The organism is Stenotrophomonas sp. GW821-FHT09E08 (assembly GCF_059416125.1).
Genome location: NZ_JBWKOO010000008.1, coordinates 161527 through 213573, shown reverse-complemented (window position 1 = coordinate 213573; position 52047 = coordinate 161527). Strand labels below are relative to the sequence as shown.

43 protein-coding genes are annotated in these 52047 nt (G+C 66.8%); 25 read left to right on the top strand and 18 right to left on the bottom strand.

Annotation, left to right across the window (positions count from 1 at the left end; translation table 11 throughout):
- Positions 1-152: 152 nt before the first annotated feature.
- Entirely contained in the window at positions 153-1394 is a 1242-nt protein-coding gene (serA, locus tag AC07M7_RS12695) for a phosphoglycerate dehydrogenase (RefSeq protein WP_046983718.1), read from the bottom strand.
- Between the two features lie 170 nt (positions 1395-1564).
- On the opposite strand from serA, the gene AC07M7_RS12690 reads away from it, so the two are divergent.
- The 3 genes from AC07M7_RS12690 to AC07M7_RS12680 all read left to right on the top strand — a co-directional run bounded on the left by AC07M7_RS12690 (position 1565) and on the right by AC07M7_RS12680 (position 5152).
- Complete coding sequence (locus tag AC07M7_RS12690; protein WP_197619379.1) at positions 1565-2953, top strand: FAD-binding oxidoreductase; 1389 nt, start codon at positions 1565-1567, stop codon at positions 2951-2953.
- Between the two features lie 62 nt (positions 2954-3015).
- Entirely contained in the window at positions 3016-3315 is a 300-nt protein-coding gene (locus AC07M7_RS12685) for a DUF2388 domain-containing protein (protein ID WP_046983720.1), read from the top strand.
- A gap of 10 nt (positions 3316-3325) precedes the next feature.
- Complete coding sequence (locus tag AC07M7_RS12680; RefSeq protein WP_495207518.1) at positions 3326-5152, top strand: DUF7844 domain-containing protein; 1827 nt, start codon at positions 3326-3328, stop codon at positions 5150-5152.
- Here AC07M7_RS12680 and AC07M7_RS12675 read toward each other — a convergent pair.
- Positions 5130-6206, bottom strand: coding sequence for an ATP-binding protein (locus AC07M7_RS12675; RefSeq protein ID WP_046983722.1), 1077 nt, complete (start codon positions 6204-6206; stop codon positions 5130-5132). The two genes, AC07M7_RS12680 and AC07M7_RS12675, sit on opposite strands and share 23 nt — an antisense overlap.
- Positions 6206-6922, bottom strand: a complete 717-nt coding sequence (locus AC07M7_RS12670) for a response regulator (protein WP_136639671.1) — start codon at positions 6920-6922, stop codon at positions 6206-6208. The genes AC07M7_RS12675 and AC07M7_RS12670 overlap by 1 nt, the downstream gene beginning before the upstream one ends.
- A gap of 130 nt (positions 6923-7052) precedes the next feature.
- Between AC07M7_RS12670 and AC07M7_RS12665 the strand changes: the two genes are divergently transcribed.
- The 4 genes from AC07M7_RS12665 to AC07M7_RS12650 all read left to right on the top strand — a co-directional run bounded on the left by AC07M7_RS12665 (position 7053) and on the right by AC07M7_RS12650 (position 12537).
- Entirely contained in the window at positions 7053-8201 is a 1149-nt protein-coding gene (locus tag AC07M7_RS12665) for an efflux RND transporter periplasmic adaptor subunit (RefSeq protein ID WP_480982663.1), read from the top strand.
- A 37-nt stretch (positions 8202-8238) separates the two neighbouring features.
- Positions 8239-11388, top strand: coding sequence for a multidrug efflux RND transporter permease subunit (locus tag AC07M7_RS12660; RefSeq protein WP_495207517.1), 3150 nt, complete (start codon positions 8239-8241; stop codon positions 11386-11388).
- On the top strand, positions 11369-11761 hold the full coding sequence (locus tag AC07M7_RS12655) for a nuclear transport factor 2 family protein (RefSeq protein WP_046985646.1): 393 nt from the start codon (positions 11369-11371) through the stop codon (positions 11759-11761). Before AC07M7_RS12660 ends, AC07M7_RS12655 begins: the two co-directional genes overlap by 20 nt.
- 83 nt (positions 11762-11844) lie before the next feature.
- Positions 11845-12537 carry a COG3650 family protein gene (locus AC07M7_RS12650; protein WP_495207516.1) on the top strand — a complete coding sequence of 231 codons (693 nt, stop codon included), beginning with the start codon at positions 11845-11847 and terminating at the stop codon, positions 12535-12537.
- A 50-nt stretch (positions 12538-12587) separates the two neighbouring features.
- Here AC07M7_RS12650 and AC07M7_RS12645 read toward each other — a convergent pair whose 3' ends face one another.
- The 6 genes from AC07M7_RS12645 to AC07M7_RS12620 form a co-directional block, all read right to left on the bottom strand.
- Positions 12588-13133 (bottom strand): hypothetical protein, encoded by a 546-nt coding sequence (locus AC07M7_RS12645; protein ID WP_495207515.1) that lies wholly within the window; start codon positions 13131-13133, stop codon positions 12588-12590.
- A complete protein-coding gene (gene yeiP, locus AC07M7_RS12640) occupies positions 13123-13689 on the bottom strand; it encodes an elongation factor P-like protein YeiP (RefSeq protein ID WP_006363947.1) in 567 nt (188 codons plus the stop codon). The genes AC07M7_RS12645 and yeiP overlap by 11 nt, the downstream gene beginning before the upstream one ends.
- Positions 13690-13738: 49 nt before the next feature.
- Entirely contained in the window at positions 13739-14509 is a 771-nt protein-coding gene (locus AC07M7_RS12635) for an SDR family oxidoreductase (protein WP_136639666.1), read from the bottom strand.
- Positions 14510-14609: 100 nt separating this feature from the next.
- The gene (locus AC07M7_RS12630) at positions 14610-15506 is read right to left on the bottom strand and encodes a hydroxymethylglutaryl-CoA lyase (protein ID WP_136639665.1); all 897 of its coding nucleotides are present in this window, start codon (positions 15504-15506) and stop codon (positions 14610-14612) included.
- Positions 15503-15904 (bottom strand): VOC family protein, encoded by a 402-nt coding sequence (locus tag AC07M7_RS12625; protein WP_046985651.1) that lies wholly within the window; start codon positions 15902-15904, stop codon positions 15503-15505. Before AC07M7_RS12625 ends, AC07M7_RS12630 begins: the two co-directional genes overlap by 4 nt.
- 2 nt (positions 15905-15906) lie before the next feature.
- Complete coding sequence (locus AC07M7_RS12620) at positions 15907-16695, bottom strand: enoyl-CoA hydratase/isomerase family protein (protein ID WP_046985652.1); 789 nt, start codon at positions 16693-16695, stop codon at positions 15907-15909.
- 119 nt (positions 16696-16814) lie between these two features.
- Here AC07M7_RS12620 and AC07M7_RS12615 point away from each other — a divergent pair, with 119 nt between their 5' ends.
- Genes AC07M7_RS12615 through AC07M7_RS12605 form a run of 3 tightly spaced genes read left to right on the top strand, consistent with a single transcriptional unit; the run spans position 16815 to position 19185 of the window.
- Positions 16815-17069 carry a FeoA family protein gene (locus AC07M7_RS12615; RefSeq protein ID WP_046985653.1) on the top strand — a complete coding sequence of 85 codons (255 nt, stop codon included), beginning with the start codon at positions 16815-16817 and terminating at the stop codon, positions 17067-17069.
- Entirely contained in the window at positions 17066-18931 is a 1866-nt protein-coding gene (gene feoB, locus AC07M7_RS12610) for a ferrous iron transporter B (protein WP_046985654.1), read from the top strand. Before AC07M7_RS12615 ends, feoB begins: the two co-directional genes overlap by 4 nt.
- The gene (locus tag AC07M7_RS12605; RefSeq protein WP_495207514.1) at positions 18931-19185 is read left to right on the top strand and encodes a DUF6587 family protein; all 255 of its coding nucleotides are present in this window, start codon (positions 18931-18933) and stop codon (positions 19183-19185) included. Before feoB ends, AC07M7_RS12605 begins: the two co-directional genes overlap by 1 nt.
- Positions 19186-19313: 128 nt before the next feature.
- Here the strand turns inward: AC07M7_RS12605 and AC07M7_RS12600 are convergent, their stop codons facing one another.
- From AC07M7_RS12600 to AC07M7_RS12585, 4 genes are all read right to left on the bottom strand, one after another.
- Positions 19314-19775 carry a DUF4304 domain-containing protein gene (locus AC07M7_RS12600; RefSeq protein WP_495207513.1) on the bottom strand — a complete coding sequence of 154 codons (462 nt, stop codon included), beginning with the start codon at positions 19773-19775 and terminating at the stop codon, positions 19314-19316.
- A 180-nt stretch (positions 19776-19955) separates the two neighbouring features.
- Entirely contained in the window at positions 19956-20537 is a 582-nt protein-coding gene (locus AC07M7_RS12595) for an NAD(P)H-dependent oxidoreductase (protein ID WP_136639662.1), read from the bottom strand.
- A gap of 55 nt (positions 20538-20592) precedes the next feature.
- Positions 20593-20988: a MerR family transcriptional regulator gene (locus tag AC07M7_RS12590; protein ID WP_046985657.1), complete on the bottom strand. Its 396-nt coding sequence runs from the start codon at positions 20986-20988 to the stop codon at positions 20593-20595.
- Between the two features lie 4 nt (positions 20989-20992).
- Positions 20993-21754: a 3-oxoacyl-ACP reductase gene (locus AC07M7_RS12585; protein WP_426353574.1), complete on the bottom strand. Its 762-nt coding sequence runs from the start codon at positions 21752-21754 to the stop codon at positions 20993-20995.
- 90 nt (positions 21755-21844) lie between these two features.
- Between AC07M7_RS12585 and dapB the strand changes: the two genes are divergently transcribed.
- The 5 genes from dapB to AC07M7_RS12560 all read left to right on the top strand — a co-directional run bounded on the left by dapB (position 21845) and on the right by AC07M7_RS12560 (position 28764).
- Positions 21845-22564 (top strand): 4-hydroxy-tetrahydrodipicolinate reductase, encoded by a 720-nt coding sequence (dapB, locus tag AC07M7_RS12580; RefSeq protein ID WP_495207512.1) that lies wholly within the window; start codon positions 21845-21847, stop codon positions 22562-22564.
- Positions 22565-22847: 283 nt separating this feature from the next.
- Positions 22848-23975: a glutamine-hydrolyzing carbamoyl-phosphate synthase small subunit gene (carA, locus tag AC07M7_RS12575; RefSeq protein WP_046985659.1), complete on the top strand. Its 1128-nt coding sequence runs from the start codon at positions 22848-22850 to the stop codon at positions 23973-23975.
- A gap of 148 nt (positions 23976-24123) precedes the next feature.
- Entirely contained in the window at positions 24124-27366 is a 3243-nt protein-coding gene (gene carB, locus AC07M7_RS12570; protein ID WP_495207511.1) for a carbamoyl-phosphate synthase large subunit, read from the top strand.
- An 8-nt stretch (positions 27367-27374) separates the two neighbouring features.
- Positions 27375-27839: a transcription elongation factor GreA gene (gene greA / locus AC07M7_RS12565; protein ID WP_174238326.1), complete on the top strand. Its 465-nt coding sequence runs from the start codon at positions 27375-27377 to the stop codon at positions 27837-27839.
- Positions 27840-27843: 4 nt separating this feature from the next.
- Positions 27844-28764, top strand: coding sequence for a phosphoglycerate mutase (locus AC07M7_RS12560; protein ID WP_495207510.1), 921 nt, complete (start codon positions 27844-27846; stop codon positions 28762-28764).
- 76 nt (positions 28765-28840) lie between these two features.
- Here the strand turns inward: AC07M7_RS12560 and AC07M7_RS12555 are convergent, their stop codons facing one another.
- Entirely contained in the window at positions 28841-29881 is a 1041-nt protein-coding gene (locus AC07M7_RS12555; RefSeq protein WP_495207509.1) for a DUF1176 domain-containing protein, read from the bottom strand.
- 30 nt (positions 29882-29911) lie between these two features.
- On the bottom strand, positions 29912-30955 hold the full coding sequence (locus AC07M7_RS12550; RefSeq protein ID WP_495207508.1) for a DUF1176 domain-containing protein: 1044 nt from the start codon (positions 30953-30955) through the stop codon (positions 29912-29914).
- A 122-nt stretch (positions 30956-31077) separates the two neighbouring features.
- Here AC07M7_RS12550 and recJ point away from each other — a divergent pair, with 122 nt between their 5' ends.
- Complete coding sequence (gene recJ, locus AC07M7_RS12545) at positions 31078-32835, top strand: single-stranded-DNA-specific exonuclease RecJ (protein ID WP_136639657.1); 1758 nt, start codon at positions 31078-31080, stop codon at positions 32833-32835.
- 84 nt (positions 32836-32919) lie between these two features.
- Here recJ and AC07M7_RS12540 read toward each other — a convergent pair whose 3' ends face one another.
- The gene (locus AC07M7_RS12540; RefSeq protein WP_495207507.1) at positions 32920-33969 is read right to left on the bottom strand and encodes a DUF1176 domain-containing protein; all 1050 of its coding nucleotides are present in this window, start codon (positions 33967-33969) and stop codon (positions 32920-32922) included.
- A 131-nt stretch (positions 33970-34100) separates the two neighbouring features.
- On the opposite strand from AC07M7_RS12540, the gene AC07M7_RS12535 reads away from it, so the two are divergent.
- On the top strand, positions 34101-37010 hold the full coding sequence (locus AC07M7_RS12535; RefSeq protein WP_495207506.1) for a DUF2135 domain-containing protein: 2910 nt from the start codon (positions 34101-34103) through the stop codon (positions 37008-37010).
- Between the two features lie 108 nt (positions 37011-37118).
- Here AC07M7_RS12535 and AC07M7_RS12530 read toward each other — a convergent pair whose 3' ends face one another.
- Positions 37119-38318, bottom strand: coding sequence for an acyltransferase family protein (locus tag AC07M7_RS12530; protein ID WP_253079136.1), 1200 nt, complete (start codon positions 38316-38318; stop codon positions 37119-37121).
- Between the two features lie 175 nt (positions 38319-38493).
- Here AC07M7_RS12530 and AC07M7_RS12525 point away from each other — a divergent pair, with 175 nt between their 5' ends.
- The 8 genes from AC07M7_RS12525 (at position 38494) to AC07M7_RS12490 (ending at position 50984) form a co-directional block, all read left to right on the top strand.
- Positions 38494-39360, top strand: coding sequence for a LytTR family DNA-binding domain-containing protein (locus AC07M7_RS12525; RefSeq protein ID WP_253079135.1), 867 nt, complete (start codon positions 38494-38496; stop codon positions 39358-39360).
- 188 nt (positions 39361-39548) lie between these two features.
- Positions 39549-40674, top strand: a protein-coding gene (gene prfB, locus AC07M7_RS12520; RefSeq protein WP_012510936.1) for a peptide chain release factor 2 whose coding sequence is annotated in 2 segments (ribosomal slippage) — positions 39549-39623 and positions 39625-40674 — 1125 coding nt in all. Because the reading frame shifts where the segments join, the coding sequence is not laid out codon by codon here.
- 45 nt (positions 40675-40719) lie between these two features.
- Positions 40720-41502, top strand: a complete 783-nt coding sequence (locus tag AC07M7_RS12515; RefSeq protein WP_495207505.1) for a helix-turn-helix transcriptional regulator — start codon at positions 40720-40722, stop codon at positions 41500-41502.
- 635 nt (positions 41503-42137) lie between these two features.
- Positions 42138-43523, top strand: coding sequence for an NAD-dependent succinate-semialdehyde dehydrogenase (locus AC07M7_RS12510; protein ID WP_295381890.1), 1386 nt, complete (start codon positions 42138-42140; stop codon positions 43521-43523).
- 63 nt (positions 43524-43586) lie between these two features.
- Positions 43587-45227 carry an acetolactate synthase large subunit gene (locus AC07M7_RS12505; RefSeq protein ID WP_428709107.1) on the top strand — a complete coding sequence of 547 codons (1641 nt, stop codon included), beginning with the start codon at positions 43587-43589 and terminating at the stop codon, positions 45225-45227.
- 175 nt (positions 45228-45402) lie between these two features.
- On the top strand, positions 45403-46914 hold the full coding sequence (lysS, locus tag AC07M7_RS12500) for a lysine--tRNA ligase (RefSeq protein ID WP_043398964.1): 1512 nt from the start codon (positions 45403-45405) through the stop codon (positions 46912-46914).
- Between the two features lie 205 nt (positions 46915-47119).
- Positions 47120-48259, top strand: coding sequence for a cyclic di-GMP phosphodiesterase response regulator RpfG (gene rpfG / locus AC07M7_RS12495; protein WP_006364528.1), 1140 nt, complete (start codon positions 47120-47122; stop codon positions 48257-48259).
- A gap of 1 nt (position 48260) precedes the next feature.
- Positions 48261-50984 (top strand): response regulator, encoded by a 2724-nt coding sequence (locus AC07M7_RS12490; RefSeq protein WP_136639728.1) that lies wholly within the window; start codon positions 48261-48263, stop codon positions 50982-50984.
- A gap of 12 nt (positions 50985-50996) precedes the next feature.
- Here the strand turns inward: AC07M7_RS12490 and rpfF are convergent, their stop codons facing one another.
- Positions 50997-51866, bottom strand: coding sequence for a diffusible signal factor synthase RpfF (rpfF, locus tag AC07M7_RS12485; protein WP_106467930.1), 870 nt, complete (start codon positions 51864-51866; stop codon positions 50997-50999).
- Positions 51867-52047: the final 181 nt, after the last annotated feature.

The following is a 52047-nucleotide window of genomic DNA, read 5'->3' as shown; positions in this document are numbered from 1 at the left end:
ACCTAGAGCCGAACGGTCGCCCGCGCCGGGCTCTCGGCACCTAAGGTGCCAGAGTCGCAAGAGATAAGAGCCGAGCCGATGCTCGGCTCAATGCGGGCCGGAACCGCAGCCGAGCATGGGCTCGGCTCTACAAGTGCACGGCGGGATCCGCGTCAATACAGGATGCGCGTGCGCAGCGTACCCGGAATCGCGGCCAGCTCGTCGCGCACCGCAGCAGCCTGTTCCTCGCTGGCGGTGATATCGATCACCACGTAGCCCACCTTCGGGTCGGTGCGCAGGAACTGGCCGTCGATGTTGACGTTGTGGCGCGAGAAGATCTCGTTGACCTTGGACAGCACGCCCGGCACGTTCTGGTGGATGTGCAGCAGGCGCAGGCTATCGGCGTGCTCGGGCAGGGTCACTTCCGGGAAGTTGACCGCCGACAGCGTGCTGCCGTTGTCGCTGTAGCGCACCAGCTTGGCCGCTACTTCAATGCCGATGTTGTCCTGTGCTTCCAGCGTACTGCCCCCCACGTGCGGGGTCAGGATCACATTGTCGTGGCGGGTCAGCGGCGATTCGAAGATATCACCGTTGCCCTTCGGTTCGACCGGGAACACGTCCAGCGCTGCGCCGCCGAGGTGGCCGCTGGCCAGGGCTGCATCCAGCGCATCGATGTCGACCACGGTGCCGCGCGCGGCGTTGATCAGGTGCGCGCCCTTGCGCATCTTCGCCAGCTCGGTGCTGCCGATCATCCACTGTGTGGACGGGGTTTCCGGCACATGCAGGGTGACGATGTCGGCGCGTGCCAGCAGGTCGTCCAGGCTGGCGGCCGCACGGGCATTGCCCAGTGACAGCTTGGTTTCCACGTCGTGGAAGATCACCTGCATGCCCAGCGATTCGGCCAGCACACCCACCTGGGTGCCGATGTGGCCATAGCCGATGATGCCCAGTGTCTTGCCGCGCACCTCATGGCTGCCGCTGGCCGACTTCGACCAGCCGCCGCGATGGCATTCGGCGTTCTTCTGCGGAATGCCGCGGGTCAGCATGATCGCCTCGGCGATCACCAGTTCAGCCACGCTGCGGGTATTGGAGTAGGGCGCGTTGAACACCGGGATGCCGGCCAGCTCGGCTGCGTCCAGGTCGACCTGGTTGGTGCCGATGCAGAAGCAGCCCACTGCGATCAGGCGCTTGGCCTCGGCCAGCACTTCGGCACTGAGCTGGGTGCGCGAACGGATGCCGACGATGTGTGCCTCGGCGATGCGTGCCTTCAGTTCGTCCTCGGGCAGCGCCTTGGTGTGCGCTTCGATCTGGCTGTAGCCGGCGGCGCTGAACACCTCCACGGCGGTCTGGCTGACCCCCTCCAGCAACAGCACACGGATATCCTGCTTCGGGAACGAGGTCTTCTTCGGCGACATGGGGCAACACGGCCAGTGGGACAGGGGCTGACCACTATGCCAGATCGTGTCGCCCATGGTGCAGTGCGCAATTGGTTGCATCCGTAGCTATCTGCACGGCTGCGGGGGCTGGACGCTGGCGCGTGCCACTGGCACGCTTACCCGTTCTTCACGCACCGCGCTGGACCGTCATGACTGATTCCCGCATTGCCTCGCTGCAGCAGGCCTGTCCCGGCCTGAAGCTGAAGACCGACCCGGCCGACCTGGAACATTACGGGCGCGACTGGACCCGGCGCTGGACGCCGGCGCCGCTGGCTATCGCGCTGCCGGCCACGGTCGAGGAAGTGCAGGTGGTGATGCGCTGGAGCGCAGGCGAGGGCGTGGCCGTGGTGCCGTCCGGTGGCCGCACCGGCCTTTCCGGTGGCGCGGTGGCTGCCAACGGCGAGCTGGTGCTCAGCCTGGAGCGGATGAACAAGGCGCTGGCCTACGACGCGGTCGATCGCACCCTGGTGGTGCAGGCCGGCATGCCGCTGGAAGCCGTGCACAACGCCGCGCTGGACCACGGCCTGATCTACCCGGTGGATTTTGCCGCGCGCGGGTCCTGCACGATCGGCGGCAACATCGCCACCAATGCCGGCGGCATCCGCGTGATCCGCTACGGCAACACCCGCGAGTGGATCGCCGGGCTGAAGGTGGTCACGGCTGATGGCGAGTTGCTGGAGCTCAACAAGGGCCTGATCAAGAACTCCAGCGGATATGACTTCCGCCAGCTGCTGATCGGCTCGGAAGGCACGCTGGGCGTGATCGTCGAGGCGACGGTGAAACTGACCGACCCTCCGCCGGCCAGCAACGTGATGCTGTTGGCACTGCCCAGCTTCGACGTGCTGATGCAGGTATTCGCCGCGTTCCGCGCACGCCTGCAGCTGCAGGCCTTCGAGTTCTTCACCGACCGGGCACTGGAGCACGTGCTGGCACATGGCGCACAGGCGCCGTTCGACGAAGTGCACCCGTATTACGTGGTGACCGAGTTCGCGGCCGGCGACGAGGCTCAGGAAGCGGCGGCGATGGCGGCCTTCGAGGACTGCATGGGTAATGGCTGGGTCAGCGACGGCGTGATCAGTGCCAGCGACGCCCAGGCCGCGCAGCTGTGGCGCCTGCGCGAGGGCATCACCGAATCGCTGGCGCGCTACAAACCCTACAAGAACGACGTTTCAGTGCGGATCTCGGCGATGCCGGCGTTCCTGGCCGAGACCCAGGCGCTGATCGGGCAGGCCTATCCGCATTTCGACGTGGTCTGGTTCGGCCATATCGGTGACGGCAATCTGCACATCAATGTGCTCAAACCCGACGACACCAGTGACGCTGATTTCGTGGCGCAATGCGAGCACGTAACCAAGCTGCTGGCACAGGTGCTGGCCCGCTTCGATGGCAGCATCTCGGCCGAGCACGGTATCGGTCTGGTCAAGAAGGGCTACCTAGACAGCACCCGCGGCCCGGCCGAGATCGCGCTGATGAAGGCGGTCAAACGCGCGTTCGATCCCCAAGCGCGGCTGAATCCCGGCAAGCTGTTCGACCTCTGAGTCGGGCAATTCCTTCACGTACCCGCTACGCTCCACGCACCTTCACAACCGGCTTCGAACCGATGACCCGTCCGCTCCTGCTGCTCGCCCTGCTGTCCCTGCCGCTGGCCGGCTTCGCTTCCAGCTTCGCTGGCACTTCGGCCGGCTCGGCCACCGGTGCGTCCTCCGGTTCGTCGGGCAGCAGCTCGGGCGATGACAAGGTGGTACTGGCTGCGCGCGACGATGCGGCTGCGTTCGTCGCCAGCGACGGCCAGATCCGTGGCGCCCGCCTGCAGGCGGCGCTGGTCCACCTGCGCGAGCAGAGCACCGCCGCACAGCAGCAGAGCGACCTGGAACTGGCCCGCACCCTGCTGGCGCGTTGATCCGGGCCGCATGACACCCGTGTTGAATGCCGCCGGGCATCGCCCGGCGCCACCGAAACGCGGGTGGCTTGTCGCATTGGCGTGGCTGGGCATTCCCGCGGCATATGCCGCTGACCGCCTGCAGCTGGACCCTGCCGGTCTCGACCCGGCGCAGCAGCAGCTCGCCCTCCAGACCCTGGCCGACGTGCAGTCGCTATTGCCGCAAGGCCTGCTGCACGCCTTGCCTGCGCAGGTACGGGTGGCCTGGCGCGATGACCTGCCGGATGACGTGCACGGCCGAACCTTCGCCGGTCACATCGCGCTGCGCCGCGAGTTGCTGGATGACGGCATGCCCGGCGCCCGCCGTGCGCGCCGCAGTGCGTTGGTACACGAGCTGACCCATGTTGCCGACCGCAGTGGCGCGAACTGGTCGCGCAGTGCGCGTTGGCGGGACCTGGCGGGGTGGCAGCGCAAGCCGTGGCACCTCGGCCGTGGTGACAACGACTTCCGTGACCGTAGTCCGGATGCCTATGAACTGAAAAGTCCGGCCGAGTATCTGGCGGTGAACGCCGAGCATTTCGTGCTCGACAGTGAGTTCGCCTGCCGGCGACCGGCGCTGGCGCAGTGGTACCAGGCGCATTTTGGAGCGCCGCCTTCGCTGCCTCAGCCGCACTGCTCTACGACAATGCCGTTGCTGCAGGCCGAACCGGAAGAGGGCGCTGCATCGCTGCTGCAACTTGACCCGGCACGCGTCTACGCGGTGGATTACCTGTTTGCCGAAGGCAGTGCCCAGCCGATGAGCCGCTGGGGCCACAGCATGCTGAGGTTGGTGATCTGCCGGCCTGGCCGTGCGCCGGGGCCGGACTGTCGCCTGGACCTGGAGTACCACCGGGTACTGTCGTTCCGTGCGTTCGTCGGTGACGTGCAGATTTCCAACTGGCGTGGGCTGACCGGCGGTTATCCCTCGCGGCTGTTCGTGCTTCCGCTGCAGCAGGTTGTGGACGAGTACACCAAGGTCGAGCTGCGCGGGTTGCAATCGCTGCCGTTGCAGTTGGAGCGCAGCGAGATCGCCAGCCTGCTTGAGCGCACAGCACAGGTGCACTGGAGCTACGACGGGCGCTACTACTTCGTCAGCAACAACTGCGCGGTGGAAACCGCAAAGCTGTTGCAGGCCGGCGTGCCGAGGTTGGGCGAGGCAGGCCTGGCCCAGCTCAGCCCGCGTGGGTTGAAGCGGCGGCTGTCGCGGCTGCAGGTACTGGATGAGCAGGTGCTGGCTGATCGCGATTCAGCACAGGCGCAGGGTTACTACTTCGCCTCGGCACGCGACCACTACCAGCAGTTGTTCGGCGTGGCGGCAGCCCGGCTGGCATTGCCCGCACGTGATGTACGCGGCTGGTTGAAGCTGCCTGCACAGCAACGGGCACCGTGGTTGCTGAAGGGCGACCTGCGCGCCAGCGCCGGCCTGCTGCTGCTGGAACAGGCCGCACAGCGGCGTGCCGAGCTGCGCGCACGTGACGTGCTCAAGCGCCGGTTGCTGGCCGCGCCCGACAGCGCAGAAACCCGCAGCCTGCGTGGGCTGCTGGAGCAGAGCGGGCAATGGCTGCGGCCGGGCACCCTGCTGCGGGACGCTGGCTACGGGCTGCCGTTGGCTGACGAACAGGCGGTGCTGACCGAGGCCGTGTCCGCCGCCAGCGCACAGGCAGTACCGGCGTGGCAGGCGCTGCGCGTGCAGCTGCGTCAGCAGCTGCCGGTGAAGCAACGCGATGAGATGGATGCGATCGATGCCAACCTGGCCAGGCTCGGCGCGCATCTGCGCGAACAGGCCGCTGCACCGGCTACTGGCGCGGCAGTTCGATGACGAAACGGCTGCCGCCGGCACTGCCCGGCGAGCAGTAGACGCGGCCGCCGTGCGCGTCTGCGATGGCCTTGACCACCGCCAGACCCAGCCCGCTGCCGCCGCCCTGGCGTGAGCGCGAGCCATCGGCGCGCATGAACGGGGTGAAGATATCGGCGTGCAAGGCCGGGTCGATGCCCGGGCCCTCGTCCTCGATCGCCACCTGCACATGGCCGGGCGTGTCGTGCACAGCAATCCGCACCTTGCCCGGGCTGGCGTAGCGGCGCGCGTTCTCCAGCAGTGCCAGCAATGCCTGGCGCAGCCGGGTCGGATCGCAATGGGCTGTGTGCTCCTCGCGGCTGGTTTCCAGTTCCAGCACGAAGCCGGCGGCGCGGAACTGGGGGTCGACCAGGGTCATCACCGAATGCACCTCGGCCACTACGTCGGTGCGCGCGCGGCGTACATCCAGCCGTGCATTGTCGGACAGGCTCAGCACGCGCAGATCTTCGATCAGGCGCGACAGGCCTTCGACCTGGGCAAGCAGGCTGCGGAACTGGGATTCGTCTGGCTGGAAGACTCCTTCGGCCAACCCTTGCAGGCGGCCGCGCAGGATCGTCACCGGTGTCCGCAGCTCATGGGCGATGGCCGCATGCCACATCGAACGTTCGCTCTCCATGTGCTGCAGGCGGCGCGCCATCGCATTGAAATCCTCGACCAGGGTGGCCACTTCGCCCGGCGAGTTTTCCTCGACGCTGGCGCGCGCGCCGAGGTCGCCGCCCGCGAGCGCGCGCACGCTGTCGACCAGTGAATTCAACGGTGACAGGATGCGGTGGGCAAGACGGAACGAGGCGGCGATGGCCAGTGCCAGGCCAGTCAGGATCACGCCGACCATCCATGCCAGTTCGGGGCCGGTCGGCAGCCAGCTTTCCGGCTCATCGGTAGTGCCGGGGAAGAATTCGACCAGCACTGCATACAGCAGCCAAGACGACAGGATCATCATCACGATGACGCCGATCACCATCAGCGACATCGAAACGATGATGTGGCGGCTGAGCCCGGAGCGGCGCAGTCGGGCCATCAGCGGTCGGCCATCAACCGGTAGCCGACACCGCGCACGCTGGCAGGAACGTTGACCATGCCAACTTCATCCAGCTTGCGGCGCAGCTTGCTGACATGGCTGTCGACCGTGCGCTCCAGCGCCTCGCTTTCCGGCAGACATTCGTGCATCAGTTCGCTGCGACTGAAGATGCGGGTCGGCGCCAGCGCCATGCAGTGCAGCAGCTTGAACTCGGTGAGCGTGAGCAGCACCTCGTGGCTGTAGCCTTCGCCCTCGACGTGCACGGCATGGGTGGCCGAATCGATCAGCAGCGGGCCCACGCGCAGTGCGGTGGGCGCGTCCACGCGCGAGGTGCGCAGCGTACGCCGCAGCACGGCACGCACGCGCGCCGCCACTTCGGCGGGATTGAACGGCTTGACCACATAGTCGTCGGCGCCCATGCGCAGCGCGGTCAGCTTGTCCAGGTCCTGGTCCAGTGCAGTCAGCATTATCACTGGCGTCTCGCCGCGCTGGCGCAGCTGGGTCAACACGCTCCATCCATCCAGGCGCGGCAGCTGCACATCGAGCAGGACCAGGTCGGGGCGGGCGCTGCGATGCAGGTCCAGCGCACTGTGGCCGTCGGCGGCACGGAGCGTGCGCAGTCCTTCGCGTTCGAGGTAGGCGGTGAGAATGTCGGCGATCTCGCCCTCATCCTCAACGATCAGGACGAGGGCGGCGAGGGCAGGGGAGGCTTGCATGCGGGGGGCGGGGCCTTAAGGTGCTTGCCTCCATCGTATCTCCACAGTTCCTCCATCGAAACCCCATCATCGCCACGCAGACTGCACGCTTCAGAACCTATCAGCCGCCTGCGCGGCATTGTGCACAACAATGAGAACCTTCAGGACTCCGGTCGCGTTGATCGCGGCCCTCGCCCTGGCCATGACGGCCTGTTCCTCCCCCGACGCCACGCCCGAAGCCGCACCGCGCGTCAGCGTGGTCACTGTCGGCCCGCAGGTGGTGCAGCGTGACGACGAGCTGCCCGGCCGCGTGGCCGCGGTACGTACCGCGCAGATCCGCGCCCAGGTGGGCGGCATCGTGCAACGCCGGCTGTTCGACCAGGGCGCGGAAGTCAGCGCCGGCGAGGCGCTGTTCCAGATCGATCCGGCCGCGTTCAAGGCCGACGTCGATTCGGCATTGGCCGCGCTGCAGCGCAGCGAGGCGGCACTGGGCCGCAGCCGCGTGCAGTCGCAGCGCCTGCAGGCACTGGCCGCCGCACAGGCGGTCAGCCAGCAGCACCGCGACGATGCCAGTGCCGAGTACGAACAGGCCCGTGCCGCGGTGAACGAAGCGCGCGCGATCCTCTCCCGCCGGCAGCTGGACCTGCGCTATGCGACGGTCAGTGCGCCGATTGCCGGCCGCATCGACCAGGCGCTGGTGACCGAAGGTGCGCTGGTCGGCGTGGCCGATACCGAGCCGATGGCGGTGGTACAGCAGATCGACCAGGTCTACGTCGACGTGCGCCAGCCCGCCGCGCAGCTGGAGTCGCTGCAGCGCAGCGCCGCCGGTGGCGGCGAGTTGCCGGTAACCATCATCGGCGCCGCCGGCAAGCCGATGCCTGAGCGCGGACAGCTGCTGTTCTCCGGCATAAACGTCGACGCGCGCACCGGTGACGTGATCCTCCGCATCCTGGTCGACAACCCGGGTCGTCAATTGTTGCCGGGGATGTATGTGCGTGCCCGGGTGCCGCGTGGCGCGCCGACCAGTGCATTGACCGTGCCGCAGCAGGCAGTGCTGCGCAGTGCTGGCGGCCAGGCGTACGCCTGGGTGATCGGTGGCGATGGCAAGGCAGTGATCCGCACGCTGGAGGTCGACGGCAGCGTTGATCGCCAGTGGCTGGTGCGCACGGGCCTGAAAGCGGGCGAGAAGGTGGTGGTCGAGGGCCAGGAGCGCCTGCAGGAAGGCGTGGTGGTCGATGCGCGCGACTGGCGGATGCCGGTCGCCGGCGCCGGTGCGGTGCAGGCCGGCAGCAAGGGCTGAGCCTGTCCCGGTCCAGCCCCTCCAGGAAAAATCCAACATGGCACGTTTCTTCATCGATCGCCCGGTGTTCGCCTGGGTGCTGGCGATCTTCATCATCCTGGCCGGCGTGCTGGCGATTCCGCGCCTTGCGGTGGAGCGCTATCCGGCGGTTGCGCCGCCCAGCGTCAGCATCTACGCCAGCTACCCGGGTGCCAGCCCACAGACATTGAACGATGCGGTGGTCGGCCTGATCGAGCGCGAGCTGTCCAGCGTCAAGCACCTGCTGTACTTCGAATCGTCGGTGGATACCTCCGGTGAGGCCTCGATCACCGCCACGTTCAAGCCTGGCACCAATCCGGAGCTGGCGCAGGTGGACGTGCAGAACCGGATCAAGGCGATCGAGCCGCGCCTGCCGCGCAGCGTGCGACAGAACGGCCTGTTCGTGGAGGCTGCCGATTCCGGCTTCCTGATGCTGGTCGGCCTGCGTTCGCCGGATGCCAGCGTGAGTGAGGCAGCGCTGGGTGACTTCATGGCGCGCAACATCATCGAAGAGCTGCGGCGCATCGATGGCGTCGGCCGTGTGCAGCTGTTCGGTGCCGAGCAGGCGATGCGGGTGTGGCTGGACCCGACCCGGTTGACCGGCTACGGGCTGACCATGGGTGATGTGGCCAGCGCCATCGAGCAGCAGAACCTGGAGATCTCGCCAGGGCGCATCGGTGATTCGCCGGGCGTGCCAGGCCAGCGCATCACCGTGCCGCTCAGCGCCGACGGCCAGCTGTCCACGCCGGAACAGTTCGCGGCGATCGTGCTGCGTGCCGGCGCCGATGGTTCGCGCGTGCTGCTGGGTGACGTCGCCCGCATCGAGCTGGGTGCGCAGAGCTACGCCTGGGGCACCCGCGAGGACGGCCATCCGGCGACGGCGGCCGGCGTGCAGCTGCGCCCCGGAGCCAACGCAGTACGGACCGCCTCGGCGGTGCGCGAGCGCATGGCCGAGCTGGCGCCGCTGCTGCCGCGTGGCGTGCAGTCGAGCATTCCGTTCGACACCGCGCCGTTCGTCAAGATCTCGATCCAGAAGGTGGTGCAGACGCTGCTGGAAGCGATGCTGCTGGTGTTCGCGGTGATGTACCTGTTCCTGCAGAACTGGCGCTACACGCTGATCCCGGCGCTGGTCGCGCCGATCGCGCTGCTCGGCACCTTCGCGGTGATGCTGGCGCTGGGCTTCTCGATCAACGTGCTGACCATGTTCGGCATGGTGCTGGCGATCGGCATCATCGTCGACGACGCGATCGTGGTGGTCGAGGGCGTGGAGCGGATCATGGCCGAGGAAGGCCTGCCGCCGCGCGAGGCGACCATCAAGGCGATGCGCGAGCTGACCGGTGCGGTGATCGGCATCACCCTGGTGCTGACCGCCGTGTTCATCCCGATGGCCTTGGCCAGTGGCTCGGTGGGCGCGATCTACCGTCAGTTCACCGTGGCGATGGCGGTGTCGATCCTGTTCTCGGCGCTGCTCGCGTTGAGCCTGACGCCGGCGTTGTGCGCGACGCTGCTGCGCCCGAACACCCATGGCCACCATGGTCGTGGCGGGCTGTTTGGTGCCTTCAATCGTGGCTTCGAGAGAATGACCGGGCGCTACCAGCGTGGCGTGGCTTCGGTGCTGCAGCGCAGTGGGCGGGTGATGGGCGTGTTCGCCGCACTGGTGGTGGCACTGCTGCTGGGCCTGCACTGGTTGCCGGGTGCGTTCCTGCCAGAAGAAGACCAGGGCTATTTCATGACCTCGATCCAGCTGCCGGCCGAAGCCACCGCCGAGCGCACGCTGGCCGTGGTCGAAGCCTACGAACAGCATGTGGCGTCACGCCCGGGCATCGGCTCCAACCAGTCGATCCTCGGCTACAGCTTCTCCGGTTCCGGCCCGAGCGCGGCACTGACCTATACCATGCTGAAGGACTGGGGCGAGCGTGCAGGGGCCACTGCAGCCGGCGAAGTGGAGGCCGCGCAGAAGGCGATGGCGACGATTGCCGAGGGCGAGGTGATGAGCGTGATGCCGCCGGCCATCGACAGCCTGGGGCGTTCGTCCGGCTTCTCGCTGGCGCTGCAGGCGCGCACCGGGCAGGGCCAGGCAGAGCTGCGCGCGGCCCTGCAGCGGCTGCTGAAACTGGCCGAGGCCAGCCCGCTGCTGTCGGAGGTGCATGCCGATGGCCTGCCGGCCGGCACCAGCGTGCGGCTGGACATCGATCGGGCCAAGGCCGAGGCGATGGGCGTGGGTTTCGCCGATATCAGCAGCACGCTGTCGGCAGCGATGGGCTCGCAGTACGTCAACGACTTCCCCAACAAGGGACGGCTGCAGCAGGTGATCCTGCAGGCCGACGCCTCGCACCGGATGGAACTGGAGGACGTGCTGAAGCTCTACGTGCGCAACAGCGAAGGCGGCATGGTGGCGTTGTCCGAGCTGGTGACCCCGCACTGGACCGAGGCACCGCTGCAGCTGCAGCGCTATCTCGGCTTCCCGGCGCTGAACCTGTCCGGCGCACCGGCCTCCGGCGTGTCGACCGGCCAGGCGATGGCGGAAATGGAGCGCCTGGCCACGCAGCTGCCGTCCGGCTTCGCCCTGCAATGGACCAGCCAGTCGCTGCAGGAACGCGAATCCGGCGCACAGGCGCCGTGGCTGTTGCTGCTGTCGATGCTGGTGGTGTTCCTGGTGCTGGCGGCGCTGTACGAGAGCTGGTCGATTCCGCTGGCGGTGATGCTGGTGGTACCGCTGGGCCTGCTCGGTGCGGTCGTGGCGGTGTTGCTGCGCGACATGCCCAACGACGTGTTCTTCAAGGTCGGCATGATCACGGTGATCGGGCTGTCGGCGAAGAACGCGATCCTCATCGTCGAGTTCGCACGCCAGCTGCAGCAGCAGGGCCGGGGCCTGGTGGAAGCGGCGCTGGAGGCGGCACGGCTGCGCCTGCGGCCGATCGTGATGACCTCGCTGGCGTTCGCGCTGGGCGTGGTGCCGCTGATGCTGTCGCAGGGCGCATCGAAGGAAACCCAGCAGGCGATCGGGACCGGCGTGTTCGGCGGCATGGTCAGCGCGACCGTGCTGGCGGTGTTCTTCGTGCCGGTCTTCTATGTAGTGGTGCAGGGCGCGCGGCAGTGGATCGCGCAGCGCCTGCGCAGACGCCGGCCGACGCCGGAAGGATCCGTGGATGGAACGGAACATCGTTGACGATCTGCATGAACTGCAATTGAGGGCGCTGGAGCAGCGCCTGTGCGAAGCGCTGTTGGGCGATGATCACGATGCGCTGACCGCGCTGGTATCGCCGGCCTTGTTCATGATGGACGGGCAGGGTGGGCGCATGCTCGACCTGCCGTGGTTGCGCGAGTGGCTGGGCGGCCGCCTGCAGGTGCATGGCCTGCAGTCCTGCGCGACGGAAACGCTGCTGTGTGGCCGCTTGGCGCTGCTGTCCAGCGACGTGCGCTTGTCGGTGCGTGAGCAGGGCCAGGAGCGCGAGCTGAAACTGCGCCTGCTGCGGGTCTGGACCTGCAGTTCCGGCGGCAGCGGCGCACAGTTGCTGTCGATGGCGGTGCTGGCCGCATGAACGCGGTCAGGCCGCTTTCAGGCCCCGCTCACCGGCAGGTGGTAGGGTCGAACATCTATGTAGTGTCGACAAGGAGTCGAGCCATGCGTGTAGTTCCCAGTCTGTTGGCAGCCTCCCTGGGGTTGGTGCTGGCCGCGTGCCAGCCGGCCCAGCCGCCCGTCGCGGGCAGCAGCAACCCCGAACCGGCTGCTCCTCAGCCAGGCGCCAGTACCGGCGCCAGTGTCGGTAGCGAGACCACCTATCGCTGTGGCGATCTGGACGTGCGCGCGACCTTCAATGGCGAGGATGCGGCCACGGTGGTGATCGGCGACCGTACCTTCGCCATGACCTCCGAGCGTGCGGCTTCCGGCGCCAAGTACGGTGATGGCCAGGACAACACCTTCTGGACCAAGGGCAGCGATGACGGCCTGCTGAGCCTGAAGGGTGAGGCCGACCGCGAGTGCCATGCGGTGGAAGCCACCGAGGGCGATGGCAGCGCCGGCAATGCCGCGTTCCGTGCCACCGGCAACGAGCCGGGCTGGCTGGCCATCGTTGACGGCGACACGCCCGGCCTGCAGGTGGAAGTCGACTACGGCGAGCGTCGCTTCGACGTCGCCAAGCCCACCGAAGGTGCTGACGGCTGGAGCGGCAAGGCGTCCGATGGCACCGACGTCAAGCTCAGCTTCCAGCGTACTACCTGCCAGGACGACATGAGTGGCGAGGCGTTCGATGCCAAGGTGAACCTGACCATCGGCACCCGCCAGTATCACGGCTGCGGCAATTTCGGCGCGAAGTAACGCGTGATTGCGCGGATCGGTGGCGCCGGGCGATGCTCGGCGTTGATCGATCAGCCTTCGCAGGGCTTCAGGTCGAGATCGAAGTCCAGGTCATAGCGGCTGTTGATCCCGATCAGCGCTTCGCGGACAGCGCAGTCGCCGCGATGACGCGCGACCAGATCGGTGAAAATCTTCTTGCGGCCCTCGCAGTACTTGGCGCTGGCCTCTTCCAGTTCGCGGCGACGCTCGTCGTCGTACGGCTCTTCGCCAGCGAAGTGCTGGCAGGTGTTCTCGCGCGCGAGGAAGGCCTGCACGTCGGTCGGCATCGCGCAGTAGATGCGCACGTCGTCGACGTCATACACGTCCTCCGATACCGGGCAGCCTGCGGCTGCGCGTGCCTTGTCCAGTTCCTCATCGCCCGAGGACAGCTCGGCAGTGGGCTCCGCTTCGGCGGTAGCCTCCACGGCGGCCAGTGCCTCCACCGCCGGTGCGGCCGTCACGGCCGGTTCGACCGGTGCGGTCTTCGGCGCAGCATCGGCCGTGCTGTCCGTTGCCTGCGGCGAACACGCCGCAAGCAGGGACAGGCAACCGATCAGCGCAAGGCGCTTAGTCGGCACGGCCAGCGAATTCGCCGGTGGCGGTGTTCACCAGCACGCGCTCGCCGTTGACGATGTACTCCGGCACCATGATTTCGATGCCGGTGTTGAGCTTGGCCGGCTTCGGGCGCTTGGTGGCGGTGCCACCCTTCAATTCCGGTGGCGTCTCGATCACTTCCAGCACCACCGAGGCCGGCAGCTGGATCGCCACCGGCTGCTCATCGATCACCTGCACGTAGATGCCGGTCAGGCCGTCGGTGATGTAGCCGGCGTCGTCGCCGATCACGTCCGCGTCCAGGGTGTAGGGGGTGTAGTCCTCGTCATCGAGGAACACGAACGCATCGCCGTCCTTGTACGAATAGGTGGACTGGCGGCGCAGCAGTTCGACCTCGACCAGGTTGTCGTCGGCATCGAAGCTGGCGTCGAGCTTGTTGCCGCCCGGCACGCTGTACATGATGAAGCGGAAGCGGACGTTGCCGCCGCGACCCTGCGGCGAGCTGCGCTCGATGTCGCGGATCTGGTACACGCCGTTGTTGAACTCGACGACGTTGCCCTTCTTGATGTCGTTGGCTTTCATGGTGATCTAGGTCGTTGGGGGAGGGCGCCGTCCCGGCGCCCGGGGGGAATCACTTCGGAGCGAGCCGGGTAGCGCCGTCCAGGCGGATGGTCTCGCCGTTGAGGTAGGTGTTGCCGAGGATGAAGCCGACCAGGCCGGCGAAGTCTTCCGGCTTGCCCAGGCGCGACGGGAACGGGATCGAGGCGGCCAGCGATTGCTGCACGGCTTCGGGCATGCCGTCGACCATCGGTGTCCAGAACACGCCCGGGGCGATAGTATTGACGCGGATGCCGAAGCGCGACAGTTCGCGCGCCATCGGCAGCGTCATCGACACCACGCCGCCCTTGCTGGCGGCATACGCGGCCTGGCCGATCTGGCCTTCGTAGGCAGCGATGCTGGCGGTGTTGATGATCACGCCGCGCTCGCCGTCCACGCCGGCTTCGTTGTGCTGCATGCGGTTGGCCGCAGCCTTGGCGATGTTGAAGCTGCCGACCAGGTTCACCATCACTGTGCCCTGGAAGCCGGCAAGCGGCATCGGGCCCTCCTTGCCGAGTACGCGGCCGGCACCGAGGATGCCGGCGCAGTTCATCGCGACGTTCAGGCCACCCAGGAAGTCGTGGGCCTGGTCGATGGCCGCAGCCACGGCTGCCTCATCGCTGACGTTGACGTTGAAATAGCGGGCCTTGTCGGCACCCAGCCCGGCAACGGCGGCAGCACCCTTGTCGTCGTTGAGGTCGAACAGGGCCACCTTGCCGCCCTGGGCGACGAGGTGCTGGGCCACGGCCAGGCCGAGGCCGGAGACGCCGCCAGTGATCACGGCACGTACGGAAGACAGCTGCATTGAACGGTCCTGCAGGTTCGAGAACCGCCGATTCTAACGGAAGCCGCGACCGCCGCTGTTGTGCACTGCGCCGCCTTTGCGGGGCGGCGCAGTGCGGTGGTCAACCGGCCGTGGCCAGCGCCTGCCCGGTGCGGCTGGCAGTGGCGCGGCCGAGCAGGCCGGCCAGCCAGCGGCCGGTCTCGGCCAGTGCCGGCAGGTCCACGCCGCTGTCCAGGCCCAGGCCCTGCAGCAGGTAGACCACGTCTTCGCTGGCGACATTGCCGCTGGCGCCCTTCGCATACGGGCAGCCACCGGCGCCGGACACGGCGCTGTCGACCACGCGCACGCCTTCTTCCAGGCAGGTGGCGATGTTGGCGATGGCCTGGCCGTAGGTGTCGTGGAAATGCACGGCCAGCGCCTCCATCGGGATCTCGGCAGCGACCGCCTGCAGCATCGCCCGTGCCTTGCGCGGGGTGCCGACGCCGATGGTGTCGCCCAGCGAGATTTCGTAACAGCCCATCTGGTGCAGGGCGCGTGCCACGCGCACCACGTCGGCCAGCGGTACCTCGCCCTGATAAGGGCAGCCGAGCACGGTGGAGACGTAGCCACGTACGCGCACGCCATCGGCGGCGGCGCGGCGCAGGATCGGCTCGAAGCGGGCCAGCGACTCGTCGATGCCGGCATTGGTGTTGGTGCGGTTGAAGGCTTCGGACGCGGCGGTGAACACCGCCACTTCCTCCACGCCCACCGCACGGGCGCGGTCGTAACCCTGTTCGTTCGGGACTAGCACCGGGTAGTGGATGCCCGGCCGGCGCTGGATGCCGGCATAGACCTCGGCGGCGTCGGCCAGCTGCGGGACCCACTTTGGGCTGACGAAGCTGGTCGCCTCGATGCTGCGCAGGCCAGTGGCCGACAGGCGGTTGATCAGTTCGATCTTGTCGGCGGTGGAGACCGACTGCTTTTCGTTCTGCAGGCCGTCACGCGGGCCGACCTCGACGATGCGGACGTAGTCGCTCATGCGGCCACCTCGCTGACGGGGCGATGGCAGACCGCTTCGATGTTGTTGCCATCAGGGTCGAGCACGAAGGCGCCGTAGTAATCCGGGTGGTACCACGGGCGCAGACCCGGGGCACCGTTATCGCGGCCACCCGCGGCGAGCGCGGCGGCATGGAAGGCGTCCACCTGCGCGCGGCTGGCGCAGGCGAAGGCCACGTGCACGCCGTGGCTGGCGGTGCCGCCATTGCCAAGCCAGAAGAACGGCTTGCCGTCGCTGCCGAAGCCGATGTGGTCGTGGGCGCCGGTCTGTTCGGCGGTGACTTCCATCACCACGCCGATCTGCAGCGGTGCCAGTGCCTGCAGGAAGAAGGTCTTGCTGCGCGCCAGGTCGGCGCTGGTCAAACCAAGATGATCGAGCATGTTCAGGCTTCCGTGACCCAATGGGGGGCGCGCTTGTCGAGGAAGGCGCCCAGGCCCTCCTGGCCCTCGGCGGACACCCGCAGGCGCGCGATCAGGGCGGCATTATCGCGATCCAGGGCATCGCGGTCATGGCTGTCGCGGACCTGCCGCACCAGCTGTTTCGCTGACGACGAGGCGATCGGGCCGGCCTTGTCGAGCAGGGCCAGCTGGCGCTGCACAGCCTCGTCCAGGCGTTCCGGCTCGACCAGCTGGTGGACCAGGCCGATGCGCAGCGCGGTCTCGGCGTCGAAATGCTCGCCGGTGGCGAACCAGCGACGGGCCTGGCGCGGGCCGATGGCCTCGATCACATAGGGCGAGATCACCGCCGGCAGCAGGCCGAGACGGCTTTCAGTCAGGCCGAAGCGGGCCGAGCTGCTGGCGATGGCGATGTCGCAGCAGGCGACCAGGCCGACGCCACCGCCAAAGGCCGCGCCGTGGACCCGGGCCAGGGTCGGCTTGGGCAGTTCGTCCAGGGTACGCATCAGCCGTGCCAGCGCCAGCGAGTCCTCGCGGTTGTCGGCCTCGCTGGCGGCAGCCATACCGCGCATCCACTGCATGTCGGCACCGGCCGAGAATGAAGCACCGTGCCCGGCCACCACCACCGCGCGTACCGTGCTGTCGCGTCCGGCGGCTTCGAGTGCGGCGGTCAGCCGCGCTATCAGGCCGGCGTCAAAGGCGTTGTGCAGCTCCGGCCGGTTCAGCCAGAGGGTGAGGACGGCGCCACTGCGCTCGATCTGCAAAGCATCGTTCATGGGATTCCAGGGTCACTCCATACCTGTATGGATCATAGCGGGCCATTGGTCATGGGCCATGACGCGACGCGGGAATGTTAGAATCGAGAACCATTTACATCCAGCAGAGAATACGCTAGATGACGCTGTCCGAACTGCCGCTGCACACCTCGGCCGTGGTCGAGTCCGTGCAGGACCTCCATGCCAACGATGCCATCGCCCGTCGCCTGCGCGAGCTGGGTTTCGTGAAGGGCGAGGAAGTGCGCCTGGTGGCCAAGGGCCCGGTCGGTGGCGAGCCGCTGCTGGTGCAGGTCGGGTTCACTCGCTTCGCGCTGCGGATCAGTGAAGCCAAGCGCGTCGTGGTCGACGCCAACCGCCAGGAGCGTCGCGCATGACCGCTGCAGCCTCTACCGCACCGCTGCGCATTGCGCTGGTCGGTAACCCCAACAGCGGCAAGACCGCGCTGTTCAACCAGCTGACCGGCAGCCGCCAGAAGGTCGCCAACTACACCGGTGTCACCGTCGAGCGCAAGGAAGGCCGCCTGCGCGCGCCGTCTGGCCGTGAATTCGCAGTACTTGACCTGCCGGGCGCCTACAGCCTGCATCCGGCCAGCCTGGACGAGGCGATCACCCGTGATCTGTGCCGGGGCTTCTACCCGGGCGAAGCCGCACCGGACGTGCTGCTGTGCGTGATCGATGCCACCAACCTTCGCCTGCACCTGCGTTTCGCGCTGGAACTGCGCGAGCTGGGCAAGCCGATGGTGGTGGCGCTGAACATGGTCGATGCGGCCCAGCGCCGCGGCATCCAGGTGGATGTGGCCGCGCTGGAGCGCGAGTTGGGCGTGCCGGTGGTGGAGACCGTGGCGGTACGCAAGCAGGGTGCCAAGGCCCTGGTCGAGCGCCTCGACGCGATGGTGCCGCACCTGGACGCACCGGTGCCCGGCCCGGAGGGCGGCATCGACTACCACGCCAAGGTGCGCGAGATCCTGTCGGTGGCCGTGCGCATGCCGGCGCGCACTGCGAAGATCGACGACGCGCTGGACCGCTGGCTGCTGCACCCGGTGTTCGGCCTGATCAGCCTGGCGGTGGTGATGTTCCTGATCTTCCAGGCGGTGTACGCCTGGGCAACACCGTTGATGGACGGTATCGAGGCCGGTTTCGCTTGGCTTGGTGCCTTCGTCGGCAGCGTGCTGCCCGAAGGTCCGCTGGCCAGCCTGCTGACCGATGGCATCATCGCCGGCGTCGGTGGCGTGGTGGTGTTCCTTCCGCAGATCCTGATCCTGTTCTTCTTCATCCTGGTGCTGGAGGAATCCGGCTACCTGCCGCGTGCGGCGTTCCTGCTCGACCGCATGATGGCGGCCGCAGGCCTGTCCGGTCGCTCGTTCATCCCGCTGCTGTCCAGTTTCGCCTGCGCGGTGCCGGGCATCATGTCCACGCGCAGCATCCAGGACCCGCGTGACCGCCTGGCCACGATCCTGGTCGCGCCGCTGATGACCTGCTCGGCGCGCCTGCCGGTGTATGCGCTGCTGATTGGTGCGTTCATTCCGCAGAAGACGGTGTGGGGCGTGTTCAACCAGCAGGGCCTGGTGCTGTTCGGCCTGTATGCGGCCGGCATCCTCAGTGCGCTGGCGATGTCGTGGATCATGAAGAAGTGGCGCCGCGACAAGAGCGAGCACCCGCTGATGCTGGAGCTGCCGTCGTACCGCCTGCCGCATGTGCGCGACCTGGCGGTGGGCCTGTACGAGCGCGGCATGATCTTCCTCAAGCGCGTCGGCGGCATCATCCTGGCGCTGACCATCCTGCTGTGGGTGCTGCTGTCGTTCCCGGCGGCCCCGGTCGGCGCCACCATGCCGGCCATCGATTACAGCTACGCCGGCCAGATAGGCCATGCGATGGCGGTGTTCTTTGCGCCGCTGGGCTTCAACTGGCAGATCTGCATTGCGCTGATTCCGGGCCTGGCCGCGCGCGAAGTGGCGGTGTCCTCGCTGGCCACCGTGTACGCGCTGTCGGCGGCCGATGACGATGCCGCCAGCCAGGCACTGACCCCGCTGATCAGCGACGGCTGGTCGCTGGCCACCGCGCTGTCGCTGCTGGTCTGGTACATCTACGCCCCGATGTGCATCTCGACGCTGGCCACCATCAAGCGCGAGACCAATTCGTGGAAGACGATGGCCTTCTCGGCGTTCTACCTGTTTGCTGCGGCCTACGTGGCGGCGCTGATCACCTACCAGGTGACCAAGGCGCTGGGGGGCGGCTGATGGACGGCGGACTGCTGCTGCAGTACCTGATCATTGCGGTGGCCGTGCTGGTCAGTGCCTGGGTGGTGTTGAAGAAGCAGTTCCCCGGCACCGTGCGCAAGCTGCGTGGCGCGCTGGCGCTGGCCCTGCTGAAGCCGGACCGCGCCGCCTGGATGCAGGCGCTGGGGCGAAAGATCGCGCCACCAGCGAGCGGAGGCAGTGGCGCCTGTGGCGGTTGCGACAGCTGCGGACCGTCGCCGCCCAAACAGCACTGACTCTGCCTTGGTAGGTGCGAGCCTTCGGCCGGTAGGTGCGGGCCTTCGCCCTGTGGGTGCTGACTTCGCCCGGTGGGTGCGGACTTCGCCCGGTGGGTGCGAACCTTGGTTCGCACGCTTTCCGGGGTTCAGACCTCCCTGCGGATGATTGCCCGGAAGCTTCCATCCTGATTCAATCGCCGCACCGACTCCCGGTCTCCATGGGTTGTCGCGAAGCTCGCCACGTCGGCAAGGGCGCCGAGCAGCAGGCATTTCATCGCATCGCGATTGCCGGCCTCCAGCAGATCATCAAGATCCTGCTGGATGAAGGCCCGGCGCAGGCCTGGCGTCGCTTCGATCCGCCAGTCGACATGGGGCGTAGGAATGCTGGAGCGGTACCTGAAAGCCGTTTCAAGATCGTCAGGTGCAAGGGGATACTCGAGCAGCTCTGGAAAGTAGAGCCCGGCATTCACATAGAAGCCCCGGCTTTCACTGGCGCGTTGGTGATTCACGACAAGCAGGGCGGCATCCAGCAAGCGGTAGCGGGTCGTCGACGTGCCGGCAAAGCCGGTCTTCCTGGCGCACTTGCTAAAGACAGTCGAGGATTTCATGGGCTTTGCCTGGGCCGGAAGAGGGCTCTCAGCCTTTAGGTGCAGCGCCTTGGGGTCAATTGGCAAACGCGACACGCGCAACGAGCGCCGCAGGTAGGTGCAAACCTTCCAGGTGGGTGCAAATCCTCGCCCCAGGTGGGTGCGAACCTTGGTTCGCACGCTTTACCCATGGCTGCGGATCTACCCGGCCCGCGCTCCCAGCTCCGCTGCCAGTGCCAGCCATTTGTTGCGTTGCGCCGGGCTGCTGCTGCGCACCGCCCCCAGCCGGCTGGCCCGCACCGGGCGGATGCCGCAGAACTCCAGGATGGTGGCGCGGATCTGGGTGATGCCCGGGTCGCGGTAGATCCAGCGGTAGTACCAGGGCGGCGTGTCCAGCGTGGTGATCACGCGCGCGCTGCGCCCGGCCAGCAATCGGTCCCACCACACCGAATCGCGCCGGTAGCGGAAGGCGTACCCCGGCAACAGCACACGATCGAAAAAGCCCTTCAGCAGCGCCGGCATCGCACCCCACCAGGTGGGATAGACCAGCACCAGGTGATCGCAGGCCTCGATCGCATCGGCGGCGTCCTGCAGATCGGCTTCCAGTGGCTGGATCTGGCGATAGCCATGGCGCAGCACGGGATCGAACTCAAGGTCACCCAGTGCGATCAGTCGCACCCGATGGCCGGCGTTCTCGGCGGCGGTGGCGTAGCGCTGGGCGAGGGCGCCGCACAGGCTGTCGCGGTCGGGATGGCCCAGCAGGATCAGGATGGAGCGGGACACGGCAACCTCGGGCAATGGAAAGTGCGCGAGGGTGCGGTCTGCCCCAGGGGCAGAGTCAAACGCCGGTGGGGCAGCCGCTGGGTTGCAGGACGCAATCAGTGCCGCCGGAGTGCAGCCATCGCTGCAGTTCATCGCGGACCTGCCGCAGGGCAAGGTCGACCTGTTCCAGCCGCGCCCGCTCACTGGCAATGCGGGTGCGCTGCTGTTCCAGCAAGGCCAGTACCGCAGGCCAGTCGAGCCGTCCATCGCGACCCTGCAGGCCGGATATCGCGGCCAGGGTGATGCCCAGCCCCAACGCCTGGCGGATCAGTTGCACCCAGGCCACGTCCTGTTCGCTGTAGTCGCGATAGCGGTTCAGTCGTGGCACCGGTGGCAGCAGTCCGCGTGCCTCGTACAGGCGGATGGCCTTGGCGCTGGCCCCGGTCAGGCGGCTGACCTCGGAGATGCGCATCGGCTCAGTCCCGCACCAGCCCGCCGTCCACCACCAGGTTCTGGCCGGTCACCGCGCGCGACCAGGGGCTGGCGAAGAACAGCGCCGCATCGGCGAACTCGGCCGGGGTCGTGACGCTGCGCAGTGGTGTATTGGCGGCGATGTAGTCGAATACCGCTTCGGGCGTGGCGGCGCTGGCATCGGTGGTGCGCAGCAGGCCGCCGGACAGCATGTTGACGGTGATGCCGTGCGGGCCGAGGTCGCCTGCCAGAGTGCGGGTCAGCGACAGCAGCGCGGCCTTGGCGGCAGTGTAGTCGTGATAGGGCACCACCGGATTCTGGAACAGGTTGGTGCCGATGTTGATGACGCGACCGAAACGGCGCGCCTGCATCCCGGGCAGGGCGGCCTGCACGGTGTTCAGCGCACCGCGCACACTGCCTTCGAACTGTGCCTGGAAGGCCGGCCAGCCGATGTCGGCAGCGCTGTCGCGGGCGTCGCCATTGAACGAGAAGGCGGCCAGCGCGTTGTTGACCACGGTGGTGACGCCCTGGCCGAAATGTGCCAGCGCGTGCTGCAGCATTGCATCGACCTGGGTGCGGTCGGTGACATCGGCCGGCAGCGCGATCGCCTGGCCACCCAGCTCGCTGGCCAGCGCACGTGCGACGGCCTCGCTGCGGTGATAGTTGATGATGACGCGGGCGCCCTGTGCGGCGAAGGCGCGGGCGATGTGCTGGCCAAGGCCGCGGCCGGCGCCGGTGACCAGCACCAGCTGTTCGCTGATCTGCATGGTGGAACTGCCATCCATTGCATGAAAGGGCATGCAGCGTAGCAGCGATGGCGCTTGCCGGAGCAGGCGTGCTGCCGCTAGCCTGCAGGCATGAACCAGACTCCCCTGCGATTGCTCATTCACGGCGCCTCCGGGCGCATGGGCCAGGCCCTGCTGCGACTGGCCGCCGAACATCCCGAAACCCTGCAGATCGTGGCCGCGGTGACCGGCCGTGCGCCGGCCCAGCGCGTGGTCGACGGCGTGCCGTTCTTCGCTGCCAGCGAGCTGCCCGGTGCGCCGGCGTTCGACGTAGCGATCGACTTCAGCCTGCCGGAGGGCTTCGACCCGCTGCTGGCGCTGTGCGTGGAGCGGGGTGCGGGCCTGGTTTCAGGCACCACCGGCATCTCCAGCAGCCAGCGCCAGGCGCTGGAAGTCGCGGCAACAACCATCCCGCTGGTCTGGGCCTCCAACTTCAGCCTGGGCGTGGCGGTGCTGGATGAACTGGTCGAGCGCGCCGCGCAGGCGCTGGCTGGCTGGGACTGCGATGTGGTCGAATCGCACCACACCCAGAAGAAGGACGCGCCGTCGGGCACCGCGCTGACCCTGGGGGCGGCCGCGCAGCGGGGTGGGGCGGAGCCGCATTACGCCAGCCTGCGTGCCGGCGACATCGTGGGCGAGCATCTGGTGCAGTTCACCGGGCTGGGCGAGCGCATCGAGCTGGTGCACCGGGCCACCAACCGCGACATCTTTGCCCGCGGCGCGCTGTTTGCCGCCCGCCAGCTGCAGGGGCGGGCCCCAGGCAGCTATCGGGTGCGGGACCTGCTGCAGTAAGGCGGGCTGATTCCGGGGGTCGGATCCCTTTCCCATCCGGGAAAGGATCCGACCCCGCCTCCGGCCCGCATACGCCGCCGGATTGAAATGAATACGCAATCGCCTGTTCATGAAGCGCGATAACCGCTGGCGCGCGGGCCCCGGCACCGCTACAATTCGCACTCGCCGAATCACGAAAGCCGGACCGGTCCCAGACCGTACGTCCGCGCTTTTTTGCAACCGGATTTCCGTGAAGCGCAGGCGTGACTTCGGCAGCCCCCTCGGTAGCCAAAGTGAGATTCCCGTGACCCAAGCCGCAATCCTCGTCCTCGAAGACGGCACCGTATTCGAGGGCGAATCCGTAGGCGCGCCCGGCCTGTCCGTCGGTGAGGTGGTGTTCAACACCGCCATGACCGGCTACCAGGAAGTGTTGACCGACCCGTCCTACGCCCGGCAGATGGTCACGCTGACCTATCCGCACATCGGTAACACCGGCATGACCGACCAGGACGATGAAGCGTCCAAGGTGTGGTCGGCCGGCCTGATCGTGCGCGATGTACCGCGCCGCCCCAGCAACTGGCGCAGCCAGGTGTCGCTGCAGGACTGGCTGATCCAGCGTGGCGTGGTCGCCATCGCCGGCATCGACACCCGCAAGCTGACCCGCATCCTGCGCGAGAAGGGCGCGCAGAACGGTGCGCTGATGGCCGGTGACATCGACGTGGAAAAGGCACTGGAAGCCGCCCGCAAGTTCCCGGGGCTGAAGGGTATGGATCTGGCCAAGGTCGTCACTACCGAGAAGACCTACGTCTGGACCGAGGGCCAGCTGGACCTGGATGCCAACGCCTTTGTCAGCGTGCCGGCCAAGCACAAGGTGGTGGCCTACGACTTCGGCGTGAAGACCAATATCCTGCGCATGCTGGCCGAGCGCGGCTGTGAGGTCACCGTGGTGCCGGCGCAGACCCCGGCCGCCGAAGTGCTGGCGCTGAAGCCGGACGGCGTGTTCCTGTCCAACGGCCCGGGTGACCCGGAACCGTGCGACTACGCCATCGAAGCGATCAAGACCTTCATCGAGCAGAAGATCCCGACCTTCGGCATCTGCCTGGGCCATCAGCTGCTGGGCCTGGCCTCGGGCGCGAAGACCATCAAGATGGGCCACGGCCACCATGGCGCCAACCACCCGGTGCAGGACCTGGACAGCGGCCGCGTGATGATCACCTCGCAGAACCACGGCTTTGCGGTCGACGAAGCGACCCTGCCGGCGACCCTGCGCGTGACCCACCGTTCGCTGTTCGATGGCACCAACCAGGGCATCGCCCGCACCGACGTGCCGGCGTTCTCGTTCCAGGGCCACCCGGAAGCGTCGCCGGGCCCGCACGATGTCGGCCCGTTGTTCGACCGTTTCGTGGTGCTGATGGAGCAGGCCAAGGCGTGATCAGTACGCCGCCGGCCCCCGGTGGCGTCGCGATGGACCGTAAGCCCCCGTATCGCTGCTGCCCCTGGCGCGGCGCTGCGGATCAAGATTCCTGATCGACAGCGTGCGATCACCCCCCTTGTCACGCTGTACTGACTTAGAGAAGAAAATGCCCAAGCGCACTGACCTCAAGACCATCCTCATCATCGGTGCTGGCCCGATCGTCATCGGCCAGGCCTGCGAGTTCGACTACTCCGGCGCGCAGGCCTGCAAGGCCCTGCGTGACGAGGGTTATCGCGTGGTGCTGGTCAACAGCAACCCGGCCACGATCATGACCGACCCGGAGATGGCCGACGCCGTCTACATCGAGCCGATCAACTGGCAGACGGTCGAGAAGATCATCGCCAAGGAAAAGCCCGATGCGCTGCTGCCGACCATGGGTGGGCAGACCGCGCTGAACTGCGCGCTGGACCTGGCCGACAACGGCGTACTGGAGAAGTACAACGTTGAACTGATCGGTGCCAAGCGCGAAGCGATTCGCATGGCCGAAGACCGCGAGCTGTTCCGCGTGGCCATGGGTGAGATCGGCCTGGAATGCCCGACCGCCGCTGTCGCCCACACCCTGGACGAAGCGCTGGAGATCCAGACCCGCGTCGGCTACCCGACCATCATCCGCCCCAGCTTCACCCTGGGCGGCAGCGGTGGCGGCATCGCCTACAACCGCGAAGAACTGGTCGACATCGTCAGCCGTGGCCTGGAGCTGTCGCCGACCACCGAAGTGCTGGTGGAAGAGTCGGTGCTGGGCTGGAAGGAATTCGAGATGGAAGTGGTCCGCGATACGGCGGACAACTGCATCATCGTCTGCTCGATCGAGAACCTGGACCCGATGGGCGTGCACACCGGTGACTCGATCACCGTGGCCCCGGCGCAGACCTTGACCGACAAGGAATACCAGCGCCTGCGCGATGCCTCCATCGCCGTGCTGCGCAAGATCGGCGTGGATACCGGTGGCTCGAACGTGCAGTTCGGCATCAACCCGGACACCGGCCGGGTCGTGGTGATCGAGATGAACCCGCGCGTGTCGCGTTCCTCGGCGCTGGCTTCCAAGGCCACCGGCTTCCCGATTGCCAAGGTCGCCGCCAAGCTGGCCGTCGGCTACACCCTGGACGAACTGAAGAACGAGATCACCGGCGGCCTGACCCCGGCCTCCTTCGAACCGTCCATCGACTACGTCGTCACCAAGATCCCGCGCTTCGCCTTCGAGAAGTTCCCCGCCGCCGATGCGCGCCTGACCACCCAGATGAAGTCGGTGGGTGAGGTGATGGCGATGGGCCGCACCTTCCAGGAATCGATGCAGAAGGCACTGCGCGGCCTGGAAACCGGCAAGGTCGGCTTCGACCCGACCGGCCTGGACCTGACCAATGAAGACGATCTGCAGACCCTGCGCCGCGAGCTGAAGGCACCGGGCCCGGAGCGCCTGTTCTTCGTCGCCGACGCATTCCGTGCCGGCATGAGCGTGGAGGACATCTTCAAGCTGTCCTACATCGATCCGTGGTTCCTGGACCAGATCGAAGAAATCATCGCCGCCGAGACCCAGGTCGCAGCCGATGGCATCGACGCACTGGATGCCGCGCGCCTGCGCAAGCTGAAGCGTTCCGGTTTCTCCGATGCGCGCCTGGCGCAGCTGACCGGCACCAACGAAGCGGCCATCCGTGCGCTGCGCCGTGCGCACAAGGTGCGCCCGGTCTACAAGCGCGTTGACTCCTGCGCCGGTGAGTTCTCCACCGGTACCGCCTACCTGTACTCGACCTACGAGGACGAGTGCGAGGCCGCGCCGAGCAACCGCGACAAGATCATGATCCTGGGCGGTGGCCCGAACCGCATCGGCCAGGGCATCGAGTTCGACTACTGCTGCGTGCACGCGGCACTGGCGCTGCGCGAGGATGGTTATGAAACCATCATGGTCAACTGCAACCCGGAAACCGTGTCGACCGACTACGACACCTCCGACCGCCTGTACTTCGAACCGCTGACCCTGGAAGACGTGCTGGAAATCGTCGAACTGGAACAGCCCAAGGGCGTGATCGTGCAGTACGGCGGCCAGACCCCGCTGAAGCTGGCGCGCGCGCTGGAAGCCAATGGCGTGCCGGTGATCGGCACCAGCCCGGACTCCATCGACCTGGCCGAAGACCGCGAGCGCTTCCAGCAGCTGGTCGACACCCTGGGCCTGAAGCAGCCGCCGAACCGCATCGCACGCAACGACCAGGAAGCCCTGCTGCTGGCCCGCGAGATCGGCTACCCGCTGGTGGTGCGTCCGAGCTACGTGCTGGGCGGCCGCGCCATGGAAATCGTCTACGGCGAATCCGACCTGGCCCGCTACGTGCGCGACGCGGTGAAGGTGTCCAACGATTCGCCGGTGCTGCTGGACCGCTTCCTCGACAACGCCGTCGAGTGCGACGTGGACATCATTGCTGACAAGGATGGCAACGTCCTGATCGGTGGCGTGATGGAGCACATCGAAGAGGCTGGCGTGCATTCGGGCGATTCCTCGTGCTCGCTGCCGCCGTACTCGCTGTCGGCTGGTACCCAGGCTGAACTGCGCCGCCAGGTGGTGGAGCTGGCCAAGGCCCTGAACGTGGTCGGCCTGATGAACACCCAGTTTGCGATCCAGACCAGCGATGAGGGTGATGACACCATCTACCTGCTGGAAGTGAATCCGCGTGCCTCGCGCACCGTGCCGTTCGTGTCCAAGGCCACCGGCATGCCGCTGGCCAAGATCGCCGCCCGCTGCATGGCCGGCAAGACCCTGGAAGAGCAGGGCGCAACCAAGGAAATCGTGCCGGACTACTACTCGGTGAAGGAAGCGATCTTCCCGTTCGCCAAGTTCCAGGGCGTCGACCCGATCCTCGGGCCGGAGATGCGTTCCACCGGTGAGGTGATGGGCGTGGGCCGCACCTTCAACGCCGCCTTCGCGCGTGCCCAGGAGGCGGGCGGCATCAAGGCCCCGCCGATCGGCAAGGCCTTCGTTTCGGTCCGCGACCCGGACAAGAAGCGCGTGCTGCCGGTGGCCAAGGCACTGCTGGCGCGTGGCTACAGACTGGTCGCTACACATGGCACCGCCGCGTGGCTGCAGCAGCATGGCATGGACTGCGAGATCATCAACAAGGTGGTCGAAGGCCGTCCGCACATCGTCGACTCGATCAAGAACGGCGAGATCGTCTACATCGTCAACACGACCGAAGGTCGCTCGGCGATCAACGATTCGTTCTCGATCCGTCGCGAGGCGCTGCAGCATCGCGTCACCTACTCGACCACCATTGCCGGCGCCAAGGCGCTGGTGGATTCACTGGAATTCCGCGGCACCGGCCCTGTCTGGTCGCTGCAGGAGCTGCACAAGGAGTTGAATGCATGAGAGCCCCCATCACCATGAAGGGCGCGCAGAAGCTGCGCGACGAACTGGATCACCTGAAGTCGGTCAAGCGCCCGAAGGTGATCGCCGCGATCGCCGAAGCCCGTGAGCATGGCGACCTGAAGGAGAACGCCGAGTACCACGCCGCGCGCGAGGAACAGGGCTTCATCGAAGGCCGCATCAAGCAGCTGGAAGGTGAGCTGTCGCATGCCGAGATCATCGACGTGAGCAAGCTCAATGCCGGCTCCAAGGTGGTGTTCGGCGCCAGCGTGACGCTGGCTGACGTGGAAACCGACGAAGAACGGAAGTACCAGATCGTTGGCGACCTCGAGGCGGACATCAAGCAGGGCCTGATCGCGATTTCCTCGCCGGTGGCGCGCGCGATGATCGGCAAGCTGGAAGGCGATTCGATCGTGATCGACGCCCCGGCAGGCCAGCGCGAGTACGAGATCGTCAGCGTCAGCTACCTGGACTGACCAGGTGGCGACGGCGACCCTGCTGTTGCCCGCGCGCAGCCGCTTTGCGGCGGCTGCGCTGCCCGATGACGTGGCCCGTGCCCTGGGTCGCGCCAACGCCTCGCAGCATGAGGCGGGCGAGCGCGCGCAGCTGACGCGCCATTTCATGGTCGCCGCGTCGCATTGGCCGGTGGCCGCATTGACCCGCCAGCGTGACGTCGGTGATGCCGCTGGCGCCAGCTGGCTGCGTGCCGATCCGGCCTGCATGGTGCCGGACATGCACGGTGCGCGGATGATGGCATATGGCGAAACGCTGCGGCCGACGCTGGCAGACTGCCTGGCACTGCTGCCGGTACTGCAGCCGTTGTTCGCCGACGCCGGGTTCGCGCTGGATGCACCGGACCCTTCGCGCTGGTACCTGCGGCTTCCGATCGACAGCGAGCTGCCGGACTTCGACAGTCCGGACGAGGTGCTCGGCGATGACCTGTTCGCGCACCTGCCCGAAGGCGAGGTCGGCCGCCGCTGGCGTGCATTGATGACCGAGGCGCAGGTGCTGCTGCACAACCATTCCTGGAACCAGCAACGTGCGGCCCAGGGGCAACAGCCGATCAATTCACTGTGGTTCTGGGGCGGCGGCGTGATGCCGGTGTCGGTCAACACACCGCACGCGCAGGTGCGCAGCCGCGATGCATTGCTGCAGGGTCTTTCGCTGGCAGCGGGTGTGGCGGTGGATGGCGATCAGTCCGTGGATGCGCTGGTCGATCTGCGCCAGCTGCGATCACTGCAGCAACTGGGTAACGACGCGATCCGGCCACTGCTGGTCGCGCTGAAGCGTGGCGAGCTGCAGCGGCTGGTGCTGGATTTCGAGGATGGCATGCAGTTCCAGCTGGACCGCGGACAGCGCTGGCAGTTCTGGAAGAAGCCGCGGCAGCTTCACGACGCCTGAGGCAATCTGCGCACGCAGGCCATGCCTGGCGGAATCCGGTGATTGTGGTAGCGCCGGGCCATGCCCGGCGGATGCCCTAACGGAATTCAGTGATATAGGTCGGCAGTCGCCAAGTGGAAGCTCCAGCGCCACTGCAGGTGCCACCAACGTACTCCATGCTCAGCTGCATCCGCTGGCCATCCCATGCCCAGTAGCGCCCCGTTCCGCAGCGATCCCGATCGGTCTCCACAGTCTCTTCAACGAACATCAGCTCCCGTGAGTACGGGAACAGTGCGCCCTGGGTAATGAAAACGGGATTGAACGGTGCCTGGTCGTTGATCGACCACGTCCCACCCGGCACATTGAGCCCCGGGATGTGGCAGACAACGGAGGCCAGTAAGTGATGGTCGTCCAGGCGCTGGATGGCGATGTAGGGTGCGCTGGTCTGTGGTACATCCGCCGCGCACGCCCAGTCCGCCTTGTTGCCGGGCCGAAGCAGCCGGCGCAGGTCCTCGCGTTCGCCCAGGCGCGCATCCTCCTCACGCGGAGGCACCCGCTTGGATGGCATGGCCAGCACCGGCTTCGGCAGAGCGGGCGGCACGCTCGACTCCGGTCGGCTTCCGCGTTGCACCAGTGCACCGGGCGTATCCAGACGCTGCTGGATCTGATCCATCTTCAGCATCAGTGCGGCTGCGCCGGATGCAGACAGCGACCATGTCTGCCCCCTGCCATCGGTGATGCTGATGCGGGATTGCCTGATGAGGGCGGTGTTGAACGCCTGCACTTGAGCCGGGGTGAGCTTTGCATGCTCCGTGGCTGACTCAAGTGCCCCGATGCTGCCCACGCGTTTTCCGTCCAGTAGCAGGTGCAATGTGCCAACAGGTGACTGCGCCTGTGCCTTGGGGTCGTCAGCGTCGTCGCGCCCGAGTACCAGCCGGATCTCCACCGCTTCCCCGGGTCCGCCATTGCGCTCGATCAGCGCGGCCAGTCTCAGTGGTGCGGAGGCGCCGACACCGGCGATACGGCAGGCACGCGTGTTGTCGCACACCATGAACCAGTCGCCCTCGGCGAACGATGCGCCAACCGGAACCGTGGCCCAGGCAGGCGAAGACATCGCCAGCAACCCCAGCAGGAACATCGGCAATTGCGGCAGAGCTGGGCAGCGCATTCAACGAACCTCGCTGACCAGGGTCGGCAGCATCCAGTGTCCGCCCGGCATGCCACGGCACAGCCCGGTGCTGAAAGCACTGCTTGGCTGGAATCGGCGGCCATCCCATGTCCAGTCCGAGCCGGAGACGCAGTCGCCGATGCCTCTGCCTTTGGAGCGTGCGTACAGCGTGCGCTCGAAGTGCGAAAAGCCCTCCGCTTCGAGCGTGACCGTCTGCGGGGCGAACGGAGGGCGATCACGCGCGATCCAGAAACCATTGCTGTAGTTGTATGCACCCATCTGGCACAGCGCCTGCACAAGCACATGGCTGTCGTCCAGCCGCTCGATCACCATTTCCGGGGTGCCCTTGTACTCGATCAGACGCGGACAGTCGTCACCGTCGTCGAGCGTGGCAATCAGCGCGTCGCGCAGCGCTTCGCTGCTACCCAGTTTGCTGTCTCCGGGGCGAGTGGCCACCAGCGCGGCACGCATGATCACGGGCCTGGTCTGCGCAGCCGGCACACTCGCTTCAGCACGCGTGCCACGCCGTACCAGGGCGCCGGGCGTACCAAGGCGCCCTTGTACTTCGTCCATCTTCAACAGCACGGCGGCGGCACCACGATCGGAAATCGGCCAGCGCGTGGCCCTGCTGTCGATCACCTCGATGCGCGCCTTGCCGGGCAGGGCGGCGAGCAGCGCATCAACCTGCGCCGGCCGCAGCGTCACGGATTCGTCGGCACCGGTGTCCTGCACGGGCCCCAGATCGCGGCCGTTCACCTGCAGGCGCATCGCGCCTTCGGGCATTGCACTTTCGCCATCCTCGCCCACGCGCAGCCGCGCCTTCACGGTTGTGCCGGGGCCGCCGGCTCGTTCCAGCATCAGGCCCAGCGAGCTGTCTGCGCTCTCCGGGCCATAACCGGCGGCGCGGCAGGTGCCGGTGTTGTCGCAGGCCAGGAACCAGTCGTGATGCACGAACTCGATGCCGGGTTCCAGTGGCGTATTTCCGGCATGGCCGGCGAGCGGCAGCAACAGGCCGACAATCAGTGCGGACAGCAGGCGGTACATGGCGAATTCCATTTCAGAAGCGGACAAGCATGGGTGATCACCGCGCCTGCTCCAAGCCCGGGAAGAGCCTGGCAAGCCGGGCGGGGTATCATGCGCGGGTCTTCCGTAACCCGGCGATGCCGATGTCCCTTGCCGCCGATGCCGTGCAGCCCTCCTCTGATACGCCGACGATCCGCCGCCGCGATGCGGTCGCGCCCGCCAACTGGCCGGAGGGCACGCTGCCACTGCTGGCGCGGCTCTACGCCAGTCGCGGTGCCGGTACCCCGGAGCTGGCGCTGCCGAAGCTGGGCAGCCTGCATGCGCCCGAGCTGCTGACCGGCATCGAGGCTGCGGTGGGCCTGCTGGTCGAGGCCATCGCCAACGACAAGCGCATCCTGGTGGTCGGCGATTTCGACTGCGATGGCGCCACCGCCTGTGCGGTCGGCGTGCGTGGCCTGCGCATGCTCGGCGCACAGCACGTCTTGCACGCGGTGCCGAACCGCATGGTGCACGGCTACGGCCTGTCGCCGTCGCTGGTGGAGGAGCTGGCCGAGCTGCAGCCGGACCTGCTGGTCACGGTTGACCACGGCATTGCCTGCCACGCGGGTGTGACTGCAGCCAAGGCGCGTGGTTGGCAGGTGCTGGTCACCGACCATCATCTGCCCGGCCCGCAGCTGCCACCGGCCGACGTGATCGTTGATCCGAATCTGGATGGTGATGCGTTCCCCAGCAAATCGCTGGCCGGCGTCGGCGTGATCTTCTACGTGCTGATGGCGCTGCGCCGGCAGATGCGCGAGGCCGGGGTCTTCGCCGATGGCAAGGGCCCGGACCTGACCACACTGCTGGACCTGGTGGCAGTCGGTACCGTCGCCGACCTGGTGGCGCTGGATTCGAACAACCGTGCGCTGGTCAGCGCGGGCCTGCGCCGCCTGCGCGCAGGGCAGGGCTGTGTCGGCCTGCGTGCGCTGATCGAAGCCAGCGGCCGTGACGCCGCGCGACTGACCGCCACCGATATCGGCTTCGCGCTCGGCCCGCGCCTGAACGCCGCGGGCCGGCTGGAAGACATGGCGCTGGGCATCGCGCTGCTGCTGACCGAAGACCCGCGCCAGGCGCGCGAGATCGCGCAGACGCTGGAGCAGATCAATTCGGAACGGCGCGCCGTGCAGCAGTCGATGACTGACGACGCCGAGCAGGCGTTGACCCGCGTGGTGCTGGACATGGCCGGCCAGCGTCCGGTGGCCGCCTGCCTGTTCGATGCCGATTGGCATCCGGGCGTGGTCGGCCTGGTCGCGTCGAAGATGAAGGATCGCCTGCATCGCCCGGTGATCGCCTTCGCGCCTGCAGAACCCGGCGCCGACACCCTGCGTGGCTCCGCCCGCTCAATTCCCGGCCTGCACATCCGTGACGCACTGGCATTGGTCGATGCGCGGCATCCGGGCCTGATCGAACGCTTCGGTGGGCATGCCATGGCGGCTGGCCTGAGCATGCGGCTGGATCACGTCGATGAATTCAAGACCGCCTTTGTTTCGGTGGTGCTGGAAATGCTCGACCCGGCGGCACTGCAGCAGCAGGTCCTCAGCGACGGCGAACTGGCCGCGGACGAACTGGACCATCGCCACGCCGATGCGTTGCGCCTTGCCGGACCGTGGGGCCAGGGCTTCCCCGAGCCGCTGTTCGACGGCCACTTCGAAGTGGCCAACTGGCGCGTACTGAAGGAGCGCCACCTCAAGCTGGAACTCCGCCTGCCGGGCGTACCCGGCACGATCAACGCGATCCACTTCGGTGGCTGGCACGGCAATGCACCCGGCCGTCATGTGCATCTGGCCTATCGACTGGCCTGCGATGACTATCGTGGCGGCAGCGCCATCCAGCTGATCGTGGAGCACTGCCTCCCTGCATGAAAAAAGGGGACGGAGGGGATTAAGTCGCTTGTGCCTTGTTTGCCACTTGCGACTTAACCCCCTCCGTCCCATTTTTCTGTGGCGTCAGCGGACCTCGCTGACCAGCATCGGCAGTTCCCAGGTGCCACCGGGCACGCCCCGGCATAGACCAGGTGCCACCTCGGACGTCGCGATGAAGTTCGTCCCGTCCCACGTCCAGGCTGCGTGCGACATGCAGTCAGCGAGGCCGCGGCCCTTCTGCGCGGCAATGATCTGGCCGTCGGCGTAGTCGATCGCATCGCTGGTCACCCATTGCGCCCGGAACGGCGCCTGCGGGCGCGCGACCCAATAGCCATCGCCGATGTTGTAGGCCCCGCGCCAACACGGGACCGTGACCAGCACATGCTGCGCGTCCAGGCGCCGGACCTGCAGCGGGGAGTTGCTGAGCGGAACGTCGGCATCAGTTTCCTGCAGGCCTTCGCAGCTGTCGTCCTCCAGCGTGGCACGCAGTGCTGCGCGCAGGGCGGGTGAGGCGGCCAGCCGAGCAAACGCGGGATCATCCGGAGTCGAGTCCAGGGTAGCGGCCTTGCGCACAACCGGCACCGGCAGTGCGGCAGGGACGCTGGATTCAGGCGTGCTGCCCTTGCGCATCACGGCGCCGGGCGTGCCGAGGCGGCCCTGGTACTCATCGATCTTCAGCAGTACCGCTGCGGCACCCTTGTCCGACAGCGGCCAGCGATGGCCAGCGCCATCGGTCACGCTGATCCCTCCATCGCGTACAAGTGCGGATAACAACGCGCTGGTCTGCGCGGCATTCAAGCTGTGCGTGCCTTCGCCCTTTGCCGGGGTCAGCACGCTCAGGTCCTGTTGCTGGATGCGCAGATGCAGCGCGCCCTTGGGCTGGGTTTGGCCTTCTTCCGGCTGCAGCGACAGGCGCCCCTGGATGACCTGGCCGGGGCCGCCCTTGCGGGTGAGCAGCACGCTAAGGGTGCTGTCATCGTCGGCGGCGTAGCCGGCGGCGCGGCAGGTCAAGGTGTTATCACAGGCTACGACCCAGTCGTGGTGCTGGAAATACAGGCTCTTGGCCGGAGCTGTCGCAAGGGCGGTCAGGGGGCAGGGAAGGGCCAACAGAGTGGCCAGCAGGGGCAATCGCATCGGCATCCTTGCGCGTGTGGGAGAGTGGGGCATGGTGCCTGTGGGTGGGGCCAAAGAAAAGCCGCGCACGGTCCAACCCCATTCCGGCTGTCCGTGCGTTCAGACGTCCACGATCCCACTGGAGCCCTGTCATGGTCTTCGTCCGTTGCTGCGCTGTGTTGTTGCTGGCCCTCGCGGCCGGGCCTGTCGGCGCTCAGTCGCCACGTATTGCCAGGCCGCAAGCCACCACCCCGCTGTTGATTGCGCCCGCCGCCGAACAGCCGGTGCAACTGCAGCGTGCCCGCATCGAAGGCGAGGTCCAGGCCGGCATCGCCCAGACCCGGATCACCCTGGAGTTCCACAACCCGAACCGGCGCGTGCTGGAGGGCGAGCTGCAGTTCCCGCTGGCCGATGGCCAGCAGATCACGGGCTTCGCACTGGATATCAACGGTGAACTGCGTGACGCGGTGCCGGTGCCCAAGGACCGTGGTCGCCAGGTATTCGAGGAGATCGCCCGCCGTGGTGTGGACCCGGGCCTGCTGGAACAGACCGCCGGCAACCAGTTCCGCCTGCGCGTCTACCCGCTGCCGGCCGGTGGCAGTCGGCGCGTGCAGCTGGTGATTCGTGAGCCGTTGGCCTTCGCCGGACAGGGCCGGCAATGGACGCTACCGCTACAGTTTGCTGCCGGTGCTTCATCGGTTGAACTGAAGCTGGAGGCGCCGGGCGCGGCCACCGCAGGTACGGCTCCGTTCCGCATCAATGCGGGCCAACTGCAGTGGCAGGGCAACGGCGCACAGTTGCCGAAGCAGCTGCAGTGGAGCCTGCCGGCAGCCCGCCAGGCACAGGTGCAGGTGGCGCCCTGGGAGGATGGCCATTACCTGCTGGCGCAGCTGCCGGTGGCGGCCAGCAGCACGCCCCGCACGTTGCCCAGCGAAGTCGGCCTGCTGTGGGACGGCTCCGGTTCGGCGGGCCAGCGCGATCGCACACGTGAGTTCGCGCTGTTGGATCGCTACTTCGCCGCGATGGGTGACGGTACGGTGGCATTGACCGTGCTGCGCGACCGTGCCGAACCGGTGCGTCGCTTCCGTATCCGAGCCGGCAACTGGAACGAGCTGTGCGCAGCGCTGCAGGCCGTACGCCCGGACGGTGCCAGCGCGCTGGCGCAGTGGCAGCCGCAGCCGGGAGTGAAGGAATACCTGCTGGTCAGCGATGGCCTGCTGACCTATGGGCTGGAACAGCTGCCGGCGATGGCGGCGGATCAACGCCTGTTTGCGATCAGCAGCGCCGGTGCGCGTACCGATGCCGTGCGACTGCGTGGTTGGAGCGAAGCGCATTGTGGCCGCTTCGTCTCGCTGGGCAAGGATGTCGAATTGGCCGCCCATGAGCTGCTGTCGTCGCCGTTGGATGTGCAGGTCGATGCAGGGCGCGGCGTGCAGGACGTGGTGATCGATCGACGCAGTGAGGCCCAGGGCTGGTTGTGGCTGCACGCACGACTGGCGGCCGACGGTGTGCCGATGCGGGTGCGCGTGGGCGGCGGTGAATGGCAGGCACTGCCGGCAACGCAGAAGAGTGACGATGGCGAACTACTGGCCGGCTTGTGGGCGCAGGCCCGTCTGCAGCAACTCGGCGCCGACCGTCGAGGCAACCGCGAGGCTATGCAACTGCTGTCGCAGCAGTTCGGCCTGGTCGGTCCGGACACCTCGCTGATCGTGCTGGAAACGCTGGAGGACTACCTGCGCTATGCGATCCGCCCGTCCGGCAAACTGCGCTCCGAGTACGATGCCCGCTTCGCACGGCAGGTGAGCGATCGCGCCGCTGCCGATCGCCAGCGCCTGGACCAGGTTGCCGCACGTTGGAAGGAGCGCCAGCAGTGGTGGAACCGAAGCTGGCCGAAGGGAGCGCCTCCGCAGTTGAAGGGCGGGGCGCTGGAAGTTGCATCCGCGGACTACGCGATGGACTCGGCGCCGGTGGCGATGCTCGCTGCGCCTGCACCCGCCGCTCCGCCGGCCCCCGCGCCGATGGCGGCGGCCGAGCAGCGCATGGAAGCCAGCAGCGCGCGTGCACGTCGCTCAGCGCCTGCATCGAACAAGGCCCTGGATTCAATCACGGTCACTGGTGGCCGTGTCGCTGCGCCCGCTGCCGCCAACGAGGGCGAGCTCGGCATCCAGCTGGCGGCCTGGCAGCCGGACCCGGCCATCGCCAGACGCCTGCGCCAGGGCCCGGCGTCGCAATTGTATGACCGCTACCTGGCCGAGCGCGATGCGCATGCCGACAGCAGCGCGTTCTTCCTCGACGTGGCCGATCTGCTGCTGGAGCAGGGCCAGCGCGAACTGGCACTGCGTGTGCTGTCCAACCTGGCCGAGATGGACCTGGACAACAGGCACCTGCTGCGCGTGCTCGGCTACCGCCTGATGCAGGCGGATGCCCCGGCGCTGGCGGTGCCGGTGTTCGAGCAGGTGCTGGCGATGGGCCAGGAAGAACCGCAGAGCTTCCGCGACCTGGGCCTGGCACTGGCGGCGGCCGGCAAGCCGCAGCAGGCTCTGGCGCCGCTGTACCAGGTGGTGGTGCGGCCATGGGACAACCGCTTCGATGGCATCGCCCTGATCGCACTGGATGAGTTGACCAACCTGGTGGCCCGCAGCACGCCCCGGCTGGATACCACCAGCATCGACCCGCGCCTGCTGCAGGCGATGCCGTTGGACCTGCGCGTGGTGCTGTCGTGGGATGCCGACAACAGCGACATGGACCTGTGGGTGACCGACCCGAACGGCGAGCGCGCGTACTACGGCAACCGCCTGACCTACCAGGGCGGGCAGATGTCGCAGGATTTCACCGGCGGCTATGGCCCCGAGCAGTTCTCGCTGCGTGACGCCAAGCCGGGCAAGTACAAGGTGGAGGCCAATTACTTCGGCAGCCGCCAGCAGCTGGTGACTGGTGCGACGACCCTGATGCTGCGGCTGACCACGCACTGGGGCACGCCGCAGCAGAAAGACCAGATGGTCACGATGCGGCTGAAGGATCGTGCCGAGACCGTGCTGGTGGGCGAGTTCGAGGTGAAATGACCGACCCCGGGCATATGTAGAGTCGAGCTTGCTCGACTGCCTCGATGTAGAGCCGAGCCCATGCTCGGCTCATGGCAGAGGCAGCCGAGCGTGGGGTCGGCTCTACAACTACGCTGTCGCGGCACGTACCACCGCCGACGATGGCGAATCGGCACGCAGGCCGAATAGGGGGCGCAGCCAACGCGAGCGTCGGATCAGCAGTTCGTGGATCAGCAGGCAGCCGCCGACGGTGCCGGCCAGCAGCAGGGCCGGTTCCATCCACGGGCCCAACTGCAGTGGCTTGAGCCAGAACAGCAGGGCGATGATCAGGCTCTGGTGCAGCATGTACCAGGGATAGATGGCTTCGGTGCAGTACGGCAGCCAGCGGAACGGGCGATCGAGGAAGACCTTTCCCCAGCCGAGGATGGTAAGCAGCGCGGTCCATACGTAAAGCGACTGGCTGGTCCGGACCTGCAGGTCCCAGAACGGTTCGGGCCAATGCCGCAGCGAGGAATCAGCCGGCAGTACCTGGCCGAGGATGCGCAACCCGAGATACCAGCCGACTGCGGCCAGCGCCAGCCATAGCGTGGTGCGGCGCAGGGCGACTACGCGTTGCCAGAACGCCGGCTCGCGGCCGAGCAGGTAGCCTGCCAGGAACACCGTCGCGTACTTCGCGTGCTGGTACCAGTCGCCAAGCAGGGCATTGGTGGACGGATAGATCGGCTCCAGCCAGATCACCCATGCCAGCAGCAGGGCGGATGGAAGACCGACCAGCAGTATCGGTGATGCTGCGCAGAAGGCCATCGCGCGGCGCACCACTGCCGTTCCCAGCAACGGCATCAACAGGGCCAGTGCCAGCGTGTAGTTCCACAGATAGGCCAGGTACCACAGGTGGTTCCAGGTGATGCCGTACTGCCAGCCGGCGAAGCTGCCTTCCGGCCACGGCCGCACCTGCCAGTAGCGCAGCAGGAAGTGGCCGAAGCCCGGTGCCACATGGCCGTTGGCCACGCCTTCGCAGTACGGCTGGATCGGTACGATCACGAACATGCCGAACAGCAGGGGCAACAGCAGCTTCCACGTACGTACGCCAGCGAAGCGCAGCAGCCTGCTTTCGGGCCGCATCAGTGCGATGGCGATGCCCGAGATCAGGAACAGCAGTGACATCCGCCAGCGATTGACGAACACCATGGGCCACTGCAGCCATTCGGCGGTGTGCACGCTCTTGAGGTGAAAGCCCCAGTCGTCCACATAGGCCATCGCGGTGTGGTAGAGGATCAGCAGGGCGAAGGCGAACACCCGCAGGGCGTCGATGTCGTGGCGTCGGTTCATGGTCATGGTGTGCCGGGAAGTCGAGCCAATGTGACGCCGTCTCGTCCGCGCAGCGACTGCCAAGGGGTCGCCGGAACCCGTGCAGTGACCAATGGCGGGGGTGGTGGGACCAATGGAGCCGCTACCCTCGGTTCCTTGAGGCACGCTGGAGCACCGCAACACCATGGATCACCCAATGGCACCAGGCCGCCCACCGCGCTGGCGTACGTCAACCCGTCTATTGCTATGGGCGGCGATCCTGTCGGCCTCGGCAGTGACCAATGCGTTGGTCGAGGTGATGGACGCCAGTCGCCGCGGCGCCGATCTGGGCCTGTGGGAGCCGATGATCTGGGAGTTCAGCAGCCTCGTCCCGATCCTGCTGACCCTGCCGCTGCTGTGGCGGGCGTGCGAGCGCTGGCCGCTGCATGCCGATACCTGGAAGCGGCGGCTGCCGCTGTACCTGCTGGCCAGCATCGGTTGGTCACTGCTGCATGTGGGGGGAATGATGCTGCTGCGGCATCTGGCATACGCATCGCTGGGCTATCGCTACCAGGACGATGCCGGCTGGCTGGAACGCTTTGCGTACGAATACCTGAAAGATGTGCGCACCTTTGCGCTGTTCGTGGCACTGGAGCACTTTGCCAGCTGGTTCGGCCGGCGCAGGCAGGGCGAGGCGAGCCTGCTGGCCGAGCCCGACGTAGGTCCGCCGGTGGAGCCGGTCGAGCGTCCCCAGCATTTCCTGGTACGCAAGCTGGGCAAGGAGTTCCTGGTGGCCACCGCAGACGTGGAATACGCCCAAGCGGCGGGGAATTACGTGAATCTGCGGGTGCGCGGCCACGACTACCCGCTGCGGATCACCATGGCGGTGTTGGAGCAGCGGCTGGACCCGGGCCAGTTCCTGCGCCCGCACCGCAGCTGGCTGATCCACCGCAGCCAGTTGCGTTCGATCGAACCGCTGGATGGCGGCGAGGCCTTGTTGCATATGGCCGACGGGGCCAAGGTGCCCTGCAGCCGGCGCCAGTTGCCGCTGCTTCGGCAGGCGCTGGGCGGGGCGGGTGGGTAGAGTTGACTGTTAGTCGACTATCGCGCGCAGCGCGGGCTTCACCGCAATCTGAATGAAAAGCAGTCGACTGACAGTCGACTCTACCAACGGACGGGTTTGCAGCCTGGGGCAGGCCCTGGCCCCTCATTCCGGGCGCCCCCGGCCTGCGGTATCATTGCCAGTCATCTTTTGAATGCATAACCGCCGACATGATCGAACTGAATCCTGTCCGCCAGCGCATCACCGATCTGACCGATCGCGTGCTGTCGCTTCGGGGGTATCTTTGACTACGACGCCAAGAAAGAGCGTCTTGAAGAAGTAACGCGGGAGCTGGAAAGCCCCGACGTCTGGAACAACGCCGAGTACGCCCAGAACCTGGGCCGCGAGCGCTCCAGCCTGGAAAAGACCGTGGGCGGCATCGCCTCGGTGCTCGACGGCCTGGCTGATGCCACCGAACTGCTTGAGCTGGCCGAGTCCGAGCAGGACGAGGACACCGCACTGGCCGTGGTCGCCGACCTGGACAAGCATCAGGCGCATGTGGAGAAGCTGGAGTTCCAGCGCATGTTCTCCGGCGAGATGGACAACGCTGCTGCCTTTGTCGACATCCAGGCCGGTGCCGGTGGCACCGAAGCCCAGGACTGGGCCGAGATCCTGCTGCGCATGTACCTGCGCTGGTGTGAATCGCGCGGCTGGAAGACCGAGCTGATGGAAGTCTCCGGTGGCGACGTCGCCGGCATCAAGTCGGCCACGCTGCGCGTGGAAGGCGACTACGCCTACGGCTGGCTGAAGACCGAGACCGGCGTGCACCGCCTGGTGCGCAAGTCGCCGTTCGACTCGGACAACCGCCGCCACACCAGCTTCACCTCGGTGTTCGTGTCGCCGGAAATCGATGACAACATCGACATCACCATCAACCCGGCCGACCTGCGGACCGACGTGTACCGTTCGTCCGGTGCCGGTGGCCAGCACGTGAACAAGACCGAGTCGGCGGTGCGTATCACCCACATCCCGACCAACATCGTCGTGGCCTGCCAGACCGGCCGCAGCCAGCACCAGAACCGCGACAACGCGATGAAGATGCTGGCCGCCAAGCTGTACGAGCTGGAGATCCAGAAGCGCAACGCCGAGAAGGACGCCGTGGAAGCCACCAAGTCCGACATTGGCTGGGGCAGCCAGATCCGCAATTACGTGCTCGACCAGAGCCGTATCAAGGACCTGCGTACCGGCATCGAACGCTCGGATACGCAGAAGGTGCTCGACGGCGACCTGGACGAGTTCGTCGAGGCCAGCCTGAAGGCCGGCCTGGCCGTGGGCTCCAAGCGCGTCGATGCCTGATCGACGCGCCTGCGCGGATATCATCGCCCTCCGTGATGGAGGGAGATGATGCGCAGCGAAAGTGAACGCAAGGAACTCGGCGGCTTCCTCAAAGCCTGCCGCGCCCGTGTCGACCCCGCCACGCTCGGCCTGCCGGCCGGGCGCCGGCGTACCCCGGGCCTGAAGCGCGAGGAAGTGGCACTGGCGATCGGGGTCAGTGTCAGCTGGTACACCTGGATCGAGCAGGGCCGCGAAGTGCGCGCCTCGCCGGAGGTGCTTGAACGCTTGGCGCAGGTGCTGCGCATGAGCGACGACGAGCGCGCCTATGCGTTCGCGCTGTCCGGCTACGGCGTGCCGCTGGAGTCACCGGACGAGACGGTCACCGATGGCCTGCGGCAGCTGGTGGAAGCCATGCAGCCGATCCCGGCCTACGTGCGCAATACCCGCTTCGACATCCTGGCCTGGAACCCGGCCATCGCCGACCTGTTCGTGGATTACAGCCAGCTGGCGCCGCACGAGCGCAACACGCTGCGGCTGATGTTCCTGTATCCGCCGTACCGCACGCTGATCCTCAACTGGGAAGAAATGACCCGCGGGCTGCTGGCGGGCTTCCGCGCGGCGATGGCGCAGGCGCCGGACAAGGCCCCGTTCCTGGCGCTGGCCGAGGACATCGCCGCGCACAGCGAGGAGTTCCGCCAGTGGTGGCCGGAGCACGATGTGCGGCGGTTCGATGAAGGTGCGAAGAAATTGAACCATCCCACGCGCGGGTTGCTGGACCTGCAGTACGTAGCGCTGGTGCCGGAGAGCCGGCACGATCTTTCCTTGGTTACTTACCTGCCGCGTAGGTAGGTTGGTCGGCAGGGCTGCGCCCTGCACCCGCAGAGGCGAAGCGACAGCAACAGCAACAGCGGGCTATCCGAGGGATGGCGGGGTGGTGTGGGTTGGCAGGACACGCCGTAAACCCGTCCCTGGGGGCTCGATGGCGCCATCCATGGCGCCAACGGTCCTGCCAACCCACACCGCCCCACCTCAGACAGATTTCGCGCGGTTGTTGGTAGGTGTCGACCTTGGTCGACACATCTGTCAGATATCGAAAGAAATTCCGGGGTCAGATCCGTTTTCCGTAGGAAAACGGATCTGACCCCAAGAGCAACTCCGACAGATCGCGGGAAATTGTCGAAGGTGGGGTGGGTCCGGTTGCGGGGGCGTGAGCGCCATGGATGGCGCGACCGAGGCTACATGGATGTATTCACGCCGTCCCCCGCAACCGGACCCACCCCGCCATCCCGCGGAATGCACGCTGTTGCCGTTGCCTTGGTTTGAAGCCTCTGCGGGTGCAGGGCGCAGCCCTGCCGATGACCCCACTCAGGCAGGTAAGTGCAGGTCACAGGATAAGCAGACGCCTTGTTGTGCCCGTCCATCGGGTCCACATTCCTGTGCAGGAGACGGGCTGTCGCCCGTTGTCGAGACACCAGGAGACCTGCATGTCCGCTGCCCCCACCACTGCCATTTCCCGCGATCCGGCCACCGGCCAGCAGATCGCCAGCCATCCCTTCGCCACCGACGCCGAACTGGAGACCATCCTCGATCGCGGTCAGACCGGCTTCGCGGCCTGGAGCGCCAGGAGCCTCGAACAGCGGGCCGAGGTGCTGCGCGCGATGGCTGCCGTACTGCGTCGTGACCGCGAGAAGCTGGCTGCACTGGCCACCGCCGAAATGGGCAAGGTCCAGGCCGAATCCCTGGCCGAAATCGAAAAATGCGCCGTGCTGTGCGACTGGTACGCCGACAACGGTGCGCAGTTCCTGCGCGACGAACCGACCCAGGTGCCCGACGACAAGGCTTACGTGTCCTACCTGCCGCTGGGCGTGGTGCTGGGCATCATGCCGTGGAACTTCCCGTACTGGCAGGTGATGCGTGCGGCGGTGCCGATCCTGATGGGCGGCAACGGCTTCCTGCTGAAGCCGGCCGAGAACATCGTCGGTACCGCGCAGCTGCTCGACGCGGCGTGGCGTGATGCCGGGCTGCCGGAAGGCACCTTCATCGCCGCCAACATCAGCCGCGACGGCACCAGCCGTGCGATTGCCGATGACCGCATCGCGGCGGTGACCCTGACTGGCAGTGTGGCCGCTGGCCGCAGCATCGCCGCCCAGGCCGGGCAGGCGCTGAAGAAGGTGGTGCTGGAACTGGGTGGATCGGACCCGTTCATCGTGCTGGCCGATGCCGATCTGGACGCTGCCGTCGAAGCGGCGGTGGCTTCACGCTTCCAGAACACCGGGCAGGTCTGCATCGCCGGCAAGCGCATCATCGTTGAAGACGCGGTCTACGACCGTTTCGTCGCGCAATTCTGCCAGAAGGTGCAGGCGCTGACCGTCGGCGATGGCCGCGAGGCCGGCAACCGTATCGGCCCGATGGCCCGACAGGACCTGCTGGAGCAGCTGGACGCGCAGGTACGCGCTTCGGTGGACGCAGGCGCGAAGCTGCTGGTCGGCGGCCATCAGCTGGATCGCCCGGGCGCGTTCTACGCCCCCACCGTGCTGGCCGACGTGGAGCCGGGCATGCAGGCCTTCGATACCGAGACCTTCGGTCCGGTGGCCTCGATCAGCCGCGCCCGTGATGCCGACCATGCAGTGGAGCTGGCCAACCAGAGCGAGTTCGGCCTCAGCGGCAACCTGTGGAGCGGCGACCGCGCGCGGGCCATGCAGCTGGCGCGCCGGCTTCAGACCGGCGGTGTGTTCGTCAACGGCTTCTCCGCTTCGGACCCGCGCGTGCCGATCGGCGGCGTGAAGAAGAGCGGCTTCGGCCGTGAGCTCTCGCACTTCGGCATCCGCGAATTCGTCAACGCGCAGACGGTGTGGTTCGACAAGCGTTGACGCGCAGCTTCCATCCTTCCTGCAACGATCCATCATCAGTCCAGCGAAAAGGACGGCATTCCAATGTCCAAGGGTTCAGATCTGCTTGTCGCCGCGCTTGAGAACGAAGGCGTCGAGCGTATTTTCGGCATCCCCGGCGAGGAGAACCTCGACGTGGTCGAATCACTCCGCCATTCCAGCATCGAGCTGGTCATCACCCGCCACGAACAGGCAGCCGTGTTCATGGCAGCCACCTATGGCCGCCTGACCGGCAAACCGGGTGTGTGCCTGGCCACGCTCGGCCCCGGCGCGCTCAACTTCACCACCGGCGCCGCCTACGCGCTGCTGGGTGCGTGGCCGGTGATCATGATTACCGGCCAGAAGGGCATCGTCGCCAGCAAGCAGGCGCGTTTTCAGATCGTCGACATCGTCAGCACCATGAAGCCGCTGACCAAGCAGGCGCGGCAGATCGTCTCCGCGCGCACCATCCCGACGATCGTCCGCGAGGCATTCCGTACTGCGCTGGAAGAGCGCCCGGGCCCGGTGCTGCTGGAGCTGCCCGAAGACATCGCGGCCGATGAGGTCGGGGACGTAGCGCTGATTCCGCCGCACGCGGTGGATCGTCCGATTGCCAGTCCGGAAGCACTGGACCGCGCGGCGGACATCATCCGCAACGCCAGGCGCCCGCTGCTGATGATCGCCTCGGCGGCGTCGCGGCCGCAGTCCAGCGAAGCGTTGTCGGCCTTCGTGCTGCGCGCTGGTATTCCGTTCTTCACCACGCAGATGGGTAAAGGGGCGGTGGCCGGTGGTTCGGGGCTGTACATGGGCACCGCCGCGCTGACCGAGCGCGACTACGTGCACATGGCGATCGACCAGGCTGACGTGATCGTGACCATCGGTCATGAGGTCACCGAGAAGCCGCCGTTCGTGATGCGCCCGGGCGGACCGACTGTGATCCATATCGGCTACTCGCAGGCGGCGGTGGAGCAGGTGTACTTCCCGCAGGTAGAAGTGATCGGCGATATCGGTCGCTCGCTGACCCAGCTGGCCGACCGCATCGAAGGCGCGGTGCCGAACGCCGACGCGCTGCTGCCACTGCGCGCAACCATCCTCGAACATCTGGCCGACCGTGCCGAAGAAGCCGGGTTCACCCCGCAGCGACTGGTGCACGACGTGCGCCAGGTGATGCCGCCGGACGGCATCGTGGCGCTGGACAACGGCATGTACAAGATCTGGTTTGCGCGCAACTACCGCACCCAAGTGGCCAATACGCTGCTGCTGGACAACGCGCTGGCGACGATGGGCGCGGGCCTGCCGTCGGCGATCATGGCCTCGATCCTGTACCCGCAGCGGCGGGTGCTGGCGGTGTGTGGCGATGGCGGTTTCATGATGAACAGCCAGGAGCTGGAGACCGCGCGACGGCTGGGCCTGAACCTGGTGGTGCTGATCCTCAACGATGGCGCCTACGGGATGATCCGCTGGAAGCAGGCGGTGGATGGCTTCACCGACTACGGCATGACCTTCAGTAACCCGGATTTCGTGAAGTATGCGGAAGCCTATGGCTGCAAGGGCCATGAAGTGACGGCCATCGAGCAGTTCATCCCGACGCTGGAGGCGGCGTTCAGCGAGGGTGGGGTGCACCTGGTGTCGGTGCCGGTGGACTATTCGGAGAACCAGCGGGTGCTGGTGGATGAGCTGCGGCAGGCATTCCCCGGGAACGGGTGAATCCGGGGCATGGCCCGGTAGGTGTCGACCTTGGTCGACACGGTGGGCGCCAACCAAGGTTGGCGGCTACCGGAGCAGGGGCGGCCCGAGGCCGGGCCTGGGCGGTTTTGGTATGCTGGGCAACCGGCTGTGCCGGGCGCAACATCCCCCCTCACTACACGATTCCCGCAGATCCATGAGCGAAGCTACCGATACCCCCCCCGTTGACGAAAACAAGTTGATCGCCGAGCGCCGCGAGAAACTCAAAACGCTGCGTGGGCAGGGTATCGCGTACCCGAACGATTTCCGTCGCGAGGACTTCGCCGGCCGCCTGCAGGAAGAATTCGCCGACGCCGAACAGTGGACCGCCGAGGCCCTGGAAGGCAACGGCCGCCAGGTGAAGATGGCCGGCCGCCTGATGGCCAAGCGCATCATGGGCAAGGCCAGTTTCGCGCAGATCCAGGACGAGTCCGGCCGCATCCAGCTTTTCCTGCAGGGCACGGTGCTGGGCGATGCCTATACCGCCTTCAAGGGCTGGGACGTGGGCGACATCATTGCTGTCGAAGGCGGCCTGACCCGTACCAAGACCGGCGAGCTGTCGGTCAAGGCCGAATCGATCCGCCTGCTGACCAAGTCGCTGCGCCCGCTGCCGGACAAGTGGCATGGCCTGGCCGACGTCGAGCAGCGCTACCGCCAGCGCTATGTCGACCTGATCGTGACCCCGGAGTCGCGCGCGGTGTTCATCAAGCGCTCGAAGATCATCCGCGCCATGCGCGCGTGGCTGGACAACCGCGACTTCCTGGAAGTCGAAACGCCGATGATGCATTACATCCCCGGCGGCGCGGCGGCCAAGCCGTTCACCACCCACCACAACGCGCTGGACCTGGACCTGTACCTGCGCGTGGCGCCGGAGCTGTACCTCAAGCGCCTGACCGTGGGCGGCCTGGAGCGCGTCTACGAGATCAACCGCAACTTCCGCAACGAAGGCGTCAGCACCCGCCACAACCCGGAATTCACCATGATGGAACTGTACGAGGCCTACGCCACGTACAACGAGATCATGGACCTGACCGAAGGCGTGATCCGCGACGTGGCCAAGGCCGTCAACGGTGGCACCGAGGTTGAGTGGGACGGCGCGAAGATCGACCTGGGCCCGGCGTTCCGCCGCTGGCGCATGGACGAGGCGGTGCGCCACCACAATCCGGAAATCTCGGCCGCCGATTGCACCGACCGCGATGCGCTGCTGCGCCATTGCGAGCGTTTGAAGATCCGCGTCAAGCCGTCCTACGGCTGGGGCAAGCTGCTGCTGGAGATCTTCGAAGCCACTGTCGAGCACACGCTGATCCAGCCGACCTTCATCACCGATCATCCGGTGGAAGTCTCGCCGCTGGCCCGCGCCAACGACAACGATCCGGGCTACACCGACCGCTTCGAGCTGTTCGTCAACGGCAAGGAGCTGGCCAACGGCTTCTCCGAGCTGAACGACCCGGAAGACCAGGCCCAGCGCTTCCAGGCCCAGGTGGCGGCGAAGGAAGGTGGCGATGACGAGGCCATGCACTATGACGCCGACTACATCCGTGCGTTGGAGTACGGCATGGCCCCGACCGGCGGCCTCGGCATCGGTGTCGATCGCCTGGTGATGCTGCTGACCGGCAGCAGCTCGATCCGTGACGTGCTGCTGTTCCCGTACATGCGTCCGGAGCAGTAAGTCGTCTTTTTGACTCCTGTTTGTGCGCGCCGTCGCGAAATGAGACGGCGCGATTGACGCCTCCCGCACTCGGCGTATCGTTAATGCACTACCTTGACGTCTGTTGTGGCTTGATCGGCGCCAGGGGGAGTGCGCACTGTGGAGAGTCCGCTTCACAATGTGATGACGATCATGAACCGGGACGCATGACACGGGAGTCAGGCCGATGCAGGGTGCGAGCGTTCGCAGCGGCAGGGTATCCTCGCCTGCTGATGATCCAGCATGGTCGAGAAACCAGGCAGAGTACGCGTTGAACATCGTCATTGTTGACGACCAGACGTCCGCGCGGACGATGCTGCGTCACGTCATCGAAGATATCGCGCCGGAACTGAGCGTGTATGACTTCGGTGATCCGTTGACCGCATTGGCCTGGTGCGAGGCGCATCCGGTCGACCTGCTGCTGCTCGATTACCGCATGCCGGAGATGGACGGGCTGGAATTCGCCCGTCGTTTCCGCCGCCTGCCCAAGCACCGCGACATTCCGGTGATCCTGATTACCGTGGTCGGCGACGAGCCGATCCGGCAGGCCGCGCTGGAAGCGGGCGTCATTGATTTCCTGGTCAAGCCGATCCGCCCACGCGAACTGCGTGCGCGCTGCTACAACCTGCTGCAGCTGCGCCAGCAGACCGAGAACGTGAAGCAGCGGGCCTTGTCGCTGGAGCAGCGGTTGCTGGCCAGCATGCACGAGGTCGAAGAGCGTGAGCGCGAGACCCTGTCGCGATTGGCTCGGGCGATCGAGTTCCGTGATGCCGGCACCAGTGCCTACCTGGAGCGCATGGCGCGCGTGGCCGGGCTGATTGCCGAGCAGCTGGGCCTGCCCGAAGACGACGTGCGCCTGATCGAGATGGCCGCGCCCCTGCATGACATGGGCAAGATCGCTATTCCCGATGCGGTGCTTCTCAAGCAGGGCAAGCTCAACGACGAAGAACTGGCGATCATGCGGCGGCACCCGCGCATCGGCCATGAGCTGCTCAGCGGCAGCCAGAACCGCTTCATCCAGGTTGGTGCGCTGATCGCGCTGCGTCACCACGAGCGGTATGACGGCAGCGGCTATCCTGATGGCCTGGTCGGCGAGGCGATTCCGCTGGAAGCGCGCATCGTCGCCGTTGCCGACGTTTTTGATGCCCTGATTTCGCCCCGTCCGTACAAGGAAGCATGGACCATGGAAGCCACACTGGCCTATCTGTACGCCCAGCGTGGCCGACTGTTCGACCCGCGCTGCGTGGATGCGCTGATGCGCGGTCACCAGCAGTTGATGGATATCTGCGCCCAGCACTCGACGGCATCGACGCGACCGGGTGGGTGACATGCAGGACCTGTTCGCACGCGTGAAGCGCCGATTGGCGCAGCGTCCGGATTCGGAGCATGGCCAGGCGATCGTGCGGGTGGCGCTGATCTCGCTGATCCTGGTCTATGTGCTGCTGTCCGGTGCGCGCCTGCACCGTCTGGAGCAGTACCAGGGCGTGCTGGCGACGGTACTGACCGGGTTGGGGCTTTCGCTGCTGCTGTTCGGTTGGCTGCTGTGGAAGCCTGAGCGCTCCGATCCGCGCCGGGTGGCCGGGATGCTGGCCGATTACGGCTTGATCGCCATCGGCATGATCCAGATGGGCGAACCGCTGGCCTGGGTGTACGCGGTGGTGATGTGGGTCACGGTGGGCAACGGCCTTCGCTTCGGGCCGCGTTACCTGGCCGCTGCCATCGTGCTGGCGATGGTCAGTTTCGGCACCACCGTGCTGTTGACCCCTTACTGGCAGGCCAACCTGGGCCTGGCCATTTCCCTGTGGTTGGGGTTGCTGGCAGTACCGTTGTGCTGCTCCTCCCTGCTGCGCAGAAGGATGCGACATCCGACCATGGATACGACCCCCGCCGCTGCCTCTCCCAACCGTTCGTTGCTGGCCCGCTTCAAGCAGCGCCTGTCCGGGCGCGAGGACAGCGAGCACGCGCAGAACCTGATCCGCATCATCATCACGGCGTTGTTCATCAGCTACCTCGGCTGGCGCTCGCTGAGCGGCGGCGGTGAGGCGTTGACCGCGACCTGGTTAATCCTCGCCTTCGAGCTGACCATCTCCGCCGGCCTGCTGACCGCGATCCTGGTCAATCCGGGTGTGTCGCATGTGCGCCGGGTGATCGGCATGCTGACCGACTACACCTGCATGGCCTGGATCATGACCATCCAGGGCGAGCCGGCCGCGCCGCTGTATGCGGTGATGCTGTGGGTGACCATCGGCAACGGCATGCGCTACGGCAGCACCTATCTGCGCGTGGCCACCGCCATGGGCTGCCTGGCGTTCCTGTGTACGGTGATGCTGTCGCCCTACTGGCGTGGGCACGACTATCTGGGCTGGGGCCTGCTGCTGGGCCTGGGCGCGATCCCGCTGTACTTCGATTCGCTGCTGCATGCGCTCACCCGTGCAGTGGCCGAGGCGCGCCAGGCCAACGAAGCCAAGAGCCGCTTCCTGGCCAACATGAGCCATGAGTTCCGCACGCCGTTGAACGGGCTGGCCGGCATGACCGAAGTGCTGGCCACCACCCGCCTGGACGATGAGCAGCGCGAGTGCCTGAACACCATCCAGGCCTCCACCCGCAGCCTGCTGGCGCTGGTGGAGGAGGTGCTGGACATCTCCGCGATCGAGGCGGGCAAGGTGCGGGTGGAGTGGCACGAGTTCGCGCTGGCCGATGTGCTGCAGGCGATCAACCTGATCCTGACCCCGCAGACCCGCTCCAAGTCGCTGGACTACCGCGTGCATGTGGACGACAACGTGCCGCCGCGCCTGCTTGGCGATGCCGGTCATCTGCAGCAGATCCTGCTCAATCTGATGGGCAATGCGGTCAAGTTCACCGACAGCGGCTACGTGCATCTGCGTGTTTCCAGCCTGGACGCAGCGGGCAGCGAGCGGGCGCGCCTGCGTTTCGAGATTGTCGACAGCGGCATCGGCGTGCCGGTGGCGCTGCGCGGCCGGCTGTTCAATGCCTTCGAGCAGGGCGATGTCGGCCTGGCCCGTCGCCATGAGGGAACCGGACTGGGCACCGCCATTGCCAAGGGCCTGGTCGAATCGATGGGCGGGCAGGTCGGTTATGCGCCGAACAGCCCGCGTGGCAGCGTGTTCTGGGTGGAGATCACGCTGGACGTGGCAGAGACCTCATCAGCCCCGGCGGTTCCGTCCGAGGTGGCTGAAGCCGGCAATGTCATCGCATTTTCCAATCCCTTCCTGCGTCATCGTGCACGGGTGCGCAGCCTGCGGGTGCTGGTGGCCGACGACCATGAAGCCAACCGCATGGTGCTGCAGCGGTTGCTGGAGAAGGCCGGCCACAAGGTCACCTGCGTCAATGGCGGCGCCGAAGTACTCGATGCACTGGAGCAGGCCAGTTACGACGCAGCAATCGTCGATCTGCACATGCCCGGCATGAGTGGACTGGACCTGCTCAAGCAGCTGCGGGTGATGCAGGCCAGCGGCATGCCCTATGTGCCGGTGATGGTCCTCAGTGCCGATGTCACCCCCGATTCGATCCTGCGCTGTGAACAGGCCGGCGCACGCGCCTTCCTGGCCAAGCCGGTAGTGGCAACCCGGTTGCTGGAAGTATTGGCCGATGTTGCTGCCAACACCCGCCCGGAATCCGGCATCCAGTCGGTTCCCGCGCTGCCGGTGGGCGATGGCGTGCTTGATACGGCAGTGCTGGATGAACTGGCGTCGCTGGGCATGGGCGACGGCTTCGAGCGCAAATTCATCGACCAGTGCCTGGTGGATGTCGATGCGAGCATGGGCCAGCTGCAGGCCTGCGGTGAAGGCCAGGCCTGGGAGGACTTCCGCGAGCACGCCCACGCCCTGCGCGGGGTGGCGAGCAACCTGGGGCTGGTCCAGGTTGCCGCCTCCAGTGGCGAGATCATGCGCATGGCGGACTGGCAGTTGAAGGGCGAGTGGGTGACCCGCCTCGGTAGTCTTGCCACCGCCCTACGCCTCGGCAGGAATGCACTGGCCGCCCGCAGCGCGGACATCGCGCGCCGTGACGACAGCGAGCGCAGCCCGTCCTGAACCGCCGCGCTGTCAGGCCGGGTCGCCATTGCGCCGGGCCTGTGCCCGCACCAGCCGGTCCATGGTACGCAGGGACTTCTCGCCGAGCTGCATGGCGGTATCCACCCAGATCTCGGTGATCCGCATCATTTCGTGCAGTGGCACCATGCTGGCGATTTCGTTCACCTCGCGCATCGCGGCCCAGGCATGTGGAATCCGCTTGCTGTCCTTGATCACCTGTTCAACGGCGGCAACGCCTTCGCCGACCGGCACCACGATGTCGACCAGCCCCATTTCCTTGAGCTGGCTGGCGGTGTAGAGGTTGCCCTCCAGCATGATCTTCTCGGCCAGGCGCGGGCTGATGCGCTGGCACAGGAAGGAGTAGGCGCCCATGCCGGGGAACAGGTCGAACAGCACCTCCGGCAGGCCCATCAGCACGCCTTCCTCGGCGACGATGGTGTGGCAGCTCAGCGCGGCTTCGAAGCCGCCGCCCAGTGCATTGCCCTGGACCAGGGCGATGCTGTGCGCACGTGCACCGAGCCCGGCATGGAAGGCGTGCACGCCGCGTACGCAGCGCTGGGCATAGTCGAGCAGGCGGGCGCGGTCGCCTTCGCGGATCAGCCGGCAGAACAGCTCGAGGTCGCCACCCAGGTTGAACACGTCACTGTCTGAGGCCAGAACGACATGGGGTGACAGGACGTGCGAGGCGCTGAGGCGGTCGCCCAGTTCGCGCTGGTAGTCGACGATGTCATCGACCAGGCGCGAGGCGAAGCAGGGCCGGCCCGGCTGGTTGACCAGGTTGGCATGCATGTGGATCCAGTAGACATCCCGCTCGGGCTCTTCGGTAATGCGCAGGGTAGGGTGCAGCGAGGGGCGGGTGATGATGGGGCGTACTGCGGACATGGGAGTTCTCCGTGTGACCGTCCGGCCAACCGCAGAGCGGACGGAGAGGAGTGAGGGGAGGCGAGCTGAACGTGCGGCGGCGACTGATTCTATGCACCCGTCGTGAACCGCCCGCAAGCGCTGTGCCGGCCATGTTCCGGTAATAAAAAGACCCCGCCGTTGCCGGCGGGGTCCCTGTTCT

What these genes read in the sequence shown, in the direction of transcription:
- AC07M7_RS12680 (WP_495207518.1), top strand. Translation starts at nt 3,326, where the DNA reads ATGACACCCGTGTTGAATGCCGCCGGGCATCGCCCGGCGCCACCGAAA.
- AC07M7_RS12550 (WP_495207508.1), bottom strand. Translation starts at nt 30,955, where the DNA reads ATGTACCGCCTGCTGTCCGCACTGATTGTCGGCCTGTTGCTGCCGCTC.
- AC07M7_RS12620 (WP_046985652.1), bottom strand. Translation starts at nt 16,695, where the DNA reads ATGAACGATGCTTTGCAGATCGAGCGCAGTGGCGCCGTCCTCACCCTC.
- carB (WP_495207511.1), top strand. Translation starts at nt 24,124, where the DNA reads ATGCCCAAGCGCACTGACCTCAAGACCATCCTCATCATCGGTGCTGGC.
- AC07M7_RS12660 (WP_495207517.1), top strand. Translation starts at nt 8,239, where the DNA reads ATGGCACGTTTCTTCATCGATCGCCCGGTGTTCGCCTGGGTGCTGGCG.
- AC07M7_RS12630 (WP_136639665.1), bottom strand. Translation starts at nt 15,506, where the DNA reads ATGAGCGACTACGTCCGCATCGTCGAGGTCGGCCCGCGTGACGGCCTG.
- feoB (WP_046985654.1), top strand. Translation starts at nt 17,066, where the DNA reads ATGACCGCTGCAGCCTCTACCGCACCGCTGCGCATTGCGCTGGTCGGT.
- rpfG (WP_006364528.1), top strand. Translation starts at nt 47,120, where the DNA reads ATGCAGGGTGCGAGCGTTCGCAGCGGCAGGGTATCCTCGCCTGCTGAT.
- AC07M7_RS12600 (WP_495207513.1), bottom strand. Translation starts at nt 19,775, where the DNA reads ATGAAATCCTCGACTGTCTTTAGCAAGTGCGCCAGGAAGACCGGCTTT.
- AC07M7_RS12655 (WP_046985646.1), top strand. Translation starts at nt 11,369, where the DNA reads ATGGAACGGAACATCGTTGACGATCTGCATGAACTGCAATTGAGGGCG.
- AC07M7_RS12555 (WP_495207509.1), bottom strand. Translation starts at nt 29,881, where the DNA reads ATGTTCCTGCTGGGGTTGCTGGCGATGTCTTCGCCTGCCTGGGCCACG.
- AC07M7_RS12505 (WP_428709107.1), top strand. Translation starts at nt 43,587, where the DNA reads ATGTCCAAGGGTTCAGATCTGCTTGTCGCCGCGCTTGAGAACGAAGGC.
- AC07M7_RS12530 (WP_253079136.1), bottom strand. Translation starts at nt 38,318, where the DNA reads ATGAACCGACGCCACGACATCGACGCCCTGCGGGTGTTCGCCTTCGCC.
- AC07M7_RS12515 (WP_495207505.1), top strand. Translation starts at nt 40,720, where the DNA reads ATGATGCGCAGCGAAAGTGAACGCAAGGAACTCGGCGGCTTCCTCAAA.
- AC07M7_RS12585 (WP_426353574.1), bottom strand. Translation starts at nt 21,754, where the DNA reads ATGCAGATCAGCGAACAGCTGGTGCTGGTCACCGGCGCCGGCCGCGGC.
- AC07M7_RS12540 (WP_495207507.1), bottom strand. Translation starts at nt 33,969, where the DNA reads ATGCGATTGCCCCTGCTGGCCACTCTGTTGGCCCTTCCCTGCCCCCTG.
- AC07M7_RS12590 (WP_046985657.1), bottom strand. Translation starts at nt 20,988, where the DNA reads ATGCGCATCTCCGAGGTCAGCCGCCTGACCGGGGCCAGCGCCAAGGCC.
- AC07M7_RS12685 (WP_046983720.1), top strand. Translation starts at nt 3,016, where the DNA reads ATGACCCGTCCGCTCCTGCTGCTCGCCCTGCTGTCCCTGCCGCTGGCC.
- dapB (WP_495207512.1), top strand. Translation starts at nt 21,845, where the DNA reads ATGAACCAGACTCCCCTGCGATTGCTCATTCACGGCGCCTCCGGGCGC.
- AC07M7_RS12670 (WP_136639671.1), bottom strand. Translation starts at nt 6,922, where the DNA reads ATGCAAGCCTCCCCTGCCCTCGCCGCCCTCGTCCTGATCGTTGAGGAT.
- AC07M7_RS12665 (WP_480982663.1), top strand. Translation starts at nt 7,053, where the DNA reads ATGAGAACCTTCAGGACTCCGGTCGCGTTGATCGCGGCCCTCGCCCTG.
- AC07M7_RS12650 (WP_495207516.1), top strand. Translation starts at nt 11,845, where the DNA reads ATGCGTGTAGTTCCCAGTCTGTTGGCAGCCTCCCTGGGGTTGGTGCTG.
- AC07M7_RS12625 (WP_046985651.1), bottom strand. Translation starts at nt 15,904, where the DNA reads ATGCTCGATCATCTTGGTTTGACCAGCGCCGACCTGGCGCGCAGCAAG.
- AC07M7_RS12490 (WP_136639728.1), top strand. Translation starts at nt 48,261, where the DNA reads ATGCAGGACCTGTTCGCACGCGTGAAGCGCCGATTGGCGCAGCGTCCG.
- AC07M7_RS12535 (WP_495207506.1), top strand. Translation starts at nt 34,101, where the DNA reads ATGGTCTTCGTCCGTTGCTGCGCTGTGTTGTTGCTGGCCCTCGCGGCC.
- AC07M7_RS12525 (WP_253079135.1), top strand. Translation starts at nt 38,494, where the DNA reads ATGGCACCAGGCCGCCCACCGCGCTGGCGTACGTCAACCCGTCTATTG.
- rpfF (WP_106467930.1), bottom strand. Translation starts at nt 51,866, where the DNA reads ATGTCCGCAGTACGCCCCATCATCACCCGCCCCTCGCTGCACCCTACC.
- AC07M7_RS12690 (WP_197619379.1), top strand. Translation starts at nt 1,565, where the DNA reads ATGACTGATTCCCGCATTGCCTCGCTGCAGCAGGCCTGTCCCGGCCTG.
- AC07M7_RS12635 (WP_136639666.1), bottom strand. Translation starts at nt 14,509, where the DNA reads ATGCAGCTGTCTTCCGTACGTGCCGTGATCACTGGCGGCGTCTCCGGC.
- AC07M7_RS12615 (WP_046985653.1), top strand. Translation starts at nt 16,815, where the DNA reads ATGACGCTGTCCGAACTGCCGCTGCACACCTCGGCCGTGGTCGAGTCC.
- AC07M7_RS12675 (WP_046983722.1), bottom strand. Translation starts at nt 6,206, where the DNA reads ATGGCCCGACTGCGCCGCTCCGGGCTCAGCCGCCACATCATCGTTTCG.
- serA (WP_046983718.1), bottom strand. Translation starts at nt 1,394, where the DNA reads ATGTCGCCGAAGAAGACCTCGTTCCCGAAGCAGGATATCCGTGTGCTG.
- recJ (WP_136639657.1), top strand. Translation starts at nt 31,078, where the DNA reads ATGTCCCTTGCCGCCGATGCCGTGCAGCCCTCCTCTGATACGCCGACG.
- yeiP (WP_006363947.1), bottom strand. Translation starts at nt 13,689, where the DNA reads ATGAAAGCCAACGACATCAAGAAGGGCAACGTCGTCGAGTTCAACAAC.
- AC07M7_RS12510 (WP_295381890.1), top strand. Translation starts at nt 42,138, where the DNA reads ATGTCCGCTGCCCCCACCACTGCCATTTCCCGCGATCCGGCCACCGGC.
- lysS (WP_043398964.1), top strand. Translation starts at nt 45,403, where the DNA reads ATGAGCGAAGCTACCGATACCCCCCCCGTTGACGAAAACAAGTTGATC.
- AC07M7_RS12605 (WP_495207514.1), top strand. Translation starts at nt 18,931, where the DNA reads ATGGACGGCGGACTGCTGCTGCAGTACCTGATCATTGCGGTGGCCGTG.